Below are 57,671 nucleotides of genomic sequence, written 5' to 3'. Positions count from 1 at the left end.
AGAAAGAACACATATACAATTTTCTCTCTAATTGCTGCCGCAGTGCTTTTCAGTGCTGGCAGCCACCTTGGATTTAACCAAATTCCAGAATGGATTGAGATTATTTCAGCCGTAGCAGCCGTAGTCTTTTTACCAGCTGTTGCACAACTTCTGGCAAACCTATTGCCCAATCAAATTAAATGTAAATTGATTTTTCTTCGTTGGAAGAATGAAATGCCTGGTAGTCGAGCCCATAAGTTGTGTGAGACGGACCCAAGAATTAATGTCGAGAACGCTAGTAGAGTATGGCCAAAACTATTTTGCGCTAATACTACAGAAAAAGATCGTAACCGTATCTGGTATCAGGATATCTATAGACTTGTCCAAGATACGCCTCAAGTTTATCAGTCTCATGGTTCGTTTTTGCTTTACAGAGACGCTTTCGCAGGTTTGTTTATCTTATTTTGTACTTCTGTACTTTTTTATCTATTCAAGATTGAACTCGGAGGAACTGGCGAGCTTGCAATAGAAGCTGTTTTGGCGCTAGCTTTTTCTACTGCTCTGGCTATGATTGTCGCCAGAAATATGGGTAACCGTTTTGTAGTCAACGCTATAGCTGTAGCGCTTTAACAGCTAAGCAAATGCGAATGAACACGCAGCCCATGTCAACTCTATTGTGGGCTGCTACATACGGTTTTCTAAAAATATTCTCTAGGAACTTTGGGCTATGTTTCGGGAAACCAGTATGAATGCCCCTCTGGTATTCGCCCTTCCGTACGGCCATACTTTTCCCTGATCATACTCATCGCTTTAGGAGGTATTGTTGATGGACCATAATCCATCATTGCCGCAAATTCCTCGAAAGTAGGATGCTTTTCCCAGTAGCCACCATCAATTGCAGCTTCCAATGACCTGTCGAAGTGCGCCTTGATTAGCTTCAGAGCAAATTTGGCCTGTTTTTTCGGATAGCCCTTTTGCAGATACATTCCGTCATACGCTACTTGTTTGGAGTCTTCACGTTCTTCCCGAACTTCTGGCTTATAACCAAGTGCCTTTACAGCCTTTTCATACTTAAGGTGGCGATCTTCATGTTGCTTGAGGTCTTCTTCGAGATCAGAGCAGTAAGTGAAATCGCAATACCTACAATTGACCAAGTTTGGCCCTCTCCCTTCTTGCAGGGACTTCATGTACTTTTTGTGCAAAACCGTAGCATGGTGATAATGCCGCAGACCTGCAAGATGCTGTGCAGACAAGTCAAGCCGTTGAGAATACTTCAGGTCAGGATGGTCTTTTCTTAGATTTTTGGCAAACTTTTTCAGTTCTGCTAGCCAGAGATAGCCGTAGTGTTTTCTTTCACTCATTAATCAACCCAATCGTTATATGAATAATTCTGTAGTCCACTTAAAGAAAGAGTCAGGATCAGGTCGTTCTATGAGCAGTAGTGCATGACGCTTCGCCTGTGTGGACGGCAAGCTTCTACTAGAGCATGGGGAGTTAGGATAAAGGGCTTACCACCAGAATACAAGCGACAGTCAACCTAAAGTTTACCGCTATTATTGATAGCAGATATCATACGAGGCAATATTTGAGGTTGGAGTTCTCAGTATGTTGCTTTTGTCTGGAAACTTTATTCTGTCTATAAACGTTGTCGATACCACAACACAGGACCATTTATGGCTGCTCCGTCGTCTACTTGCTGGCCTCTCGACCCGCACACCATCGGTAAACATCAGGTTTTGAAATCATACATGCACGCCTGGTTGCCAATTCTCAGCTCTGGGTTCCCAAAGCTGATGTTCATTGATGGCTTTGCCGGACCCGGAGAATACGAATGCGGATCACCTGGTTCGCCGATCATTGCCCTGGATGCTCTGATTCAACATAGCTATAAACAGCACATCAGCAGTCAGGTGGACTTTTACTTTCTGGAAAAAGATGAACGCCGCATCAGCCACCTTTCTAACTTGGTAAAAGCTCGCTATCCAAGCCTGCCACCCAACGTCAACGTTTACTTTATTAATGGCGTTTTTGATACATCCGTTACCGAATTACTGGATCAGGTCGAGATACAAAGCTCCAGACAACTCCCATGCTTTGCAATGATTGACCCTTTTGGTGTCACTGACAACTCAATGGACACGATGGCTCGTCTGCTTTCTAATCCAAGAGCTGAGCTATATATTTCCTTCATGTACTCGTACATCAACCGCTTTAAAAACACTTCCAGCTTTGAAAACAGCCTCGACTCTTTGTTCGGCTGCCCTGACTGGCGTGAAGGCCGGAACATTACTGACCAAGAAAATAGGAAAGACTTTTTCTACAACTTATACAAGCAGCAGCTGAAACGGTCTGGGGCTTCAGAAGTCGTTTATTTTGATTTGTATCGTGGGAATGAGCTGGTTTATACCATTTTCTTTGCCACTAAAAGCCGCTTAGGTTGTGACAAAATGAAGCAGGCCATCTGGCGAGCCGCACCTGATGGCAATATGATTTTTCGAGGAAGTGAGCATCAAGACTTGCTGGGTGGTGCTCTCCAGCCTAACTTTAAACCTCTCCAAGTCGCACTGACCAGGCAGTTTAAAGGGCAGGGGTGGATAAGAATTGAAAGCATACAAGATTTTGTTGCCTCGGATCGTACTGATTATCACACAGGGCATACGAAAAGCCAGGCGCTGAAGCTTATGGAAAAAAATGGTGATATTGAAGTTGACACTTCAACACGCAAACGCCGAAACACGTACCCAAACGGAACGAGGCTTCGATTCCTTTAACCCACTGCCTGTGATTTGAACGCTATCTGGGCGGCCTGCTATTAACAGAGTGCGCCCATTCTCCGAACTGAACAATTAGTTTGGCTAGCACTTTTTCTTGCTGTGGTGTTCCATCCCAAACTTGCTGCAATGCTTTCATAAGTGCCTTGCTCGTTGCTGGATTGACCTCTCCCTCATCCATTTGACAGTAATTCATCAGCTTTCGAATCTCAGGTGAAATTCTCGACCAATTACCATTAAGAGCGCGGCTGACCGTTGGCTGACTGACATCAAGCTGCTTGGCCAGCTTCGTCTGATTGGTTCCGTCAGACTCGATTCTTTTTTTCAAAAGAATCGATAATTTTTTTTGCATATTATATTCAATATTCTTTTTAAAACGAATAATGAATAGTATAATAGAGATAATATCTTCGATTGACAATCACTCACCATAAATTCAGAGTGCACGGAGCATCGCCATTAAGGAGGACTTAATGAGTACCAGTAAGATTGAATGGACAGAACAAACCTGGAATCCGATTACTGGTTGTACAAAAGTATCACCCGGTTGTAAGTTTTGTTATGCAGAGGCCATGGCTAAACGCTTAGAGGCCATGAATACCCCAGGCTACGAAAATGGCTTCAAACTAAGCCTTATGCCTGACAGGTTGACCCAGCCCCTCAAAAGGAAGAAGCCTACCAAGTATTTTGTGAACTCCATGAGCGACCTGTTCCATGAAGAGGTACCGTTTTCATTTATTGATGAGATTTTCTCTGTTATCGAAAAAACACCGCACCATGTCTATCAGCTTCTGACCAAAAGAGCAGATCGTATGAGTCAGTACTTTCAGGATAAAAAAGCACCGACTAACGCTTGGCTAGGCGTTTCAGTGGAAGATCAAAAGTATGGCATCCCTAGAATCGACCAGCTCAGGCGAGTTGATAGCAGCATCCGTTTTTTATCCGTAGAACCTCTTCTGGAAGACCTTGGAAAAATCGATTTATCGGACATTCACTGGGTGATTGTGGGAGGAGAGTCAGGCCCCAATGCTCGGGAAATGAAGCCTGAATGGGTAGAGAGCATTCAAGAGCAGTGCAAGACTGCAAATGTTTCATTCTTCTTTAAACAATGGGGCGGATGGGGTGCTGATGGCAAGAAACGCTCCAAGAAGGCGAATGGCCGATTGTTTTCTGGAAAGACCTGGGATGAAATGCCAGTGCATATCATAGAAGGCAGCTTGTAGACGACATTTAAAAACCATATCCTTTAAAGGGCATTTCACCTTAGATAAAATTGTATGCCCAAAAAGAACGGTTATGATTGGTGCAACGTGTCCCCGCCAATCCTTGAAGAACACAGCCGGGTTAAACACAATGTCATTGGAGAGTATCTGCGCCGTTATATCTCCAAGTTAACCTCTGATCCTCGGAGGGATCACCTGAAACTGTTTATTGTTGATGGCTTTGCCGGAGGTGGGGTGTATCGCTCTGAAGATGGTCAGTTATTGGATGGCTCTCCCCTTGTCATGCTCAAGACCACCCGTGAGATGGAAAAGCAGGTTCAGGAAAGTCGCACAAAGGACTTTCGCATTCAGGATCAGTATTACTTCATCGAGAAATCACCCGCAGCTAACCGTTCTCTTGCCCATGTTCTCGATCAACATGGTCTCCAGCAAGACAAAGATCACTTCTGGCAGATCAATGGCAGTTTCAGTACCAAGCTGCCTGACGTCATCAGAGACATAAAGCGGCAAGCCCCCAGATCTAAAAACCATCGCTGTATATTTTTATTGGATCAGTACGGTTATAAAGATGTCCCTATGCAGGATTTGTACAAAATCCGAACTGAAATCCCAGGAGCAGAAGTTATCCTGACGTTCTCCACCGACAGTGTGATTAATTATTATTCCAGCAAACCCGCCTTTGTGCAGGCAATGAAAAACATCGGCCTTCAGGCTATTTTTGAAACTGAATTTCAAAGCCAGCTGCGAGAAGGGAATTACAGCCGGACTGTGATGGAACAGATTCTACACCACCTGATTTGCCGAAAAAGTGGTTTTAAACATTTCACCTCATTCTTCATCCGGTCTCCAAAAAGCAACCGATCCTATTGGCTGATGCACCTCTCAAATCATTTCATCGCCAGAGATGAAATGTGTAACACTCACTGGCAATACGACAATTACTTTGTTCACTATGGTGGCCCAGGACTCAATGCCACAGCTAACCTCATACCCTCACTAATGCTTGGATATGACCCTAAGAAAGGGCACGGTGACTTCCAACTCCCGATTGAGTTTGCATTTGATGACCACGCCAGTCTTCGAACACACCAGTCACTGCTGGCAGACCTTCCGAAACGCCTATCAACCGATCAGCCGTTGTCTTTAGAGCTTCTGTTTTCAGAGACGTGCAATAACTCTCCTGCTAATCTTCAACAGTACAAAGATGCCCTATACACCTTGCTGGCCGGTAAGGAGCTGGAACTGATTGGTGAAACAGGAAAAGTCCGAAACCCTAGATCAGGTAAAGGTATCGATCTGCGTGACAAGATTGTTTTACCAAAGCAGATTGGTTTATTTTGATTCGCTTCAGGTGAGTTAATTATTATTGACTGGAATTGGTTCAGCTGATTTCATGCGAGTGATCAACAAGCCCAAACGAAAGCGTTAGGGCTTTTTTTGTGTTAGCCCTTCTTACTGAGTCAAACTCTCATCAGTCCCATCACTTTCGATGAATTCCTCACTAACGATACAGACCCTTCTTCTCAGAGAGAACGAGTCCGCCAAAGATCTGATAATATTTGATTGTACGCTCTCATTATACGGTGTAAATTATTTCTGTACTCTCAAACCAACAGTAAAAACACCAGAGCGCTGTAGAGGAATACATGCCGGAATCAGAGAGATGGAGAGCGAAGTGGTTTCAGGGGGTCTCTCTGGGCAATCCAGAGCAGAATATTTACCACGCTAACTATTACGGTGAATCGCTAGGCACTGCCAACGCAACAAAAACGACCTTCAGCGTCCAAACCAGCTATCTCCCTTGTATCAAGATTGGTGACATTATAGAAAATGGCCTTGTCGTCGGAAGCCAACGTCTATCTAAACTAACATCCATTCGTATTCACGGAGCCTCCAAATTCTGGGAAACCAGACAGCTTTGTCAATTTGCATCAAAGGGCAGTCTGCTTAATATTCCACGAGGAGTTTTTGATTTTGGACGATCTGGATTCTATGAATATTGCATGGTGGGCCAGGTCTCAACAAAACAGGGTAATCGTATAGCCGTATTTCCCTGCAGTGAGGTGTTCCGATCGTTTTACTGTGCTTCAGAATATATAACCAGGGAATTTCTCACCCTCAGCATTGCCCCAAGAGATACTCGCTTTTTCAACCTTGAATCTCGAATGCTGGACAAAACGACACTGTATATAAATCCCAATACCTGCATCTCATCGGCTGATTTGAAACGAATACTGCCAGCGATTTTCTATGAGCCAGGCCAGCCAAAACCTCCTGCAGTACAGGGCATTGATCTACTTATCAATACTCTCATTACTCAAAATAACAATAACGTGTTGAAAGGAACACGCTATCCACTGCGCATCCAAACCCGCTTTCCCTTTGATGAACCGGCAAACATGCTCGTTCGTTCTCAGGATATTCCATGGGTGAACGGTCAACGAGCCTTGTTGATCACAAACATTGTTGCCAGTGAATTCCCCTTGCTATTTCCTTTGGAGCACATTAAATATTTCCCTAAGAATCAACCAGGTTCAGAAGTCCAAGGGAATACGCCCACTGGCTATCCTCCAAAGCGAACACCCAAGAAAACAGGGAAGGAAAGTGCCGATCATAACTCAAGGCCCGATTCGACTATCGCTAGTGATAAACACGCTAATACAAACCAGTTAATTTTGCTGGATGAGAACCGTTACAGTTTATCACCCATAGTCAAAACTAACAGCACCTATACCAGTGCTAGCAAAAGAGTCGGTGAAATTGACGTTACCGATGTAGCATTTGAGAAACCAACATCAACACTGGACAGTGAGGGTATTCTTCCGAAAACACTGATAGAACCACCTGAAGTCGAAAAGCGGAAAGTATTGAAAAATACACCTGCTGGTCTGCACAAACTGAGGAAGCTAACCAGCCTTCTTGCCTCTCAAGGCGTCGGTGCCAAAACAATATGCCATAGTTACCCTTCACAAAGTGGATATTCAACCCTGCCACCGGAAGAAGCCATGTTTGAACCACCTTGGTCAAAAGTATGGTATGACACTCATGATTTCAGGCAGCGAGATTATGTCCGCCGTCGGTGTTATTTTCTGGAGGTGCAATGCCAGACTACTGGCCATACACTCTATCTTGCAGAGGTTGAGACTCGCATGCATAAAGCAGCGATGCGAAACCCTAGCGACCACGCATCACCTGAAAGTAGCTCAGAGATTTACAGTATTCTTCTGGCGTATACGTCACATCTGGAACCGCTGACAGAAAGGCAGCAAATTGATTTTTTGGATCTCATCACCGCCTTTCAAGGCAGGCCAACTTCTGCAAGTGCCAAACCATACGGATTTAAGATTGACCGGATCAAACTACGCATGCGTAAAGATGGCGACAACCTTCAGGGCCTGTTAGAAAAAATTGACGACAGTCTCACCCTTTACCCAGAAACAACTCCTTAGAGTCGGTTGGAAGAGCACAAAAAATGACAGAAAGATATTTTATCCCCGCGCAAGGTGCAGATCTACAAGCCCTCAAAACAGTGTTAGCAACAGCTATCAAGCTGGCCGAAGAGAATAAATCTGCAATCGTACTGGTTGTGCCTGCACTAAAATATATTCAAGGAAGCATTCTCAACAGGGTCGTCAATGAAACCTCACTGAAGGGCATGGTAAAAGGCAAAACTGTTCGTTTCCATGGTGTAACTATGCGGATGGTATCCCGTCAGACGTTTTCTCCTCATCGAAACGATAAGGTATTACTGGCTCTTTGGGGCGGAGAAAATTTACTTCATAAAGTGGATGAAGCCAAGAGTGCTGTAGCCGTTGTTGCTATCAGCTGGATTAAAAGTGACATTGAGAGATGGGCCTTAAAACACAATGCAAAAGAGCTGACTACGTTAGTGATATAAATATGGAAGCTACCATTAAACAAATCGGTGAATTATTGCCATCGGGCTGTACTTTAGTTGCATGCAACAATGAAGGTGAAAGGCTCGGGCATGCACACTTAACCGTAGAACAAAACATAGCAACTTTAGCTGATATTTATGTCAGAGCAGAGGTAGTCGAGAAGCTTTGGATACCCTTGCTTAAACGCAAAGTCTGCTGTCGAAATCAGGGTATTGGTAGCAAATTGCTCGGACAAGTAAAAGAGCTTTGCCAAGCATCAGGAATTAAAATTGTCAGCGGCCAGATGGTAGGCGATGTAGGCAGACTAAAGAAATGGTACACCAAGCATGGCTTTGAGGTAATCGGAGAAACCATTAAGTATAACTGCTGAAAATGAACAACTTTTCGTGCTATTTCAATCATGAGAACTCAAGGAGGGCCTAATGAAACCACGTTTGCTGAGTAGTGATGATTTGAAAGAGCTTTACTGAGTTACAGGACCCGAAGCCATTTATTACCGCCTCTGGATGGTCAAATTCTATCCGAAAATCGGTAGTTGGGAAGTAGAAAATACCCATGAATTAAAAGGTTACAATGGCATCAAAAGCAATCTGACAGCCAGAATTCGACAATATGCCAATAAAGGTATTTGGCCTGAAGGTATAAGGTTAGGAGTGGGTATCTTCGAAAATCATCAGCTGGTCAGAGTTCTGGAAGCACGGAACTTAGGCTATTACAATTCTGTTGCTCAGAGGCAGAGGGTTGTTTAATGAAGTTCATAGGTACGACTCTGCTCCTTTATACTGCACTTCTGTCAGAAATAGCCGTCGCATCGGTGGTCAAGCTGAGTCGAGGTGGCATTTGTCATGGTGAGGCTAGCCCTCATTACGATAGAACAAAGAACTTCCAACCCTTTCTATCTATGGATGAATGCCTGGCAGCCGGAGGTCAGCTTCCGAAAGGCCAATCACACTTCAATCAAAAGCAGAAAACATCAAACTATCAACCGTCACGAGAATATCGCCGCGAATATTTCGATCACTGGAGTGATGACGACAGAGACTGTATCAATACACGCCACGAACTTTTGTTGGAGCAGTCTACATCCACGATTGATACAGGAAAGAACAAATGCACAGTAGAAAGAGGCCGCTGGAATGATCCATATACTGGAAAAATATTTTATAACGCCAGAGATCTGGATGTTGACCACGTGATCCCACTCTACTGGGCTTGGCAGCACGGGGCCGATCAGTGGTCAACGGAGAGACGTAAACAATTTGCGAATGATGAAGTGAATCTTCTTGCGGTACAAGGCAGTGTAAATCGGGAAAAGGGGGCTAAAGGTCCATTGGAATGGCTACCTCCTGACAACCGGTATCACTGTCAGTACCTATCTCGCTGGAAGAGAATTATTTTGAAATATGGACTGAAACTCTCTGCTGCGGAGCAGCAGCGCATACAGTGGTTACATAGTGAAAAATGCCAAAAACAATAATGGGCTTTGGCCTGCATGAACACCTAAGGAGCCAGCATCTAAAGTGATTCCGTTTCACTTCAGAAACGGAATCTCATGACAGGAACAGCAATAGAGTTAGGGTCGTTATTTTATTCCCCACCTTTGTTTTTCTGCTTTGTCCATGCTTGTTAAGTACTGGGTACAAATAGAAGTCAGTTCCGCTGGAGAAGACCCCAGTGCCGCAAAGTTGGTCAACACATACCTCTTGACAGTTTTTGGCCAGAGGCCCTCTTTAGCTGCACTGTTAATCGTAAGCTTGGCTGTCTGGTAGTTTCCATAGCTGTTACCCGTGGCTTTTTTCAGGGCTTGCTCGAAAGCCCCAAAAGTCCAATCGTCAGTTCTTGATTCAAACTGATCCAGTACACATCTTTTCGTTTGAGATAATTTGCTCATACATTCTCCGTATTTTTAGATTCAGTTTCTGATGACTTTTGAGCAGCCCGAGTGAGGGCCAAAGCCACTCCGCCAACAAGAAGCGCCCCACCTAAGAAATGAATAAATTTAGGGTTTTCAGCCACCAAACCTACAGCCAAAGCGCCTGTTGCGGCTCCGATGGCAGTGTTGGTGACTTGCGTTGACGTTACTTCCAAGCCTGATGCCCACTTGATAAAGTGTTCGCAATTGGCACTGTCAACAGAGTATTTCCACCTGCCAATTTGTGACCTGGCTGCTTGCAACATCTCAGCGGCATCTTTTTTTCTCTGAGCATTGGCAATGTAGGTTTTCTTTCCCTTCGTCACTACGTCCCAAGGTTCTTCCTGAACGGTGCTATTTCTCTTTGTTGCTGAGAGCAGCATTGGTTTTCCCTTGTCACAAAGGTTGTCTGTAACAAGCGACCAATGTTGATAAATACCAAAATCAGTTACAACAACATCCCCAGGGGTGACTACAAGACTTTTCACTTATAACTCCATTTATTCTTTATTCTGCCTACCCAGTTTATATGAGTGCTTTCTCTATCAATTCAACCCCAGGATGGTCTTAAGGGAAGCAATTTTCTTCTTTCGGATACGGAAATAGCGATTTCAAGATCGTACAATGGTGACAACCATTTAAAGGAGACTCCTTACTATGGGATTGAAAAAAGATAACCCTACCGTTTTCTGTAAAGGCTTCATTGAATGGGAGTTGAAGACCTATCAGGAAGAGAAGATATGGATGTCCTACTGGCCTGTGATGAAGCGCATGTTAGATCGAGCAGACGAACTTGTACAGGTATTTCATGAGCTAATCGAAGCCTTTGGTTATTCAGATACGCTGGAAGGATACCCTCCCCAAAATCAGTATCTTTGGCTAACCCTTGAACATATCTGGACCAGTCAGGACTACTGCCGCAAAGATGTAAAACAAGCCAGAAATGACTTCAAAGAGCTGAACAGGCTTCAGGAGGAAATGATTGAACTGTCAGAACAACTGGCAGGAGCTCTCAGACGTGAGACTGAACTTTATGAGAGAACAGGCTTCAACAAGGCTGATTATCAGTCAATAACTGACATGGTTGAGCTGGCGAGCGAGAACAATTATCTGTATAACTCCTATCTTTCAAAACCCCTGAAATCATTAGCCATACAGTATGATTGGAAATATTGGCCGAGTAGGGCGGCTATTGTTGAAGTTATTTCTACTTTTGAGCGTGCTCAGCCTGCCCCAGCCCATTTGGATATTTCAGATCAGGTTATACAGGGCAGAACATCAGATATTAAGGATTTTGTGTTAGCGTTTGACCAAAAATTTGATGATTCGGTGGGACTCCCAAAAGATTTCCGTTTCAGCAAAAATGGATTTCTATTCGGTGGTTGAGAACCGAAAGTCACTTAACCAGTGCAGAAAGACCTGAAGAGAGTTTTTATAGCCCTGTTTTTGACTGAGAAACGCTTCAGATGATACTTGGTACTGCCCCTGCATATTATCCATAAACATCACCGCTGCCCTGAGATACGCCAGTCGGGTACGAGCTTTCCAGCGATGCCGCTGAGATTCCAAGTATTCAGCCCACTCCACTATAAGCCCATAGTGACCATGACTGGCTAATAGCCGCTGAATGGAATCCTCAGAGCACTGCTGATTGATTTTCTCTTCTGAAATAGCCCAGCCATGAAACTTTTCCAGCACTTGTCTGATAACAAGGTGTCTTCGGAGTGTCAGAGTATCAAAAGTGTTCACAGCCCCAAGGAAAGAGCCCACTTGAATTGCTTTGTGATCCAGCTCGACAAAAAAGCTCTGGTGTTTTCGCAATAACATCCAGGTTGCCAATGCTGTTCTGACTGTCAGGCTGTATTGACAGAAATTCTTAACCAGCTGCTTCACCTCAGAGTTTTTTACTTTTTGTTCAATGGATTGCTGCTGTATTCTGACTTTTTCAAGGTGATAGCAATGAATGCATTGACTGTCGCTATGAAAAGGCGCTTCCTGCTCACATACCGGACAGACAAAGGAGGCTGAGTTGTCAGTACAACGTTGGCAAAGTGGTTTACCTTCCGGTGTCCTGGATACCACTGAACGATATTTTCGGCAGCGTGAACATGTTTTATGGTGCCGACGATAACAACGATCACAGACCTTTAAATAGCTGCCACCTCGTCTATCCAGAGTAAGCCTAGAGCAACTCCTCAAGCACATTTGACAGGTACACCTCGAAAGATCTTTGGGTGTTGTCGGTTCAGAACCTGAAGGTAGACGTTCCTGTAATGAAAAATCACTATGAGCTACTTCATTCGGTCGCAGCTCCTTGCAACCCGCTCCACCCTCGGGGCACACAACTCTAAAATACTGACGAATCCTTTTGCTGGCATGCAGAGATACACTATGCCCCTTATTTGATACAAACAGGTTGTCTGACCCCCGAACAGCGGATAATTGCCTCCGCGCTTCTTTCAGGTAATCAATGATGGATCGATACCAGAATGCATCATCCGTTGTTAGTATCCGCCTCTGGTGCGCCAGATAAAGCGCGCCAGCTCCTTGATTTTTGCTACTTGGGGCGACTACAGAAGTGAGAGTCAGTTGGCTAATGACTAGCGCTGACACATCGAATGCCATGCAGGTATGAAGAAACGCCTTGTCACGCAATAACAGAGCCTTAGCCTGTGACAAAGATTCGTTATGGCTTGAAGCTTTATCAAGCTGCTCATCCAAGTATCTGAGAAGGGCTTTTTTTTGTTGGGCTGTAAATGCCGGTAGCCTCTTGGGGGAGATAGCAGTCGTTTGCACTCCGGTTTTTAGAGGAACTTCATTCACTGGTCTCTGTCCCTGATAATTGATACCCAACCTGATCCAGAGAGGAATGTTCTTCCTTACATTCATCACTCTTGAAGGTTGTAACTTTGCCCGTTGGAGCAAATCTTTCAACAGGCCAGGCCACTGCTCCAAGAGTACTGACAGACCTTCTATAATCCAGGCTCTCTGCGAAAGACCGGCTCTTTGGATTGAGGTCGAGCATTGACTTGGTACTGTCATCTTTACCAGTGGCTCTAACATTTCTCGAATACGTGCCTGCCCCGTGATGAGTTGTGCCAAAAATCGTAATCCCAAAGCAAAATCGGTTGGATTGCCCGGGTATAACCACTTTGCTATCTTTGACTTCAACGATCCATTCAGTACTTCAACTAGCCCTTTGGCAGGTTCGCTGTGAATCCAAACTGTTTGTTTGGCATTACGGAGGTCATAGCCACATTGGGAACAGTGACACAAACCCTGTATTGCCGGATCAGTAAGATGATACTGCACAGGGTAGCGACAGGCAGGACAGCAATCCCAGAGCTGGATCTGATGCTCTGGACATCCGGTATTCCAGGCCAGTCGCCATTGCTGCCGCCAATATCCATCTGCTTCCAGACACAAAGGGCAATACTGCAACCCAAAACGTTTTCTTTCTCGGTGATAGATGCCTACAGGCATGACCCAAAGCGGCAAACCATCGGACGGGTTAACCGGCAACACATCATTGAAGTTTTTTAGTGACAGTTCAATCAGAGTATCGACAGGCAATGCAACCCGCCTTGATAAAGTTTGCAGGTACGATTCAGGACAATTGCAATCCAAATCTCGATACCAAAGTCTGGGGTTCTCAAATAAGCAAGCGTAAAAGGCGGGAGCCGCCTGACCGTAGCGATGTGCCAGCCGGGTCATCCAACTGGTCAATAATTCATTGGGCTTGGGGCAAGGCCGGAGTAACAATTCCGGCCTGTCATGAGTATTAAATGGTGCTGGCGTGCTTTTGCCGTTCAGACGGAGGTACCCAACCAATGCTCTCTACATCCTTTGGTGTGATATGAGATCGACCTGCTTTGACCGCCCTGACGGTGGCTTCACTCAGGATCATGGACAGCTCACCGATAAGCCCCTCACTGGCCGTATAAAGCGTGGTCGCAAACTCCTTGCTGGTAAGGTTAGACGGTTTTACCAGGGGTAGCACTCGCTCAAAAGAGGCCAACAACCTTAAGAAGGGTCGATCCAGTTGCCAGGTAGGGAGAGACACAACTGAAAATCGGTTGGATAATTGAGGCTCTACACTGATCGCCCTGACAGCTTCTTTCAAACCCGCAGCAACAATCGGGATTCGCAGCTCATTGGCAAGGTATTTGATTGTGTTCAGAAACTGATGTTGCTTCTTGGTCGTACCCGCCAGCATATGGTGCAACTCATCAAGGATCAGCATTCTTACATTCGCGTGTTTAAGGGTTCGCAGAACGATACCCAGCAACTTCGTGGCTGAGTCATTGACGTTACGGGGAGCCCAGACGGTATCAAGGATAGCATTGTAAAGCATTCGCTCATCCGGCACTGGAGGACATTGCACCAACAGAGCAGGAAGAGTAAAACCTTCAAAGGCCTCAGGATCTTTATAGTATGGCGGGTGTTCTTCACAGAAGCGGGTAAGCAATATACTCTTACCATTATTGGTTTCACCCACAATCAGTAGGTTAGGCATACGATGGCATTGAGGCCAATCCAGTAGTTCATTTAACTTCGCCAGGACTTGGGTAGCAGAGTCATAACCGATCCAACCAGGGCTTCTGACAAACTTGATCTGCTTCTCAATCGGTTGTTCGAGCACCTCTCGAACACTGGGCTGCAAATGATCACTCATGCATCAAGTCCTCAGCCTTTTGCCATTCACTTTCGTTGTACGACTTGTCGATGTCATCGAAAGGCTTGATGTCTTCAGAGAACAGGTCATCCTCTGCCTGATCAAAGCTTATTTCTCTTCCATTGCTTTTTTCCGGCTTGGGCCGAATCGCTGCCGCTGCCTTCTGGCCGTATTTTTTTCTGGCTGCCTGACGTCGAACAGCCATGGTGTCTTTTTTGGCCTTCTGACTGATGGCCTGCATTTTCTCATAAGCTGTGAAGATTTTATCTTCATCAATATCTTTCAGCCCTTCTTCCTTGAGCTTGCGTTTAACTTTGCGAAGCTCCGACAGGGTAATCACCGGATGTGAGATGTTACGGTAGGGAATAGAAAAATACTGCTGCATCTCATCATCCCAGAAGTACAGTTTGCTGATGTCCCTCGGGTCTCGGCGCAAAAGGAACTTTCGTTTGCGATTCGGGGCATCGGGACAGGGTTCGTGAATCCAACGACGAAGCAGGTCGTGGTAGTAGTAAATCTCATCCCAGACGATACCGTAGCGTTGAACTGTCCGTTCGCTGTAGGGGAGAAAGTCTAGATGCAACCGGTGGCCGTCTTCCACCTTCAGAGGCAAACCACTGCCTGGAGTATTTTCATCACCAAAAATACCCAGCTCAAGCTTCTTTGAAGGAGTCATCATCACAGCTGAGTGCGGTGTTTCATGGTAAACATTCACAATCAGCGTTCCCAGCCACTCTTCGAATTCTTTCAAGGAAAGACTGGCTTTTTTTTCTGACTGGTAATCGCCTCTTTTATCCACCGATGAGAAAGTGCTACCAGGCAGTTCATGAATCTGCTGATTAAATGTTCCCAGAAGGCGCTCAATGTGACCACCAAAATTAGGGCGAGCTACCGGACGCCAGGTCAAATCAATGTTGTACTGCTCGCAAGCGCGTTGAACCATGGAACAGCGAAAATCTCTGGCATTGTCGGCGTGTACCATAGCAGGCTTACCCCAGATCGGCCAGATACCTTCAATGTTCCGTGTTTGCAACCACTGATCCTTTGGGAGGATGGCATGGGCCAGACACATACCCACACTGGTTGCAGAAGGCTCATCAAAAGAAACATAAACGCCAGCCACCATTCGGGTGAAGACATCAATAGCGACAGTTAGCCAGGGTTTGCCAATCGGTTTGCGAGACACTTCGTCAACCAGGATGACATCAGCGGGTGTATGATCAATCTGGTAAACCGCTAACGGTGTTTCAGCACCGGGAAAGTTTTTTACTGATGGTTCAAACTTATTTCGTGTTTCACTTTTGCTGAACCGACGTTTCGTCACTGTATAGATAGGCAAGCGCTTTATTCGCTTACGCACCGTATTGTGATGTGGGGGTTCCAAACCTGCCCGTTTACAACGCCTGTCCACTGCACGGCAAATACTGGAGACACTGCGCTTTTGGCTATCAAGATACAGTTCATTAATGGTAGCAGTAATGATGCTGCTGATATCATCGGGTAAGTTGTCTGAACCGGCCTGATTTCCTCTTTTCTGTGGAATCAGGGCAGACAGGGTACCTTGTTCCCGCCATGCTTTTAACCACCGCCAGATTGTCGCTTCACCAAGTTTATGTTGCTGTGCAATCATCTTTACTCGGGTTCTGGTATCGGAAGGTTGCTCTGCTTCAGGTGGGTTTAACAAGGGTGCGATGATTTCAAAACGCTGTCTTGCAATATTCCAGTCTTCATCCCCAATAGAAGCCAGGTCAGGCTTCTGAGTCTTTAGAATTTTTTCTGTTTCAACGACAGGAGTTAACTCTGCAAGCGCATGATTGGTTGCTTCGCCTGTATCGACATTACGAACGATTGCTCTGACCATATCTATGGGAACAATCAACTCAAACTCCTGACCGTCACTCTCACGGCGGACACGCATGTTGGGCTTGAACTCAAAACTCTTCATGCTGTCTCTCCGCTTCTCGTTCTCCAGGCCATAATTCGGATTTGAGGTTTAAAGGTGAGGTCAGGTCGGCACTGATACCTCCCTCAGACAGAAGCGCCCAGACAACAGTCTGGTATTCAGCCTGCCGCCAGCGGTCTGCGCTCAGATAATTCAATAAGCCGGAAACCGTCGTATGCCTCATGGATTCAATGGCTGCTTTAGTATGTTCCACCATAGCAGGCATACAGTCTTCAATACTGTATCGCCGCAGAAAACGGCAGTTATCGAGCCAGACCGTCTGAATTTCTTTCTCTGTTAGTATCTTAAACTCCCAACCTCTGTCCTTAGCATATTTTCTGGCTGCTTTTATTTTGGGCTTAATTTCGCTCCAGTTGGCAAAGAGATCCTCCCGATATTTGACCTCAGCCAAGACGGTCACACCGGACCGGTACTTGAACAAAACATCAGGCGTATACGTGTGTGCCTTGCCTTCAAGGGCATAAGGAACTACGACTGGCTGTTCTTCGATTTCAACAACATCAGGCATCATATCGAGACAAATCAGAAGATCTCTTTCCAAAGAGGACTCAAAGCCTGCGGAAACACCATCGGAGGTTCTGAGAGAGACACGGCCAGTGACATTTCTATAATTCTTGGGGATCGTTCTGACGGGCATATCACGTCCTACAATTGTTCTTTCTTATGGGTATAAAAAGCAATTTAGTATCAGTTATAGGTATAGATGCTCTCAATTTCCGATGTAGGAAAAACTGCTCAAGCCCCGAACTTATGGTCTTTACGCTATCAGTAATAAGTGTAAATGTCAGGCAGCCAGCCCCGACCAGGAGAGATTTCCTTTGCGCATAATGGTGTCCTGTTCCTGGATGAACTGCCGGAGTTTCAAAAGGTAGCCCTGGAAGTACTGAGAGAGCCCCTGGAAACCCGGGAAGTGGTTATTTCCCGAGCCAAAGGTCAGGCCAGCTTCCCTGCCGGCTTTCAGTTGATTGCCGCCATGAACCCCTGCCCCTGCGGATATCTTGGAGACCCACAGAAAGCCTGCCAGTGTTCTGCCGAGCAGGTCAGACGTTATAAACGAAAACTGTCAGGTCCTTTACTGGATCGCATTGATTTACAGATAGAGGTTTCCAGTCAGAAAACGGAGCGACTTTTTGAAAACCCGCCCGAAGATGAAAACCTGTCAACTGAAAAAATACGTCAACAGGTGATTCAGGCAAGGTCTATCCAGCAGCACAGGCAGGGGAAACCCAACGCCCGATTGTCTGCCAGCGAGATGGATGAATACTGTTCACTGAATAAGCAAGAACAGGATTTTATGACCCGGCTGTGTGACAAACTGGGTTACTCAGCCAGAGCCGTACACCGAATACTGAGAGTGGCCCGAACTCTGGCGGATATTGATGAGGACAAAGACATTCAACAGAAGCATCTTGCTGAAGCGGTGCATTACAGAAAGCTGGATCGTGAACCAGGTTAACCGATAACCTCTCTTTGTTATGAAGCTGTTTTTTCAATCTCTGGCTATCAGCTCAGCGGCTCAGGCAGATCATCTATCAGTCAGCGCTTACTTTCAGGTTCACACCCTGACAGTATTACTGTTCCTGCCAGTACATGCTTTCGGAAACGGCTTTAATCAATCGGCTGATGTCTTCCGGATACACTTCCCCGATATTGCCAATTCTGAAACAGTCAGCATCAGAGACTTTACCGGGATAAATGACGAAACCTTTCCCTTTCAGCTGCTCATAAAAGCGGAGGAATTCATAATCGGGGTGCTCGGGGGAGTAAAATGAAGTTATAAACGGAGAGTGCAGTTCAGTGTCTAACAGGCACCGGAAGCCCAGCTCACTCATACCCTGGACGAGCAAACGCTGATTGCTGGCGTAGCGCTTGTGACGGGCAGCAATGCCCCCCTCTTCAATCAACTCTGCCAGGGCTTGATGGAAAGCCCTTACGGTGTGGGTGGGGGAAGTAAAACGCCACTTACCGTGATTCTTTTCCATGCATTGCCACTGATCATAGAGGTCCAGAGACAGAGAGCGGGCCAGGCCTTTGCATTGGGACAAAAGAGTACGACGAGCTATAACAAAGCCAAAACCGGGTACGCCCTGAATACACTTGTTGGCAGAGCTGATCAGAAAATCAATACCCAGCCCGGCAAGGTCAATCGGCACACCGCCGAAGCTGCTCATGGCATCAACAATCAGAATACAGTCGTGTTTCTTCACCACCTGTGCGACTGCTTCAACAGGGTTCAGCATGCCTGTTGTGGTTTCACAATGAACAATGGCGACATGAGTGATGGCTTTATCTTCAGAGAGTACCTGATCAATTTCCCCCGGCGTCGGCGGATTAATCTCACCACAATTCAGAACACTGTGGGGAATATTCAGATACTCGGCAATCCGGGCAATACGGGCACCGTAAGCCCCATTGTTAATGACCAGTAATTTCCCTTCATCAGAGATAACCGACCCGACGGTTGCTTCTACCGAAGCAGTACCACTACCCTGCATGAGAACGGCGGTGTAGTCATCAGTATCCGAGGCCAGTTTAATCAGCTGACTGCGGATCTCTTCAACCACGCCAAGGTTGTAATCATCGTCCCAGGTACACCAGTCACGCAGCATCGCTTCTCGGACACTGGCAGAGGTTGAGAGGGGTCCCGGAGTCAACAGAAGATAAGGATTTTCCAGGCTCTTTTCTTTCACAGTGGGCACTTCTTTTGTAGACATGACTTTAATGAGACACCTGTAGAAACAGAAATTTCAATCGTCTGGTATATACCAATTGGTACAAAATCATGATGGAGACACTTTTTTCTGTAAATACCCAGCGACCACTCTTCATAAAAATTTCACATTCATACCAGTCTGGAAACAACAGCTAAAAGAGCTCCCCCCAACGTCAGTCAAGCAAATAGTTAATTGTCATAAAAGCGATCATTTAATTGTCATAAAAGCCGTTTAGTATGGTCTATACCAGTTGAAAATCCATTGACCCTTAGAGAATAGTATTTATGGGACAGGGAAAAAATCAGTATCAAATCATTCGCACGGCCCTGAACGAGCAGATAGAAAGCGGGGCATTAAAACCGGGAAGCAAGCTACCCTCGGAGCGATTGCTGAGTGAAAAATTCGGTACCACCCGCATTACTCTCAGAGAGTCATTGTCATCACTGGAAGCCGACGGACTGGTCTATCGCGAAGATCGCAGAGGCTGGTTTGTTTCTCCGCAAAGAGTGACCTATGACCCTACGGTGAATGCTAACTTTCATACCATCGTTACCCGCCAGGGCAGAGTACCCGGTACCCGGATGATCCATGCTGAACGGGTACCAGCACCGCCCAGGGTTCAAAAGCTACTTCAGATCCCAGCTCTGACCCCTGTGTATCGGCTGCAACGCCTTCGTTCAGTGGATGGGCGAAATGTCCTCTACGTTGAAAATTACATGAACCCTGCCTACTTCCCGGATCTGCTCAAGCATGATCTGTCTCGATCACTCTCCGATATCTATCAGGAGCATTATAACCGCCAGTATGCCCGGGTCAGTTTCAGGTTGTACCCGGTAGGCCTGAATGCCGAGGCTTCTTTGCACCTCAAGGTCACCACGGGCAGTTCCGGTTTGTTGGTTGAGCGAACAAACTACGATCAATCGAATGTCTTGATTGACTGTGACTTTGAGTATTGGCGGCAGGATGCGGTGGTTATAGCCGCTGACACCACTGTGAGCCCCATGACTTGAGAGTCATTAATACCTGCTGGTGCCAATGGTATGAGCCATTTTCTTACTGAACGTCCAAACCCTTTAATTTCCGAATCTGAAAAATGAGAAGAGGTCACAATGAACAAAATTCAACTCGCGGTTTTTGATATGGCTGGTACTACGGTCAATGAAGACAACGTCGTTTACAAAACCGTTCAGAAGAGTCTTGTCGACGCAGGCTACGATTTCACTCTGGACGAAGTCCTTGAGCATGGCGCAGGCAAAGAGAAGCATCAGGCCATAAAAGATACCCTGTCGTCCAAAGGCTTTGACCACTCGGACTCGGAACAAATCTTCCAGTCCTTTAAAAAACAACTGACACGGGCCTATGAAGAACTGGCAGTCACCTCTTTTGACGGCGTCCCCGAACTTTTGAAAGAGCTGCGGGCAAGAGGCATCAAAGTCGCACTCAACACCGGCTATAGCCACCAGGTAGCAACAGGCCTGCTGAAAAAGATGAACTGGCTGCCCGGGGTCGAATTCGACACCCTGATCACTGCGGATGATGTAACAAACGGCAGACCAGCACCGGACATGATTGAGCTGGCCATGGAGAAAACCGGTATTCACGACAGTTCACAGGTACTTAAAGCCGGAGATTCAGCCATTGACATCGAGGAAGGAAAAAACGCCCACTGCGGTATCACGGTTGGCGTGACTACAGGCGCCCAGACCCGGGAGCAACTGGCAACAGCCGCTCCAACGCTGGTGCTCGACAGCCTGGCCGATATCCTTAAGCACATTTGAACACAGGGAGACACCTTTGAAATACGATTTAATGGTTGTCGGTGCAGGTATTCTTGGCACTTTTCACGCCTTCGCTGCTGCGAAGCGGGGGTATAAGGTACTGCTGGTTGAAAAAGACAGTCAACCGGTACAGGCCACCGTCAGAAACTTTGGCATGGTTGTTCCATCCGGCATGACAGCAGACCTGCTGCCGACCGCCCTGGACTCTCTGAGCATTTATCAGACCCTGCAAGATCAGTTTGATATTTCAGCCCGAAGAAATGGCAGCTGGTATATAGCCTCCGATGACCAGGAGTTGGCCATGTTGCAAGAGCTACACCAACGAAATCAGCAAACGGGCTACCCTTCATCACTGCTAAGTATTGACGAGGTTATACGTGCCAATCCTGCCGTCAAGAAAAGTTATGCAAAAGGTGCCTTGTACTTCCCGGAGGAATTCAGTGTTAACCCCCTGCAACTGATTTACCGCATCATTGAGTTTATTCAGCAGGAATACACCGTTGAATACCGACCCAACACCCAAATCATCAGCATGGAAACCGGGCAGGATGAAGTCATCAGTATGGATTCAGCTGGTGAGCAATACCGGGCTTCAAAAGCGATAGTCTGTAACGGGCATGATTTCAAAACCCTGTTTCCATCACGCTTTCTCAACAGTGATATTGAGCTGGTCAAGCTCCAAATGATGCGTACCAAACCACTGAAGAGCGTCAGTCTCAATGGCAATTTGCTTTCGGGCAGGACTATCAGACGCTATGAGAGCTTTCGCAACTTGCCTTCCTGGAGTGCCGGAGAAAAAGACTCAGAGCTGGATAAGTACGGGATACATATTCTGTTCAAACAGGAGCTTGACGGGTCCATCATCATTGGCGACTCACACGAGTACGCCGATGCCCGCGAGGCAGAGAAACTCTCCTTCACAATGAATCAATCCATCAATGAACGGATGCTGACAGAAGCCAGAAACATTGTTGAGCTTCCTTGCTGGGATATCGCGGAATATTGGGCAGGTTATTATTGCCAGAGTAAAACCGATCACTACTACCAGGATGATATAGACGACAAAATTCATTTTCTCACGGCCATCGGTGGCAAGGGCATGACCCTGGCTCCCGGCATTGCAGAAAAGAATATTGAAAACATCCTTTGACATCCTCCCTGTCGTAAAGAGGGTGTCGCACAACTCCAAAAACTCGTTCCCGTGCTGGTCCTTGGGAACCAGAGTTTTGCGACACCCTATTAAAGTACGGGGTTTTACGCTCATTCGATAAATCTTTCAGCAAACCCATCATTTCTTTGCGATATTGACGGTTCTCCCTGGCATCAATGACCAAATTGACCAGCCCAAAACCACGGGCAAAGCCCCGGCAAAAGCATCTGTGCTTTAGCAATTCATTTTGATTCCCCTATGTTATTTGCCTACAGTGGTAGGGCAATGGAGGTGATTTATGGAAAACTTGTATGACACTGATTTCTACACATGGTCTTATCGACAAGCCGAGCTTATCAGGCAAGGCCGTTTCGATGAACTTGATATGGACAACCTGGTCGAGGAAGTTGAGGACATGGGTAGAGCCCGTTATCGTTCAGTACAGAGCCGTTTGTCTCAATTACTCATGCACTCGCTTAAATGGCAGATGCAGCGTAAAAAAAATGATTTGCATGAGATGGATCAATGGTTCCGAAGCTGGTCAACCAGTATCAGTAAACAACGTATTGCCATTGAGCATGAGCTTGAAGAAAATCCCGCTCTCAATAGTAAACTGGACGAGATTTTGCCAAAAGCCTATCAGTACGCCCGAAAGCTTGCTGCCAACGAGATGCAGTGCAGACCCGACGCTTTCCCGTCTGAGTGCCCATGGACCTATGACGAAATCATGGAAGATGGCTGGCTGCCGGAGGCTGATGATGACTGATTTATACAAAACCGACTACACCGCCTGGCTAAGCCAGCAACGGGAGCTGCTGGCTCAGCGACAATTTCACAAACTCGACATTGACAATCTGTTGGAGGCGATGGAGTACGAAATGGGCAGTACCAGAGATACTCTTGAGTCTCATTTATCGGTATTGGTTTTACATCTTCTCAAATACGATTATCAGAAACGCATTCTGAAAGATTTGTGGGTAGAGGATAAGGTTGTCCAGACGTGGATGCCAAGTATCTACAATTCCAGAGCAGCGATTGAAAAGCAAATTTCAAAACACCCTCATTTACAGCCCATGATCGTGGAGTTATTGGCGGGTGCATATTCCGATGCTTGTCGGCAAGCAGTTAAGCAGATGAACAATTACGCTCGCAGTGAAAGCCAGAAGCTGAGCAAAAAAAGCTTTCCCGGCCAATGCCCATGGACCTTTGAACAGATCACAGATGACGACTGGCTGCCCGGCGACTAAAGCAGCGCAGCAGCCCCAATCCCCGCCACCGTAATAATGGTGCCAAAGACCCCGCCCTGGTTCTGGGCACTCTGCCGAACCGCCGCCTGATTGCACAGCCTCCGACGACCAGGAGTTGGCCATGTTGCAGGAAGCTGTCACAGAGTCGAAAAAGATCTGTAATATTTTAGTCATTTCTCTCTCGTAGAATCGCGATATCCCTTCTGGTCTTAGCCAGAACAAAATGATTATCCGACTGGAGAGAGCTCCATGAAAAAACACCTGACAGCCCTGACCCTGGCAACAACTTCAATTTTCAGCGCTTCATCTTTCGCTGCATCTCCTGTGGAATTGACGGTTTATACTGCTTTTGAGACCGACATTCTGAATCGCTACAAGAAAGCCTTTGAGCAGGATAATCCCGATATCAGCATCAAATGGGTACGGGACTCTACCGGTATCATGACCGCTAAACTGCTGGCAGAAAAAGATAACAGCAGGGCAGACGTCGTATGGGGTCTGGCCGGTTCCAGCATGGCACTGCTGAAGGACGAAGGCGTACTGGGCACCTACAAGCCCAGAGGTCTGGATCAAATCAAGACTCAGCTGGTTGATCCTGATGCCGCTAAAGCCTGGTTTGGCAACCAGGCCTATTTCAATGTCATTTGCTACAACGAAGCGGTAGCCGCAGCCAAAAAACTGCCCAAGCCTCAATCCTGGCAAGACCTGCTTGATCCGGTCTATCAGGGCCAGATTGCCATGCCTAACCCGGCCTCTTCCGGCACTGGCTATATGCAGGTTTCCGCCTGGCTGCAGAGCATGGGTGAAGACAAAGGCTGGGCCTATATGGATAAGCTGAACAACAACATGTCCCAATACACTCACTCAGGTTCCAAGCCCTGTGTTCAGGCTGCCATGGGTGAAGTGGCTATTGGTATTTCCATGGCAGTTCGTGGAGCTCAACTGAAAAGCCAGGGCGCGCCACTGGATCTGATTCTGCCAAAAGGTGGCATTGGCTGGGATGTGGAGTCAGTGGGTCTGGTTGCAGGTACCGACAAGGCTGCAGCTGCAAAAAAACTGATCGACTGGTCTCTCAGCCAGGAAGCGAATGAGCATTATGTAGAGGCTTACCCCGTTGTCGGTCACAAAGACGTCCGTAAAGAAGTACCTAACTATCCAGATGTAGAAAGCGCCATGGTGGATCTGGACTTTGGTGAAATGGCCAGTGAGCGTGAGACTGTACTTGCTGAGTGGTCCAAGCGTTTCGATCATATGTCCGAACCCAAGTCGTGATATCACACTAGTTACACAGAAAGTGCCGTTTATTCCCCAACGGGAATAAACGGCTTTTCAGGTTTGGAGCTTTAGGAAGTTAACGCTATGAAACCCTTTCTCACCATCGAAAACCTGGGGAAACGCTTCGGCGATTTCACCGCTCTCAAAGAGATTTCCCTGTCCGTTAATAAGGGTGAATTCATCTGTTTTCTCGGCCCCTCGGGTTGCGGAAAGACGACGCTGTTGAGAATGATTGCCGGATTGGAAGCCTGTAAACAGGGAGAGATCTGGCAGGATGGCACCAACATAACAGCACTCCCACCTGAACAAAGAGACTTCGGCATTGTCTTTCAATCCTATGCCCTGTTCCCCAACCTGAGTGTTTCAGAAAATATCGGTTTTGGTTTGAAAAACCAGGGTCAATCCAAACGTGAAGTTGAGGACAGCGTGAACCAATGGCTGGATATTATCGGCCTGCAGGATTCCGGCCTCAAATTTCCCTCTCAGCTTTCTGGCGGTCAACAACAGCGTGTAGCACTAGCAAGGGCTCTGGCACTCTCTCCGGGGTTGTTGTTGCTCGATGAACCCCTCTCGGCCCTGGATGCCAAAGTCAGAATCAAGTTGCGGGAAACGATCTGTAAGCTGCAAAGAAAACTGGGCATTACCACCATTATGGTGACCCATGACCAGGAAGAAGCCATGGCTATGGCTGATCGCATCGTGGTGATGAATCACGGAAACATAGAACAGATAGGCACACCGGAAGAAATTTACAAACAGCCAGCCTCTCGCTTCGTTGCTGAATTTGTTGGCGCCATGAACTTTCTGGAAGGTGATACCAACAAAAAGAATCAGGTCGTACTGGCCAACCAGCCACTCTCTCTGCCAGTGACTGAGTCAACAACGAGAAAAGTGATTCTGGGGATTCGTCCGGAAGACCTGAGCTTCAGTGAAGGTCAGTCTGCTTTGCCAGTCAGTGTTGAAAGTCTGGAGTTTCAGGGCTCCTTTGTTCGTGCAGAGTGCAGCCCTGTTGGCTGGAGCAGTGAGCGACTGATTAAAGTCGATGTACCTGTCCACCAGCTGGCTGGCCTTAAGCTGGAACCGGGGAGCCAGAATCGGTTGTCCCTGAGTGAAAAACATATCCATGTCTTCCCTGCAGCATGATGAGCCCGCTTTAAATATGAGTCTATCTACACACACCCCAGCGGATGCAAACTCTCCAGCACTGGGCCGGAAGCCTCTGCTGCCAGCCATCAGCAGGGATCAATGGATTCTTGGGCTGGTCATCGGAGCGGTTGCTCTCTATCTGATCATTTCACTGCTTCTGCCACTCCTGGCCATGCTGGCAAGAAGCGTTCAGGACAGCAGTGGGACGTTTATTGGTCTGAGTTACTTTGCTGAGTATCTTGGCAACCCGGCCCTGAGTCATTCCATTGGCAACACGCTGAAAGTCGGTGTTATTGTTACGACAATAGTCGTTAGCTTGTCATTCCTGTTTGCTTACGGACTGACACGAACCCAGATGCCTTTGAAACCGCTCTTCAAAGTAATGGGCATGTTACCCATACTGGCACCTTCCCTATTGCCTGCCATCAGTATGATTTATCTGTTTGGTAATCAGGGGGTGGCTGTAGACCTGCTGTTTGGTCACTCTATTTATGGTCTGCCCGGTATTGTTATGGGTCTGGCTTTCTGGACCTTTCCCCATGCACTGCTAATTCTTACCACGGCGCTTTCAACATCCGACGCCAGACTCTATGAAGCAGCTCGCTCCATGGGTACCTCTCCATTCAGAACGTTTACAACAGTCACGCTTCCAGCTGCCAAGTTTGGTTTGATCAGCACGGTCACTGTCGTATTCACCCTGGTCGTAACCGACTTTGGTGTCCCGAAAGTGATTGGTGGCCAATATAACGTACTGGCTACCGACATCTATAAACAGGTCGCCGGTCAGCAGAACTTTGCCATGGGCGCTGTCATCAGTGTGCTTTTGCTGATACCCGCTCTATTGGCTTTTGTGATTGATCACAGAGTGCAGAAAAAACAGAAGGAATTGTTTGGCGCTCGCTCAGTCAATTTCCAGCCCGAGCGAAACCCCGTGAAGGACAGCATTTTCTTCCTGCTCTGTAGCCTGGTCTCTCTGGCCATTTTGGCCGTGGTGGGCATGGCGATTTATGGCTCATTGGTCACTTTCTGGCCCTGGAATATGGAGCTATCCTGGAACAACTATCAGTTTGAAAGGTTCAGTGCCAATGGCTGGGAACCCTATTTCAACTCTCTGGAAATGGCGTTCTATACGGCTATTGCCGGAACCCTGATTATTTTCATTACCGCTTACAATGTGGAAAAAAGTAAGTTACCCCCCATACTAAGGCACTTTATCCACATTATGGCCATGTTGCCGATGGCAGTACCCGGTATGGTGCTGGGTCTGGGTTATATCTTCTTCTTTAATCAGGCCGGTAATCCGCTGGGTATACTCTATGGAACCATGGCTATTCTGGTTATCAACACCGTGGCCCACTATTTCACTGTCGGGCACCTGACGGCATTGACCGCTCTGAAGAAGTTACCCGCCGAGATCGAACAGGTAGCCGCATCACTCAAGATTCCACAGTATAAAGCTTTCCTGAAAGTATCCCTGCCGGTCTGCACGCCTGCTTTGCTGGATATAGCGATCTACCTTTTCGTCAACGCCCTGACCACCACGTCGGCTGTTGTTTTCCTTTACTCCACGGATACTATGCTGGCTTCCGTTTCTGTAATGAATATGGAAGATGCCGGACAAACAGGCCCGGCCGCAGCCATGGCGGTTTTGATTCTGGCAACCGCAGCCTGCGTCAAGATAGCTCATATGACGTTGGGTAAATTGCTATTGAACAGAACCCAGAAGTGGAAGCACTCCTGAAGCACTCAAAACTCGCTGGTCTGTGGGAACGTGATTGATTCGTTCCCACGATGAAGCATGGGAAGCAGAATATTTTTACGACGGGGAGGATATCAAAGGTCTTGATGCACCTGCTTCCCGGAAATAGATGCTTTCCATTTGTCAAACTGAGCCTGAAGCTCATTGATCGGATCGACACCTGCGGGAACGGACGCTACGCCCAAATCGACGTAGTAGTTCTCTTCGGTGTCATCAGGTCGGGCAACCACCAAAAAAGAGAATAATGAGGAAACCCCTTTAGAAGAACAGCGGCGATCGGCACCAGCAAAATTAGCGCCCTGTATGGCGGCCATGAGTTTATCAGCCAGACTGCCCTGGGTACCGTTAAAACTATCTTCCATATTATCCAATACTGCTTCATGTAATAGAGAATTTCCCAGAATCACATAATGGTTTCCCGTACGATGTCCATCTGCAATAAAGACATCTTCTCCCGTAAAAGCAGCAGACCGTGGATGATTGGCAGCATCAAAATCGACAATGCCGTACTGCCGGGCGGATGGGAATTGATCCACGTCATTGGCCTTTAGCCAGCGAATGATTTGCTCGGGACTCATACCCTCATCCATCTTTTTGCTGGCATTTTGCTGATTGACTTCGTGGTAAAAAGCCTGACTCACGATGACACCTTTGCCCGGATGCAGTCGTGATAAAAAATCGGCTTCCGTACGCTGGAAGGCGCTTAGAGGAGAACAGGTTGCCCCGGCAGCCCCAACTTCTCTGGTAACAGGGTCAACGGCAACAATAGAAAAAGTACCCTGAGCAGTTAAAGAGACTGACAGCAGTGACAGCACACTGAAAATAAAACGAAATTTCATAGGCTCAAAAACCACTTGAATTTTTGTCATTGTTATATTGATCCTGTGACCAGAATGGTGCCAGAGAGCCTTTATGTCAATTTTAAAACAGACAACGGTACAGCCAGATTCCTGATATACTGATCCTCTCAGCTCAAGACACAACACCAAAGCGACCCCCCGTGCACAGACTCAACGACCGACAGGCCGAAGCCGTCAAATACATTGATACCCCTTTGCTGGTTCTGGCCGGTGCGGGCAGTGGCAAAACCAGTGTGATCACCACCAAAATCGCTTACCTGATTCAGGAATGTGGTATCAATGCCCGCAATATCATTGCCGTGACCTTCACCAACAAGGCCGCACGGGAAATGAAAGAGCGTGTCGGCAGACTGGTCAAGGGCAGGGCCTCCTACGGCTTGACGGTTTCAACCTTTCACAACCTGGGGCTCAACCTGATCCGCAAAGAATGCAAGACGCTGGGATACAAGCCGGGCTTTTCCATTTTTGATGCCCAGGATGCCCACGCTCTGATAGGCGAATTGATGCAGCGGGAAATGGGATCAGACGAAGAGAGCGTTGATGCCGTCCAGCACATGATCTCCAACTGGAAGAATGACCTGATTCTGCCCCCACAGGCCATGGCCAATGCCCGTCAGCCCAACGAGCAACTCGCTGCTCGGGTTTATGAACATTATAACCGCACGTTAAAAGCCTTTAATGCGGTCGATTTTGATGATTTGATTCTGCAACCGGTCATGTTGTTCCGTGAGCATCCGGAAGTTCTGGAGCGCTGGCAGAACAAAACCCACTATGTGCTGGTCGACGAATATCAGGATACCAATGGTGCTCAGTATGAGTTGATCAGTCGACTGGTAGGAGACCGGGGCAAACTCACCGTGGTAGGTGACGATGATCAGTCCATTTACGCCTGGCGTGGTGCCCGTCCTGAAAACCTGGCACTGCTCAAGGACGATTATCCTTCGTTAAGAGTTATCAAGCTCGAGCAGAATTACCGCTCCACCAGCCGTATCCTGAAAGCGGCCAATACCCTGATTGCCAATAATCCCCACGTGTTTGAAAAAACGCTGTGGAGCGAACTGGGCATGGGGGAGACTATTCGGGTTATTCGATGCCGTAATGACGAGATGGAATGTGAACGCATTGCTACCGAAATACTGACCCAGAAACTAAAAAACGGTACCCACTGGAAAGATTACGCGGTGCTGTATCGAGGCAACTTCCAGTCTCGCTTGCTGGAAATGAAGCTTCAGCATCATCAAATTCCTTACCGCATCAATGGCGGCACTTCATTCTTCGCCCGCGCTGAAGTCAAAGACATGATGGCTTATCTCCGACTGCTGGTGAATCAGGATGATGACAACGCCTTCCTGCGTGTTGTCAACATCCCCCGTCGGGAGATAGGCCCTGCTACGTTGGAAAAACTGGGCAATTACGCCGGTACTCACAACCTGAGTTTGTACGCTGCCTCGCAGGAAATGGGTCTTCAGGAAGACCTGTCGCCCAAGTATGTCGAGAAGCTACGCAACTTTACCCAGTGGCTGGATTCGGTATCCCGCCGCTGCCAGACCGATGAAGACCCCATTGCCGCCATCCGTGAAATGATTAACGACTGCGACTATGAAAACTGGCTGATGCAGACCACAGCAACGCCTGCAGGGGCAGAGAAACGCATGGGCAATGTCTGGTTCCTGATTGACTCACTGCAACAGACTCTCGAAAGAGGCGACGAAGATGCTACGGTTGAAGATGCCATCGCCCGACTGATTCTCAGAGATATGATGGAACGGCAGGAAGAGGAAGAAGATAACGACAAGGTACAACTGTTAACGCTTCATGCTTCCAAGGGGCTTGAGTACCCCTATGTATTCATGATGGGTATGGAAGAGGACCTTCTGCCCCACCGTACCAGCATTGAAGAAGACAATATTGAAGAAGAACGACGACTGACTTACGTCGGCATCACCCGCGCCAGAAAGACTTTGACCATGACGCTGGCAGGGCAGCGAAAGCAGTACGGTGAAATCATTGATACCACACCCAGTCGTTTCCTCGACGAACTGCCACAGGAAGACCTGGAATATACAGGATTCGGCGAGAAGGCCAGTAAGGAACAGAATGCCCTGACCGGTAATGCAGCTCTGGCGATGTTACGCAGCCGGTTGAGCGACTGAATAGCAACAGCAGCCCGCCTTAAAAACCATTCGGATTTTTCTTCTGCCAGCTTCAAGGCGACTCTGACCCAGTCAATGGGGTGCCTGGAATCTTTCTGCATGATGACGCCCCGTAGTCTATACATACAGACTCGAGTGGTTGTTATCATTATTCTTATCGCAGTACCCGTATGAATAGAAGCCTGACTGTCGGTGAAAGATCGTCTTTGCTATTAGTGTCGCTTGTCGCCTGTTTTCCGGACTGCAGCAGTTGGGCTGACACTGTCGAGCTGAACAATAATAATTTCAATCAATACCTGAATGCTGACCATCCGGTCAAAGGTGACTATCAGTTAACCAGTAATATTGACCTGAGCCAATTTCTCTGGAAACCCATCGGCAATGCGTCCGTTCCGTTTTCTCTCACTCTGAATGGCAACGGCCACGTTATTTCCGGACTCAAGGTTTCAACTTCAACCGATAACACGACCTCAGGCTTTTTCGGGTCACTGCAAAACAGCACCATCAGGCAGATCCTGCTTAAAGAGCCAAAAGTGACCAGTACCGGATTTACAAGCCCGGCAGGTGCCCTTGTGGGAGAGTTGAAAGGCAGCAGGATTGAAGAAGTAGTCAATTATGACGGAGCCATCAAGACCATTGGTTCTCTCAGTCATGCCGGAGGTGTAGCGGGCAGTGTTACTGATAGCATTATACACGACAGCGTAAACACCGGAACCGTTATCACGACCGCAGATGCCAGCGCAGGCGGTATCGCCGGATTGGCGGTTCAGGCATCGTCCCTGTCAAATAACCTGAATACCGGAAAAATAGCCTCCAGAAATTTATATGCCTCACCTGCCGGTGGCATTGTCGGAGCTCTGAGAAACAACAGCATTGCTAACAACAATGTCAATACCGGTGAAGTTAATGTTGGCTTTAGCCAATTTTCCGGGGGGGTTGCAGGAGAAGCACAAACAGCCAAGGTATTACATAACCTCAACACTGGAAAAATATCTTCAGATTATTCGAGAGCCTACTCCAGGTTAGTTGGAAGCGTAAGTGGAAGCAGTGGCGGAATAGTGGGGCATGCTTGCGGGCAAACCCTGGTCAGCAAAAATCTCAATACGGGTAGCATTTCTACAAAGCGTTGGCGTACCTACGCAGGTGGAATAGCAGGAGACGTGATCAACGCGCCTGTTGTTCAAAATGTCAATGTCGGAACTGTCAGGACTCACGGCAATCAGGCATCTGCCGGAGGAATTACCGGGGAAGCGGTTGGTACAAGCGTTCAGGACAACCTGAATGCCGGAGCAGTCATAACGAAAGGCGTTAATGGCCACGTAGGTGGTATTACCGGGGCTGCGGCCCACTTGGCCTCAGTTTACAATAATGTCAATACGGGGCGGGTTGAGGCACAACAGGGAGCGTGGTCCTATGTCAGTCCTGCAGCCGCAAGAGTGTACCGGGCAGGTCCTATTGAGCATAACCTGGATACTTTCACAAAGTACCAATGGACCAGTGAGACATTCAGTGGACGTAATAAAGGTGTCGTAAGACTATCGAAAAGTGCTCTCAAATCAAACCTGACCGGATTGAACAGCAAGCTCTGGAATGCCGGTAATGAATCGCAGCTGCCGATGCTCAAAGGCATTAACATCCCCTACCGTGAGCTGGCCCGAATAAGTGGTAACAAATTCCCAACAGCTCTGAGTGAGTTTGCAGACCCCGGTGGTCTTTCAAATGCCACCTCTTTTAATCCTGATGTCTGGAACGCTCGGGATGGTTACTTACCCTTTCTACACGTTTTCTCCAAATCACAAGCCTTATTAGCCGGGATTGACTGCACACAAGAAGGATTTGACTGCAGTACAGACAATGACATCTCGCAGACTCCAACATCCACACAGCCTTTGCCACCCCATTCGCCCGGCCTCTCAAGTCAATGCCCGCCACCAGAAGGCACACCGCTCTTGCAAGCCTATGACCCGGAAAACCAGCATATATACGTTGTGATTAAGGCTGAACCGTCTTCTGAATCGGCTCCTGGAGGTATAATTCTGGCACGCTATAAGGGCCCTGAACTGGATCAACAATTTGGTTTGTGCGGCATTGTGACTTATACAACCTCTAGCCCCCACGCCAAAATACTGAGCTCATACCCGTCTCTGTCAGCAAAGGTTATTCACAAAACCACAGGCTCTTCCCTCAATATTATTGCAACAACAAAGTCAGGAAAAACGACCCTGTTCGAGTTCCCGTTAACGGCCAACCAGAGATACCGATTGCAATTCAACGTAAAACTAAATCCCGCTGCTGCTTCTGAAAACGATGATAAAAAGTTGATAACCGCCAGTAACATTGACACGGTCAACTCTCGGCTGGACATCCTGATACAAAAAGACCAGACCTACGTTGCCACATTCAGTCCCGGAGAAGAGAAACTTTCTATTCGTCGGTTTGCCGCTGACAGTGGAGAAATGGATAGTACTTTTATTATTGATGACTGGATTGATTTTTCTTCCCGCTCCCCGGATTCACCTACAACCGTCAGGCTGATGACAACGGAAGATTATCTGCACGCCATTATTTACAACAGCGATGGACAACTGTCTGTATTTACTTATGAAGATCAGGTCAACGTCCATCGTTTTGACACCAGATTTAAACCTGCGGCAGCAGAGTCTATGCGCCTGGTATTTGTAGGCAATAAAGCTTACCTGGCCATTGAAAACCCTGATACTGAGGAAGGCGGTCGGCAGGTTCAGATGCAAGAAATCTCTCTGGGCATTGAAAACTTCAATCGTCAAAAACCCTGTGTCGCATTACGGTCTTCGGAATCGTCTGCGGTGATTTCTGACTGGCGGACTGAGCTTATTGCAGCAGGCGCTGTAGTGGCTACTACGGCGGTTGCAGTCATCCTTATCATTAACAAGTTTAAAAGGTCAGGAATGCGAACACGTAAGTAGCGACCCTGAGAAAACGGGCAAATACAAAGTCAGTCGGCATGATGACTCTGAATAGTCTACATTAACGTACTTATTATCATTATCTCTATGGTAGTTCTGCAATGAATAAAAGCCTGATAAGAGATCAAAATCGGCAAAGCCTGACTATAAAAAAAAATCCTTTGCACTATTACTGTCACTTGTCGTCTGTTTCTCAAACGGAAACAATTGGGCCAGCACTATTGAGCTGAACAATAATAATTTCAGAGAACATCTGAATGCCGACCACCCGGTCGAAGGTCACTATCAGCTAGTGAGTGATATTGACTTGAGCCAATTCACTCCCTGGAAACCCATCGGCAACACCTCCATTCCGTTTTCTCTCACACTGTATGGCAACGGCCACGTTATTTCCGGACTCAAGGTTTCAACGTCAGCCGATAACACAGCCTCAGGCTTGTTCGGGTCACTGCAGAACAGCACCATCAGGCAGATCCTGTTTAAAGAGCCAAAAGTGAGCACTGTCGGATTTACAAGCCCGGCAGGTGCCCTTGTGGGAGAATTGAAAGGCAGCAGGATTGAAGAGGTGGTCAATTATGCCGGAATCGTCAGAGCGAGCGGTCCTGGTAGTCATAGCGGAGGTTTGGCGGGCAGTGTTTCTGATAGCGTTATACACGACAGTGTAAATACTGGCACCGTCCTGACGATCAGAGCTGCCAGCGCAGGTGGTATCGCTGGCTGGGCCGATCAGACATCTTCCATATCTAATAACCTGAATACCGGAAAAATAACCTCCAGAATTTTATATTCCTCCTCGCCTGCCGGTGGCATTGTCGGAACCCTGAAAAACAACAGTACTGCTAACAACAATATAAACACCGGTGAAATTAATGTTGGCTATACCGAATATTCCGGTGGGATAGCAGGACAAGCAGAAGCATCGGAGGTATTACATAACCTGAATACCGGAAAAGTTGCCTCGGATTATTTGCGAAGCTTCTGCTTCTGCTGCGGGGAAGGTGGTAGCAGTGGTGGAATAGTGGGACATGCCTCCGGGCAAACTCTGGTCAGCAAAAATCTCAATACGGGTAGCATTTCTACAAAGTATTGGCGTACCTATGCAGGTGGAATAGCGGGGGATGTGGTCAAGGCTCCTGTTGCTCAAAATGTCAATGCCGGAACTGTCACTACTCAAGGCCCTCAGGCATCCGCCGGGGGTATTACCGGAGAAGCTGAAGGTTCTAGCGTAAGGGACAACCTGAATGTCGGAGCAATCACAACGAAAGGTGTTAGTGGTCATATAGGTGCTATTTCCGGGGCAGCCACCCTTTCAGCCACAGTGTGCAACAATGTCAACACAGGGTCCGTTGAAGCCCAGCGAAACTTCAGCTACGTAAGCGGGGCCGCAGCAAGAGTTTGGAAGGCAGGTCGTATTGAGCATAATCTGGATACTTTCACAAAGTACCAATGGACCAGTGAGAGAGGCAGTGGACGTAATAAAGGTGTCGTAAGACTATCGAAAAGTGATCTCAAATCAAACCTGACCGGATTGAATAGCACGCTCTGGAATGCCGGTAATGAATCGCAGCTGCCGATGCTCAGAGGCATTAACATCCCCTACCGTGAACTGGTCCGAATAAGTGGTAACAAATTGCCGACAGTTCTGAGTGAGTTTGCAGACCCCGGTGGTGTTTCAAATGCCACCTCTTTTAATCCTGATGTCTGGAACGCTCGGGATGGTTACTTACCCTTTCTACACGTTTTCTCCAAATCACAAGCCTTATTAGCCGGGATTGACTGCACACAAGAAGGATTTGACTGCAGTACAGACAATGACATCTCGCAGACTCCAACATCCACACAGCCTTTGCCACCCCATTCGCCCGGCCTCTCAAGTCAATGCCCGCCACCAGAAGGCATACCACTCTTGCAAACCTATGACCCGGAAAACCAGCATATATACGTTGTGATTAAAGCTGAACCGTCTTCTGAATCGGCTCCTGGAGGTATAATTCTGGCACGCTATAAGGGCCCTGAACTGGATCAACAATTTGGTTTGTGCGGCATTGTGACTTATACAACCTCTAGCCCCCACGCCAAAATACTGAGCTCATACCCGTCTCTGTCAGCAAAGGTTATTCACAAAACCACAGGCTCTTCCCTCAATATTATTGCAACAACAAAGTCAGGAAAAACGACCCTGTTCGAGTTCCCGTTAACGGCCAACCAGAGATACCGATTGCAATTCAACGTAAAACTAAATCCCGCTGCTGCTTCTGAAAAAGATGATAGAAAGTTGATAACCGCCAGTAACATTGACACGGTCAACTGTCGGCTGGACATCCTGATACAAAAAGACCAGACCTACGTTGCCACATTCAGTCCCGGAGAAGAGAAACTTTCTATTCGTCGGTTTGCCGCTGACAGTGGAGAAATGGATAGTACTTTTATTATTGATGACTGGATTGATTTTTCTTCCCGCTCCCCGGATTCACCTACAACCGTCAGGCTGATGACAACGGAAGATTATCTGCACGCCATTATTTACAACAGCGATGGACAACTGTCTGTATTTACTTATGAAGATCAGGTCAACGTCCATCGTTTTGACACCAGATTTAAGCCTGCGGCGGTAGAATCTATGCGCCTGGTATTTGTAGGCAATAAAGCTTACCTGGCCATTGAAAACCCTGATACTGAGGAGGGCGGTCGGCAGGTTCGGATGCAAGAAATCTCTCTGGGTCTTGAAAACTATAATCGTCAAAAACCCTCTGTCGCTTTATGGTCTGCAGAATCGTCTGCGGTGATTTCTGACTGGCGAACTGAGCTTATTGCAGGAAGCGCTGCAGTCGCTACAACGGCGGTTGCAGTCGTCCTGGCCATCAACAAGTTTAAAAGGTCAGGAATGAAAACCCGTAAGTAGCGACCCTGAAGAAACGGGCAAATAACAAGGCCAGTCGGCATGATGACTCTGAGTAGTCTATATAAACCTACCTATTATCATTATCTCCATGGTATTGCCGCAATGGATAAAAGCCTGATAAAAGATCAAAATCAGGCAAAGCCTGACTATCAAAAAAAATTCTCTGTACTATTACTGTCACTTGTCGTCTGTTTCTCAAACGGAAGCAATTGGGCCAGCACTATTGAGCTGGACAATAATAATTTCAGGCAATATCTGAATGCTGACCACCCGGTCAAAGGTTGCTATCGGTTAATCAGTGATATTGACCTGAGCCAAATTGTCTGGAAACCCGTCGGCAATAAATCCGTTCCGTTTTCCCTCACTCTGGAAGGCAACGGACATGTTATTTCCGGCCTCAAGGTTTCAACTTCACATTATGGCACTGCCACTGGCTTGTTCGGGTCACTACAGAACAGTGTCATCAGGCAGATCCTGATTAAACGGCCAAAAGTAAGGAGTTCCAGATTTGTGAGCCCGACAGGTGCGCTTGTGGGAGACTTGAAAGGCAGCATAATTGAAGAGGTGGTTAATTATGCCGGAACGATCAAAACGACCGGTTACGGCAGTGACGCCGGCGGTTTGGCGGGCAGTGTTTCTGACAGCGTCATACGCGATAGTGTAAACACCGGCACCGTCACCACAATTTTTGGAGGCAGCACAGGCGGAATCGCCGGATTGGCCAATCAGACATCATCTGTTTCAAATAACCTGAATACCGGAAAAATAATCTCCGGATTTTGGCATTCCTCACCCGCAGGTGGCATTGTTGGAACACTGAAAAATAACAGTACTGCTAACAATAATATGAATACCGGCGGGGTCACTGTCAGATATACCGAAAATTCCGGGGGAATTGCAGGAAAGGCAGAAACGGCCAGGGTATTAAATAATCTTAACACCGGAAAAATGTCCATAAATTCGAGATTAGTCGACGCTATAAAAACAGGAGGCAAGGGCGGAATAGTGGGGCAGGCCTCCGGGCAAACCATGGTCAGCAGAAACCTCAATACTGGCAACATTTTTTCAGAGTATGTTCCAACACATGTGGGTGGAATAGCGGGGCAAGTGGACGAGAGTTCTGTTGTTGAAAATGTAAATGCCGGGACTGTCAGTGCTGGCGGCTCAGTGGGAGGTATTGCCGGAGGTACTGAAGGTGGAATCATTCGGGACAACCTTAATGCCGGAGCAATTAAATTATCTGATATTGGTGGCTATGTCGGTGGTATTGCCGGAAAGGCCAGCTTTTATTCGACCTCGCTTTACAACAATGTCAATACGGGGCCGGTTGAAGCTCAGGAAGGAAGTCTCTATCTGAGCGGGGCAGTGGCAAGAATCTGGATGACAGATCGTATTGAGAATAACCTGGATACTTTCACAAAGAATCAATCGGCTAGTTTAGGTGATGATGGACGAAATACAGGAATCAAAAGACTGTCAAAAACTGCTCTCAAATCAGACCTGAGTGGTTTGAACAGCACACTCTGGAATGCCGGTGATGCAACACAGCTGCCGATGCTCAAAAGCGTTAACACCCCTTACCGTGACCTTGCCCGAATAGATGGTACCCAACAGACAAATAACCAGTTTCCCACCGTCCTGAATGAGTTTGCTGATCCTGGTGGTGAGACAGATGCTACCTCTTTCAATCGTACTATCTGGAACGGACGGGATGGTTATTTACCGTTTCCAAAAGTTTTCTACAAACCACAAACACTACTGGCTGGAATTGATTGCACACAAGGAGGATTTGACTGCCGCGAGGATAAGAACATCGTGGCAACTCCGTCGGTTACACCATCGTCGTCTGCTCGGCTCTCAACCGTTTCATTAAGCACTGCTTCCAGACCCCATAGCTTATCGGATTCGGAGTCAGCGTCAGAAACTTCATCTCCGGCCCAATCGTCATCTGCACAGCATTCAATCAGCGAATTGGACACTACACTTGAGGCTCGTACTTTACCTGATTCGGAGTCACCATCAGAAAAATTGTTGCATACAACCTTACCTGATAGTACATCCTCCACAACCCATTCAGCCAATCCGCTGGATAACTGTCCGCCACTGAAGGGCACACCTCTCTACCAGGCGTACGACCCGGTAACCCAGCGGATATACGTTGTCATCCAGCCTGGAACACATTATGAAGAACTTTCGGAAGGGGTTATTCTGGCACGCTATAAAGGCACCGAACTGGATAAACAATTTGGTTTGTGCGGCGTTATGAAATACACCCCCTCTGACAACCACGCCATAATGCTGGATCCCTCCCAGTCACTGGTAGGACAGGTTATTCAGGAAACAACTGGTTCCTTCCTTAACCTTGTTGTAACAACAGATTCAGGAAAAACGACTCTGCTCGAGTTCCCGTTAAGTGCTATCCAGGGATACCAGGCACAATTCACCGTTAATAACGACTTATTCCCTGAAAATCTGCAAATTAATGATGCTACTCATCATCAGGGTTTCATGTATTTAACTGGAACAGTCGATGACAACATATTTATTGGCCATTACCACCAGCAGCAGCTCTTTTATCCTCTAGATTATGCCGAAAGCAGTGGCCAATATGATGAGGAACAAGGGCTTAGTCTAAGGCTTTCCCCGGATGGTGAACGCCTTTATGTAACGGGCAAAAGTGATAGAGATACATCCTATCAACTGTTTATCAGGCAGTTCGATAGTAGTCAACTAAGCCCCATTGCCACTTTTGGAGACAGCGGGAAAGAGATAATACCCACCAATAACATCGACAGAGTCAATATTCAGCAGGATATCCTGATACAAAAAGACCAGGTCTACGTTGCAACATTTAGCCCTGAGAAACAGCAACTGTCTATTCGCCGGTTCGCCACTGAAAATGGCCAGATGGATAGTGCTTTTATGATTGACGATAGCGTTGGCTTTCCTTCCCGCACATCGGGTTCGTTTGCAACTGTCAGGTTGGTGACAACGGAAGATTATTTGCACGCCATTATCTACACCAGTGATGGACAAATGTCTGTAGTTACTTATAAAGATCAGGCCAACATTAATCGTTTCGATACCACATTCAAACCGGCAGCAGTAAAGTCTATGCGACCGGTTTTTGTGGGCAATAAAGTCTATCTGTCCGTTCAGGATTATGAGAGTGAGAAGGGGAGTCGGCATGTTCAGATGCAGGAAATTTTTCTGCATCCTGGAAACTACAACCATCAAAAAACCCCTGCCGCCATATTGTATGAGGAATCGCCATCGTCCTCCGGATTGTCCAGAAAATCATCCGGAAAACTTTCTGCAGCAGTTTTTGGTTTGGGAATCGGGCTTATTACAGCGAGCACTGTGATGACTGTAACGATTGCAATTGTGATAGCCATTAAGACCCTCAAGAAACAACCGCCTCTATCAGCAATATAAATGCAACTTCCAGACGCTTTTATCAAGGATCATCCGTATAACAAAAGCCGCCTGATATGTTCCTGCATAATGACTCCTCTTAGCAAAATCGTCGTAAACCCTCGCCCAATCGAGGGTGTCGCAAAAGCCCAACAACTCGTTTCCACGCTCTGTGTGGGTGTCGCAAAACTTCAACAGCTCGTTCTCATGCTCTGAAGTCGTCATTCCCGCGAAGGCGGGAATCCAGCGCCAACGGTGGATCTCTGGCTTCTCGGGGATGACAAGGCCAGGGGGACACCGGGCAGTATGGTTCTGGTGGAGAGTCAGTGTGGATTCCCGCCTTCGCGGGAATGACGAGAATGAAGTCGGCAATGACGGGAGTCAGCGAGTTCCCACGCCGGAGAGAGTTTTGCGACACCCTCGATTGGGCGAGGGTTTACGACGATTTTGCTAACATTGGCATGAACCGTGACTGATGAGCTGAACAGGATTTTATTACGGATCGTCTGGATAACAAAATCTGCTTGCCATGCTTGCTCATGATGACCCCTTATAGTCTATAAATACAAATGAGAATACGAGTAGTTATCATCATTATTTTTATGGTAATGCTTCCATGAGTACCAACCTGATAGAAAATCAGAATTGGCGTAGCCTGCCTATCAACAAAAAGCCATCTTTATTATTACTGTCACTTGTCGTCTGTTTTCCAGACTGGAACAGTTGGGCCAGCACGATTGAGCTGGACAATAATAATTTCAATCGATATCTGAACGCCGACCACCCGGTCAAAGGTCGCTATCGGTTAATCAGTGATATTGACTTGCGCCGATTCAGGCCCTGGGAACCCGTCGGCAATAAATCCATTCCGTTTTCTCTCATTCTGGATGGCAAAGGCCACGTAATTTCCGGCCTCGAAGTTTCAACCTCGTTAGATAACACGGCCTCAGGCTTGTTCGGGTCACTGCAGAATAGCACCATCAGGCAGATCCTCCTTAAACAGCCAAAAGTGACCAGTTCTGGAACCAACAGCCCGACAGGTGCACTTGTGGGTGAGTTGAAAAGCAGCAGGATTGAAGAGGTGGTTAATTCTGCTGGAACCATCGGAACGGACGGTTCTCACAGTCATGGCGGAGGTCTGGCGGGCAGTGTTTCCGATAGCACCATACATAATTGTGTGAATACCGGCACTGTGACCACAACCGGAGGCGCCAGCGCAGGCGGTATCGCCGGACTGGCCGATCAATCATCTTTTGTTTCAAATGACCTGAATACCGGAAAAATCACCTCCAGATATACAGGCTCCTCGCCTGCTGGTGGCGTTGTTGGAACACTGAAAAACAGTATCGCTAACAATAATATGAATACCGGTGAAGTGCGTGTCAGCCATACCCAACATTCCGGGGGAATTGCAGGAGAAGCAGAATCAGCCGAGGTATTGCATAACCTGAATACGGGTAAAATTGCTTCAGATTATTTGATAGGGTCCCACTATAGCGAAGGCGGCAGCAGTGGCGGAATAGTGGGGAAAGGCTCCGGACGCACACGGATCGAACAGAACCTCAATACAGGTAGCATTTCTTCAAAGTATTCCAGTGCACATGCGGGTGGAATAGCGGGGCAGGCATCCAGCACGGCTATTGTTCAAAATGTAAATGTCGGAACGGTCACCACTGATGGCAGTATGGCATCTTCTGGCGGTATTGCTGGAGAGACTTCCGGTGGAAGCATTCGTGACAACCTGAATGCCGGAGCAATCAAAGAGAATGGCAGGAGAGGAGCCGTCGGTGGGATTTCCGGGACTGCCTTCTATTCGGCCTCCGTTTATAACAACGTCAATACGGGGTCAGTTCAGGCATATAGATTCGGCAGCTATGAAAGCGCTGCCGCCGCAAGACTTATTCGTGAGGGTCATATTGACAACAACCTGGATACTTTCACGAAGTATAAAAGGACCACCAGCTATGGATGGCGTGGATACAATAAAGGTGTCGTAAGACGATCGAAAACTACTCTCAAATCGGGTTTAAACGGTTTGAGCAGCGAGCTCTGGAATGCCGGTGATGCAACACAGCTGCCGATGCTCAAAGGCGTTAACACCCCCTACCGAGACCTTGCCCGAATCAATGGGACCCGACAGGCAAACAACCAGTTTCCTCCCGTCCTGAATGAGTTTGCCGACCCTGGTGGTGTCGCCAATGCTACCTCTTTCAATCGTACTGTCTGGAACGTTCAGGATGGCTATTTACCGTTTCCAAACGCATTCTTTGAACCGCAAACATTGCTGGCCGGAGTTGATTGCACGCAAGGGGGATTTGACTGCAGCAAAGAAATGCTTCCTCAATCACCCATGGGCAGAGCTCTGAGTTTTGAGTCACCATCAGAAGCTTCAAACGCTATACCCTCGTCATCCACGCAGACGTCAACCGGAACATTGATCACGGCTTCTGTGGCTCGTACTTCCCCTACTTCTGAGTCACCGTCAGAAGAAGCTTCATCTACTATCCCACCGTCAACGGCACAGCCAACAACCAGCGAAATGACCATGGCTTCTGTGGCTCGTACTTCCCCCACTTCTGAGTTACCGTCAGAAGCTTCATCGACTGCCCCACCGACAACGGCACAACCAACAACCGGCAAACTGACCACAGCTTCTGTCGCTCGTACTTCACCTACTTCTGAGTCACCATCGGAAGAAGCTTCATCCACTGTCGCACCGTCAACGGCACAGCAAACAACCGGCGAATTGACCACAGCTTATGTCGCTCGAACTTCATTCACTTCTGAATCACCGTCGGAAGAAGCTTCATCCACAGTTCCATCGTCAACGGCGCAGCCAACAACCGGCGAACTGACCACGGCTTCTATCGCTCGTACTTTGCCCACATCTGAGTCACCGTCGGAAGAAGCTTCATTTACCGTCCCATCGTCAACGGTACAAACAACAACCGACGAACTAAACACGGCTTCTGTCGCTCGTACTTCGTCCACTTCTGAGTCACCGTCAGAAAAAGCTTCATCGACTGTTCCTTCGTCAACGGCACAACCAACAACTGGCGAATTGACCACAGCTTCTGCCGCTCGTACTTCGTCCACTTCTGAGTCACCATCAGAAGAAGCTTCGTCCACTGTTCCATCGTCAACAGCAGAGCCAACAACCAGCGAACTGAGCACGTCTTTTGTAGTTCGTACTTCACCCACTTCTGAGTCATCATTGGAAGCTTCATCCGCTGTACCATCGTCATCGGCACAGCCGAAAACCAGGGAACTGACAACGGCTTCTGTAACTGGTACTTCACCAACTTCTGGGTCATCTTTGGAAGCATCATCCGCTGTCCCTGCATCATCGTCACAGCCATCAACCAGCGTGGCCAGGACTATTCAGCTAGACAATAATAATTTCAATCAATATCTAAATGCCGACCATCCGGTCAAAGGTCACTATGAGTTAATCAGTAATATTGACCTGAGCCGATTCACTCACTGGGAGCCCGTTGGCAATAAATCCGTTCCGTTTACTCTCACTCTCATTGGCAACGGCCACGTGATTTCCGGCCTTGAAGTTTCAACATCAGCAGATAACACTACAGCAGGCTTGTTCGGGTCACTGGAGAACAGCACCATAAGACAGATCCTGCTTAACCAGCCAAAAGTTACCAGCTCCGGAGATGCAAGCCCGACCGGCGCACTGGTGGGAGAGATGAAACAGAGCCGGATTGAAGAAGTGGCCAGTTCTGCCGGAGTCATCAAAACGAGCGGTTCCGGCAGTCATGCCGGTGGGATAGCGGGCAGTGTTTCTGATAACAGCATCATACGCGACAGCCTCAACACCGGAACCGTAATCACAACCGGAATTGCCTGCGCTGGCGGCATCACTGGACTCGCCGAACAGGCATCCGTCATTTCAAACAACCTGAATACCGGAAAAATAACGCCCAGAAACTTACATGACTCACCTGCCGGCGGCATTGTCGGCAGACTTAAAATCAGTAGCCTTGCTTATAACAATTTGAATACCGGTGAGGTTAATGTCGGCCATACCGAAAATTCCGGAGGCATTGCCGGAGAAGCCGAGGCAGCCAGAGTCGTACAAAACCTGAACACTGGAAAAATTGCTTCCGATTATTTGGACGGCACTTCCCAACGGGGGGGTGGTAATGTTGGCGGAATAGTGGGGGAGGCCTCGAGCCATAGCCTCGTCAGCAACAACCTCAATACAGGGAGTATTTCTGGAAAATATGGCTCCCACGTGGGTGGCATAACAGGGCGAGTAGTCAAGACTCCTGCTGTTCAAAACGTCAATGTCGGACCTGTCACTACTGACGGCAAATTTGCCTATAGCGGAGGTATTGCCGGAAAAGCCAGAGGTGAAAACATTTATGACAACCTAAATGCTGGAGCGGTCGTAGGAAGAGGCAGGAGCAGCCCAGTCGCTGGTATTTCAGGAACAGCCCGCGGGGCCAACGTTTACAATAATGTAAACACCGGGTTGATTAAAACATATTATTATGACAACCGAAAAAGTGCGGCAGTAGCAAACATTCGCAAAGCCGGACGTATTGAGAATAACCTGGATACTTTCACAAAGAATCGCAGTGTTCTTACTTTCGTCGAATGGGATGGATATAATACAGGCGTCGTGAGAGTACCGAGAGACGTCCTAAAATCAAACCTGAGTGGTTTGAGCAGCGAGCTCTGGAATTCCGGTGATTCATCACAGCTGCCGATGCTCAAAGGCATTAACGCCCCCTACAACGAACTTGTCCGAATAAACGGTACCAAACAGGCAAACAACCAGTTTCCCAGGGCCCTGAATGAGTTTGCAGACCCTGGTGGTAACTCAAATGCCACCTTTTTCAGTCGTACTATCTGGAACAGTCAGGATGGCTATTTACCTTTCTTAAAAGCTTTTTTCGGAGCACAAACATTATTGGCCGGAATTGATTGCACACCAGGTGGGTTTGACTGCAGCGAGAAAAAGGAGACAACTCCGTCGGCTTCATCATCGTCATCAGAAAAGCCATCAGCCAGCCTGTCGGATAACTGCCCGCTACCGGAAGGCACACCTCTCTTTCAGACCTATGACCGGGAGAACCAGCGCATATACGTTGTCATTCAGCCTGAGTCACATGAGCCTTCCGGGATTATTCTGGCACGCTACCAGGGCACTGAACTGGATAAACAATTTGGTTCATGCGGCACTGTGAAATACACAACCTCTGTCAACCAGGCCAAAATACTGGATTCTTACCAGTCTCTGACAGGGCAGGTTATTCATGAAACCACAGGTCCTCATCTTGACATTGTTGCAACGACAACGTCAGGAAAAGCGACTCTGCTTGAGTTCCCGTTAACTGCGGCCCAGAGAGACCAGGCACGACTCAGGGTCCGCAAGAACCTGTTCCCCGACAATGTTCAAATTAATGATACCGCTTATCATGAGGGTGTCATGTATTTAACAGGAAGCATCGATAACAGCCTGTTTGTTGGCCGTTACCTCCAGCGACGGCTCTATTTGCATGAAAAGTATCCTGAAGATAAGGAAGAAGGACTTTTTTTAAGACTCTCCCCAGATGGCAAACGTCTTTATGTTGCTGGAAAAAGTGATCAGGATGCGCCCCATCCTCTGTTTATCAGAGAGTACGACAGTAACCAACTAAACCCCGCTGCCTCTTTTGGAAACAATGGCAAAGAGATAATGGCCACCAATGACATTGACACGTTCAACAGTCAGTACATCCTGATACAAAAAGACCAGTCCTACGTTGCCGTATTCAGCCATGAGGGAGAGAAACTTTCTATTCGCCGGTTCACCACCGAAAATGGACAGATGGACAGTGCTTTTATTATTGACGACAGGATTGATTTTTCTTCCCGCACAAAGGGCTCAACAACAACTGTCAGGCTGATACCAAGAGACGATTTATTACATGCCATTATTTACAACAGTGATGGACAAGCGTACGTAGTTACTTATCAAAATCAGGTTAACGTCCATCGTTTCGACACCACCTTCACACCTGCAGCAGCAAAGTCTATGCGCCCGGTTTTTGTGCGCAATAACGCCTATCTGGCCGTTGAAAATACCAATATTGAGGAGGGTAGACGGCTTGTGCGTATGCAAGAGATTTCTCTGGAGATAGAAAACTACAACTACCAAGTATCCCCTATCGCTTTCTCGTCTGAGAGATCGACTGAAGGAATGAGTGGCCTGGGAATCGGGTTTATTGCAGCCGGCAGTGTGACTGTTGCAACAATTGCAATCATCCTGGCCATTAAGAAGTTCAAAAGGCAGAGATTTGGATCAGGGACAGAAACTCACGAATTACTATCTTTGGATAAATTTTAGATAATTGACAGACAGGACGGCCCCGTAACGAGGATGGCAGAAAACTGATAATTAAAATCCGGTTTTGCAAGCAGAACAGCGAACTATTTGACGAACAAAAGCAGATTTTCACCAATTTACTGCCAACACACGACTGCATGAACACGGAGCCAGAGCAACGCAGGAGCAGTTGCCGGGTAAGGCAGCTATTCCTGGCCAAGCTCCAAATTGCCCTCCTTGTAGACATACTTCCCGGCCAGCTTGATGCCCGCTTTCGCCAGAAGCTGACGGTATTCCAAAGGTTTCAACCAGACAATCCGCTTAAAATCCTCCTCGCCCAGAATCTCATCAAGTGCCTCTTTCATCCGCACAGTCTGACCCAACGGAAACTCTCCTACCATCAACAGAGGCAAATTGGCGCCTTCCTTGTCCTTGCCAATTCCCAGTTCACCCAGCCCGTCTACCACTCTTTTGATGGCTGGAATAAAGGTATCCCTGGCACATCGGGTTAATGCGTTTTGACCGGCATACCAGTCTTTTTCATTGACACCCTCTGGCACTGTATTCTGTTGCAGCACCCAGAAGCCGACATAGCCGGCTTCATTTTTCTTATCTTTCAAGCGAACAAACAGGTGATTAAACTTTCTGGTTGGCAGGGTGGTATTCAATCGCTCCTGTTCCTTTTTGCTATAGCCCAGAACAGGATAGGCCAGATAATCACCTTTAGGTGCCCGTCCATAAACGTCAACGGTTGGCATAGCATTCATGGCTTTCAGAACCGGTACATGTTTCAAATCCAGTGTGTCAAAATCACTGGCTGTGCAGGCTGCTGGCAGCTGATCGAGGAAGAACACCTGGATGGCTACGCCATACTCATAACCCCCACCCTCACTGTCGTAGCTCACCCGATCATAGCGCATAACACCATCCCGAATTTTGTAACCAATGGCGTAGGTGGTCAGTTGAATAAAATCCAGATCCCTTAGCTCTGTCTTTTCACCCACTTTCTGTCTGGCCAGTTTCGCCATCAGACGGGTATCTGAATCCATTTGTAAATGCTTATCGGGGGGCATCTGGAAATGACGAAGCTTCAGAACTTCTTCCATGTTCTCGCGAATGTACTGCTCTTTCAGAACTAACCTGCCACCGACCACAACGGCTCTTTTGTGATGGTCATTATATCCGGCAATACCGACGTAAACGGCATCAAGCCCGATTTCGTCGTCATCTTTCAGCTCAGGCCAGTGGAAGCGAGCCGATTTCCTGAGATTATCAAGAGCATTAGCGAACAGAACTGTTTCCGAGTCACGGAACGCCAGATTGCCCGGATGACCCATACCGGTGAGTGAAGCCTCATAAAAGTCTTCTTTACCAGATGACTGGCTGTAACTGACATGGACCGGAGAGGCCACAGAGCTGGCCAGTACCTTCTCTGGATTATTTGCCGAAGCCAACACCATGTTGACCTCGGCATTGCTTTCATAGACCACCAGCACCAGATTGTCTGAATAGGTCTTGGCAAAGGATAGTGAAGAGAACAAACTGAGAGAGATCAAGACAACACTGCCTATAAGCCTGAGCTTCATCGGATCAACCCCTTTTTTAGCAAACCTTACAGCAGGGACACTGCTGTATCAGCGAACCGCAGCACTTCTGTGCAAACGTCATTAAAAAAAGCACCTGATCATCAAAATAGCCAATGAAATGAAACCCGGAAGCATAATTGTTTAGACAGAAACGTTATAAAATATTGGTCAGATCCATTTGCAGCAGACTGAGGGCAATGCTGAACATGATCAGACAAATCACCAGATCAATGATTTTCCATGCTTTTGGACGGGCTAACAGGGGTGCCAGCTTCACAGCACCAAACCCAAGACCATAGAACCAGATAAGCGATGCGGTGATAGCTCCCAGTACAAAATAACCACGCTGATCACCGTATTGAGCACCAATACTGCCCAACAAAATGACCGTATCAAGATAAACGTGCGGATTCAGCAGAGTGACCGCCAGAGTCGAAAACACAATACCCCGAATAGACTTTTGCACCTGCCCTTCTGCTTTGAGTTGCCCGGTTTTGAAACTACGCTTCAGTGACATCAGGCCAAATCCAGTCAAATAAGCAACACCCGCCCAGCGGGCTACTTCAAGCAGTGTGTTATTACTTTGGATAAGTGTACCAAGACCCATGACACCGGCCAGTATCAATAAGGCATCGCAGACTGCACAAATTGTGGCAACCAGGATAGGTGACTCTCGACGTAAGCCCTGAGCCAGCAAAAATGCATTCTGACTGCCAATAGCTATGATCAAGCCGCCGCTTAATAGCAACCCATTCAGATAAATTTCCAGCATTGCCTACTTTCTTAAAGCGCGTTAAGTACCTAACCAGTTGGTTTTGCATATTCTGGACGGCGGCTTTTTCCATCCTTCTGCGTTCCAACTCTGGTTGCGTAGCTATGGCTACGCGCCCGTCGTTGCGCCTTGAAGGATGAAAAAATCCACTCGCCAGAATATGCAAAACCAACTGGCCAGGTACTTGTACATTCAACAGAGCGACCCACTATGGCCCATTCAAACCCCAATCATAGTGATGATCTAAATCCCCTTTGTACTGCTGAAGCCTGGTGCGCAGATCAGGTTTGGCGTATTTCACCAAGTGGGCGATCAAAGATTGGTCATTCCCACCGAAGTCGACTTTATACCAATGATAGATACTTGAGACGAGCAGTTCGCCATCGTCAAAGGTCACGCCGCGTTCGTGGTTGACGTAATCGGTTGCGGCGGCTTCAAGCAGTGTTTCTGTGTTTTCTGAGGTGAAAGCTTTTGCGGCAATATTCGGGCAACTGTAGCTGGCGCAGTTGACAGCGTAATGGATGCGTGCGTCGCTCCAGATGGGTCTCAGGATATTGTGCTCAATGTTGTTGAGCGTGAGTTTTTTACCTTGAATTTGGGTGATATCGTCGTTCCAGGGGCCAAAGCCGAAGAAACTTTTGCCAAGCTCAGTAATACTATCCACGGGGTAGTTTTCAAGAATCAATTCCACCGTGAGCGCATTGTAGAGGTTCACCCAGTAAGCGAACTGCTCTTGCTTTGAATAGCTGCGGGGGTCAAGCGCGGTCATTTTTTTCAGGTAGTTTTGCAACCGCGATCTGTCGGCTTTGGAGACTTTGCCGTAATTGAACAGGTTCACGCCGGAGGCATGTTTGTTGTCCAAGTATGTGTCGAGGGTATGTTGCCAGTCGCTGTGATCGATGACAGCTTTATTGCTTTCGTCGCTTTTATTCCAGAAAGGAATCAACTCAGATTCAGGGGCCGCATGCACGACACTGACGCTCATGAGCATGCCAAGAAAGCCGAACAAACTCAGCAAAACGAGTTTGGTAGATTGGGTAAAAAATTTCATTGAGATGCTCCTTTTGCCTCAGCATAACATTTGATTTATCAGGCGGACAAAACCCTCACTCGCGCCATTATAAAGTGGTGAATAACAACTCAGTGTCACGCAGTGCTCCGAAGGTCTGCCCATGGCAAGCGTTGAGAGACAGGCTAAGTTTTGAGACATACGACTCAATACCAATACTAAGATGAAGCCCCTGTCTATCATTCGCTTGCAGTTAACACCTCTTTATGCGAAATTCACCAACGCTTGAAAAAAGCAATTGATGCCCATAGCGATTAAAATAAAAGTCGCTTTTGATGGCAAATCAATGACTGGCTGGCTTCCCCGTGTTCAAGACGGCCAAGAATAATAATTAAAATAAAGTGGAGTTCTGAAGAAAATGGTTAACCCAAAACCCAGTTCAATCAGCCTTTTATTAGCTGTCTTTATCGTCGCCGTGTTAACAACAGCAGCGACTTCGACTCTGATCTGACAAGCTGATGGCTTAGGCCAGGGAGTGGCTTACTAAACTTTCTCACCATATAGCTGCTTTTCTGTTGCAATGCTCTTCATTGGAACATCCCAGTCCGCCGCCGGAATTGAACTGACTTTCTGACACTCATGCGCTAACCCCATCAGTATCGGTTTACTGCGGTTTTCCAGAAAGGCAAAAGTCCGGTCGTAATAACCCGCTCCCATGCCAAGACGATTGCCCTGCTCATCAAACCCGGTGAGCGGCATAAGCACCAGATCCAGTGCTTCTGCCTTAACGGTTTTTTCAAGATCCAGTTCCGGTTCGGCAATCCCGTAACGGTTCTCTACCATCCGGGTATTGGGTCTGTAGAGCTGGAAATACATCTTTTCAGGCTGCTCCTGATCCAGAACCGGAAGATAGCAGAACTTATCCTGCTCCCAGATCGCTTCGGCGATAAATCCGGGATCAATTTCACCATCATTAGCCAGATACAGAGCGATATGCTGACTGTGCCGAAAAGCCTCACTGTTACACACGACAGAGGATAATTTCTTTGCCGCAGTAAGTTGCTGTTCAGCCGACAGGGATTGACGACTGCTTCGTAACTGCTTGCGCAGGCTGGCTCGATCCATCTGAGATGACACCCGACATTGTTCTGTTGGAGCAATATTGTCTACTGCTGAAAGGAAATACTCAATGATTGAAATGGATGATGCCTGTCAGAAATCAGCGACTGCCTCTCCAGAAAAGGCAAAAGGCCGCTGATTTCAGCGGCCTTTTGCTATGTTCAGTTCCTGACTAGGAGCCTGACCGAGAATAGCGCAACCAGACCAACAGAAGTTTTCCCAAATCTTAAAATGAGCAAAAAATATCCAATTATTAGTGGGATTTTGCTCATTTTTGCATATTTATGCCTTCTCACAGCCTCTATGCTGCCTTTTTAGCCTCTTTCAAATCTTCAAGACGGATTGACCTCGTGGAAGCCGCTTTTACAAATTTTTTGATATTATGCGCAGTGCATACCAGTGAAAATTCCGCTGAAACTTTTTCTTTGCCGCAGAGACTGAACCCTCGGAAACCAGATTCTTTTATCTGTCCAAATGGTGGCTCCGCAATAACTTTACGACGCTCATATATGGCTTTCGCACCGGCTGTCTCCATTTTCTTATTCATAGCCTGACGTGCTTTTTCAAACTTATCGGTACGGATAACCCTGCCAGCCTCTTTCTTTGAATCACTGCAATTCCGACGATAAGGGCATTCCCTGCATACCGTCTTGTTTGCCCGGTAGCTTTTTCTTTTGCTTTTGCTGGCCGGGTTCGTTACCAGCTTTTCCCCTGCCGGACAGATAAATACATCAGCTTCGGAATCATACGCAAAATCCGCTTTGACAAACTTCCTGTCAGAGCTTTCAAGGTCGTCAGCGGCAGGCTTCTCCGCCTTGTCGGTTGCGATATAGGCATCAATCTCATGTCGCTCGACTGTATGTAAGTTTGACCCTGAAAAGTAACCATTATCCATACTCCACTTATCTACAGCCGCGCCATCAGTGGCTCCTGATAATGCCCTCAGCGCCGGCTCCACTTCCTGTACATCGTTGGCGTGTTGGCTGACATGCTGGCCAACAATGATCTGGTTATCGGAATCAACTGTAATTTGAGCATTGTAGCTGTACTCACAATACCCCTTCTTGCTCATCATGCGGTGCAAAACTGATCTGCTTTTTGTCGTCTATTGGTTTGTCTGGATTTAAAGCTTTTTCACGTTCTTCAAGTGCTTTCTTGGCCTCTTTGATTTTTTTCAGGCGCTCTTCTTTAAACTGGAGGTCTTCAGGAATGCTGTAACCATTGGTTGCTTTGTAGGCGTCATCTTCTTCCTGATCACACTGACTGGCTTTTTTGATCAGCTCATCCACTTCGGCACTGAGTTCTGCCTCTTTCGCTTTGAGCCTCCCGTAGCTCATGGCCTTGTGTTTTGAGCTGTTGGCTTTGAACTTGGAGCCGTCCAGGCTGATATGACCCAGTGATGCCATTTTGAGTTCAATGGCCAGTTTGACTGACTGTTTGAAGCAGTCATGGAAAAACGACAGATTATCCTTACGAAAGTCACCAAGAACCCTGAAATTCGGGCAGTTCATTTGTGAGATATACATGAACGCCAAGTCTTGTCGACACCGTCGCTCAATCTCACGGGAACTGAAAACACCATGGCTGTATGCGTAGATCAGAATAGCGACAATGAGCTTTGGAGGGTATGCGTGCTGACCAAGGTGGTGATATTTTTTTTCGACTTCAGACGTATTAATGTTCTGAAAAATGCTTTCATAAATAAAACAATCATGATCTTTGGGAAGCAAATCGAAAACGTTGGTTGGGAACAGCAGATGCTGATCAAACTCAACAGGACTGTCCTTAAACTTTGGTGGTGGTGACATTTGGCATAATCAGAGTTGGTTTAAGGCTTATCATAACAGATAAGCCTATTCTCGGTCAGGCTCCTAGGAGCCTGACCGAGAATAGCGCCCGTAGCGAGGACGGCAGAAAATTGAGGATGAAAATTCGGTTTTGTGAGGAGAATAGCGAGCTATTTGACGAACAAAAGCGGATTTTCAGACCAATTTGCTGCCGCCGCAGTAGGGCAGTCTATTCTCGGTCAGGCTCCTAGCAGCCTGTCGGACTTAAGCGTCCGTAGCGAGGATTGCAAGAAATTGAGGATAAAAATCTCTGTTTCTGAGGAGAATAGCGAGCTATTTGACGAAGAAACAGGGATTTTTAGACCAATTTATTGCAACCGCACGACTGCATGGATGCAGGAGCTAGAGCAACGCAGGAGCAGTTGCCGTGTAGGACAGTCTTAAGTCCGACAGGCTGCTAGAACGGAATATCATCATCAAAGTCGTCAAAGCCACCTGCTGGCGCAGTCTGAGGCTGTTGCTGAGGTTGCTGCTGCGGAGCAGGACGCTGTTGAGGCTGATGTTGCTGAGGCTGATGTTGTTGAGGCTGATGCTGCGGCTGCTGTGGAGCGGCTGCAGGCGCCTGCTGTTGCATCGGCTGCTGGGGTGCATTGTATTGTTGCTGAGGAGCAGGCTGTTGTGCAGCTCTTGGCTGGAACTCGCCACCACCCGCAGGCATAGCCATTCCGTCCTGACGGCCATCCAGCATTTGCAGCTGGCCACTGAAACCGTCAACAACAACTTCTGTCGTGTACTTATCCTGCCCGGACTGATCCTGCCACTTACGGGTCTGCAGTTTACCTTCAATGTAAACCTTGGAACCCTTGCGCAGGTATTGCTGAGCAATTTCAGCCAGCTTGCCGAAAATGACCACCCGGTGCCATTCGGTTTTTTCCTGTGGCTGGCCGGTGTTACGATCTTTCCAGGACTCACTGGTCGCAACACTCAGGTTGGCTACAGCGCTGCCATTCGGGGTAAAACGGACATCCGGATCATTGCCCAGGTTGCCGATCAGAATGACCTTGTTAACACCTCGTGCCATCAGTTTCTCCAGTAATTTTTAACATGAACCCTTTTCATCCTCACAGGAATGAAAACAGGCTCCTGGTTGTCGCTTTCTCATTCATTTATGTCAGCACTCACCGTATTGGCGCAGCGCGGTCATATCCACTATTTTTCTGTCCACCTTAAGATAGGCGGTTCTCTCACTGTCCAGGACAGTCACTTCCTCAACCCCGGGAATAATGGCCAGTTCCCTGCCAATAGCACGGGCATCCAGGCTCATGGAGGAGTCGAGGGCCATCACCATACTGCTGACATAAGGAGGTTGCTTCATGGTAACAGACAATAACCACCAGAGTGCAGTAGGGATTGCACAAACCATCATGACACCGGTCGCTCCCCAGTACTGAAAGGCGAGTCCACCAAGGCTTCCACCCAGAGCAGCCCCCAGGAACTGACTGGTTGAATATACGCCCATGGAGGTTCCCCGGGTGCCTGCCGACGATAATTTACTGACCAGAGAAGGTAGTGTAGCTTCCAGAAAATTGAATGCAGCAAAAAACAGGAATATTCCCAGCAAAACACTTTCGGCACGCCACATACCGGCAATGGCTGCCAGCAGGACAGTGACAGCGCCAACAAAGCACTGTTTCAGGCGACGTTTGGCTTCACTGAAAATAATCACCGGTACAATCATCACAAAAGAGACCGAGAGTGCCACCACGTAAATCCAGCCATGATTTTCCCGGGCCATCCCAAGGGTGTCTTCCAGCATCTGAGGCAGGAATACGAACAGGGCCATCAAGGTGAAATGCAGGGTAAAGATACCGGCCATCAACCTGAGCATTTCCCGATTACCTATAACATTGCCCACATCTTTGATACTGACTTTGGTGTTCAGATCAGTCCGGGTCACTACCGGAGTTGGCACCATGAACAATAGAATCAGAATGCTCAATCCGGCCATTACAGCATTACTGCCAAAAAGCCCCTCCAGCCCCCACCAGTCGGCAAAAAGAGGGCCCAGTAACATGGCGATGCAGAATGAGAATCCGATACTGATACCAAATACCGCCATGGCCCGGGTACGGTACTGCTCACGGGTCAAATCAGCCAGAAGTGCGGTGACAGCCCCGGATACCGCACCAGCACCCTGAAGAATCCGACCAAAAATGACTCCATAAATAGAGTCGGCCTGAGCGGCAACCAGACTGCCCAGCATAAAGATCATCATACCGGCTATGATAACCGGCTTGCGCCCGAACCGGTCTGACATCCAGCCAAAGGGAATTTGCAGAGCCGCCTGGGTTAACCCATAAGCACCAATCGCAAAGCCGGCCAGGGCTGGAGTGGCCCCCTGCAGGTCTTCGGAATAAAGGACCAGAACAGGCAGTACCATAAACAGGCCAAACATCCTGAATACAAACACCAGTGACAGTGAGACCGTTGATTTCAGTTCCTGCGGAGACATTCCTGACTTCTTATATAACATTGCAAGCGGCTTATTTTATCAGGAAAAACTTTTGAAGAAAGGAGTCGCCGAAAGACAATATGCCCATTGGATTTAAAAATAGAAAAAAAAACTTACATTTACCTGCAACTTCCCGAAAATCAGCTATTTTTAATCGTTCCGGTGGAATCATTACAACCATGAACAAGAAGTCTGCCAGACCTGAGGCCGCTTACAGGTAGCCCAAGCAATAAAAAAAGAGGATTGATCAACATGATATACCCTGCCCGACGCTTCGGTCATTTACCACTTTTCATGATGGCGGTAATTGCTTTCACATTGGCAACTCCCAAGCCAGCAGAGGCCGCTAACGACAGAACGCTTCGCTATGCGCTTCTTTCCTCTGGAGTGGTTTTTGTGGGCGGTTTGCTGCTGTTAATTGAGACTTCCTATTCAGGTGGTTCAAACTACTCCGGGGATGTTGAAAATCAGGAGCACTCGTTGCAATTGCCCGTCATCACCTACAAAAAGGAGGCGGCGTTAAAAAACCATCACTCCGTTGATGTCAGGCTTGCCCCTTCGGTAGACCCGAAAGGCGAAATAATCGAATTTAAAGGGACCCTCTTGCAACTGAAGGGCACAAAAAAAGCGGCTGTCTGTAACCCCATCCTGGAAGTCAAAGAGGTGAATAAAAACCTATTAAAAGATATTCACGACCAATGCAACGCCTGGTTCAGCAGAAACAATATGGTATTTCCCCATGAAGTCAGTGGTATTGATCTGGCAGAAGCCTTTAATGTTGCGCTTCCGGAAATGGTATACAGAGCCAACATTCTGACCCTCACTCCCTATCAGGTAGCGCTGAAACCCAATCACAAAGAAGCTACCAAAGAAGATATGAGTTATTTCAGCATAGCGATGAGCGACTTCGAGCCTAACCAGTACTTTAAAACCTGTTATCACTATCCAAGAAACGCCGGCATGAACCCTCCGATGATCGACTCTGCAGGCGAACTGGTTTTCAAACTGCCAAAACAGGGCGTTACTCATCTGCATCATGACGGACACAACGAGTATTTCATAGCGACTCGCCTGTCCAGCAGCCAGGCTAAATTTGCCTATGCCTGGAAGCTTGGCTCTCCCTGGCCACCTATGCCCAGACCAGTCAGATTAACTCCGGCAACCAAGGACATTCTGCCCATTCATGTCCTTGATCACGAGTAACCCGAAAACAAAGTCAGTTCAGTTTAAGTGCATGCACGGTATTGTCATAGACAGTCTTCAGCCCCGATCATCAAGAAGGTGTCGCAAAAGCCTCATCAATATTGGGGGCTTTTTTATCCCCCCCCCTACTGAGGGTGTCGCAAAAGGGTATGGTCAGCAGGATATATCAAGATCGTCGTTCCCGCGCAGGCGGGAACCCACCACGAACAGTGGATCTCCGCCTTCGCGGAGATGACGGTTTGAAGCTTGAAGCGTTTTAATTGACCTTTTGCGACACCCTCTACTGATCACGGTCGATAGCAAATGGAGACCAGGCCTGACGTGTTGGCATCACCTCAACACGGTTGATATTGATGTGTTCCGGCAAGGTTGCGATGTAGAACATTTGCTCGGCAATATCTTCTGCGCTCAAAGGCGTGGTGCCACGGTACAGGTTATCAGATGCCTCCTGGTTTCCCTTGGTACGAACCAGGGTGAATTCGGTCTCTGCAATGCCTGGCGACAGGTCCGTAACACGCACACCTGTCCCCTGCAGATCACACCTCAGGTTATAACTGAACTGCTTAACAAATGCCTTACTTGCACCATAAACATGGCTTCCCGGATAGGGCCATTGACCTGCAATCGAACCTACATTGATGATAGTAGCGCCTGCCCCAGACTTGATTAAGGCAGGCAGCAGTGCATGCGTGACATTGACCAGGCCAGTAACGTTGGTGTCTATCATGGTATGCCAGTCATTAAGATCAACCTCGGGTGCTCCCTGGGGAGCCAGTGCCAGTCCTGCGTTGTTGACCAAAGCCGTTACTGCTGAAAATTCCTCTGGCAACGACGCTACTGCTTTCTTGACGGCTTCTGAATCGCGTACATCCAGTTGCATCACATGCACAGGAACATCCAGTGTCTCCCTGAGGTCCAAAAGTCTCTCTAAACGACGCCCCGAAAGAACCAGCGACCACCCCTCTTTGGCAAATCTGTGTGCAGCAGCTTTACCAAAACCAGAGGTCGCGCCAGTAATAAATGCGATTTTCTTCATCATGTTTTCCTTGTTAAATCATGATTGTGAGCAGTGCCAACATCATCAAAATGGGCGCTACCGTGTTTTTTGGTGATGAATCCGGGTATAAATCAAACAACTTCTTTCCCAATAAACTGCCCAGCATGGCAACAGGAAAAAGAACCAGGCTGAACTGAACAGACCGGGCCGAGATAGCATCGACATAAAGCAAACCCAACAGTGATGTCGCTGAACTCAGGATAAAAAACAGTATCGCCGTTGCTCTGATTTCACTGGCCTTTAACGACAGGTTTAACAGATACAAAACCAGTGGTGGACCGCCCGCTGAAGCCGTTGTCATGCCAAAACCTGACAATGCACCAGCAAGCATGGCATAGCGATGGTTAAGCCAGGTGAACCGCAGATCAAACATGATCAAAGTACCGGCAATCAATGAGAAGCCTGCAATCATCATCTTCAGTTCATGTGCAGATATGACCGAAATAAACAAAAGCGAGACCGGTATTGCGCCTAGCATGCCCAGTGAAAGCATGGTCAGCAGACGTCGATTAACCTGCTTCCTGGCGCCCGGC

General features: G+C 47.7%; 45 protein-coding genes (2 of these 45 running past the window's edge). 24 read left to right on the top strand and 21 right to left on the bottom strand.

Features of this window, described 5'->3' with window-relative positions; genetic code table 11:
- Positions 1 to 609 carry the 3' portion of a hypothetical protein gene (locus tag ACO6VG_RS09725; RefSeq protein ID WP_422473686.1) on the top strand. It extends 18 nt beyond the left edge of the window, so only the last 609 of its 627 coding nucleotides appear in the window; its start codon lies off the left edge, out of view; the stop codon is at positions 607 to 609.
- 95 nt (positions 610 to 704) lie between these two features.
- Here ACO6VG_RS09725 and ACO6VG_RS09720 read toward each other — a convergent pair whose 3' ends face one another.
- On the bottom strand, positions 705 to 1,340 hold the full coding sequence (locus ACO6VG_RS09720; RefSeq protein WP_422473684.1) for a hypothetical protein: 636 nt from the start codon (positions 1,338 to 1,340) through the stop codon (positions 705 to 707).
- A 312-nt stretch (positions 1,341 to 1,652) separates the two neighbouring features.
- Here ACO6VG_RS09720 and ACO6VG_RS09715 point away from each other — a divergent pair, with 312 nt between their 5' ends.
- Entirely contained in the window at positions 1,653 to 2,750 is a 1,098-nt protein-coding gene (locus tag ACO6VG_RS09715; RefSeq protein ID WP_422473682.1) for a three-Cys-motif partner protein TcmP, read from the top strand.
- A 22-nt stretch (positions 2,751 to 2,772) separates the two neighbouring features.
- On the opposite strand, the gene ACO6VG_RS09710 is transcribed toward ACO6VG_RS09715, so the two are convergent.
- Complete coding sequence (locus ACO6VG_RS09710; protein WP_422473680.1) at positions 2,773 to 3,171, bottom strand: XRE family transcriptional regulator; 399 nt, start codon at positions 3,169 to 3,171, stop codon at positions 2,773 to 2,775.
- A gap of 52 nt (positions 3,172 to 3,223) precedes the next feature.
- Between ACO6VG_RS09710 and ACO6VG_RS09705 the strand changes: the two genes are divergently transcribed.
- The 6 genes from ACO6VG_RS09705 (at position 3,224) to ACO6VG_RS09680 (ending at position 9,349) form a co-directional block, all read left to right on the top strand.
- Positions 3,224 to 3,973, top strand: a complete 750-nt coding sequence (locus tag ACO6VG_RS09705; protein ID WP_422473678.1) for a phage Gp37/Gp68 family protein — start codon at positions 3,224 to 3,226, stop codon at positions 3,971 to 3,973.
- A 54-nt stretch (positions 3,974 to 4,027) separates the two neighbouring features.
- Positions 4,028 to 5,314: a three-Cys-motif partner protein TcmP gene (locus ACO6VG_RS09700; protein WP_422473677.1), complete on the top strand. Its 1,287-nt coding sequence runs from the start codon at positions 4,028 to 4,030 to the stop codon at positions 5,312 to 5,314.
- A 305-nt stretch (positions 5,315 to 5,619) separates the two neighbouring features.
- Positions 5,620 to 7,422 (top strand): hypothetical protein, encoded by a 1,803-nt coding sequence (locus ACO6VG_RS09695; RefSeq protein WP_422473675.1) that lies wholly within the window; start codon positions 5,620 to 5,622, stop codon positions 7,420 to 7,422.
- Positions 7,423 to 7,445: 23 nt separating this feature from the next.
- Positions 7,446 to 7,871, top strand: coding sequence for a hypothetical protein (locus ACO6VG_RS09690; protein ID WP_422473673.1), 426 nt, complete (start codon positions 7,446 to 7,448; stop codon positions 7,869 to 7,871).
- A 2-nt stretch (positions 7,872 to 7,873) separates the two neighbouring features.
- Positions 7,874 to 8,242, top strand: coding sequence for a GNAT family N-acetyltransferase (locus ACO6VG_RS09685; protein WP_422473671.1), 369 nt, complete (start codon positions 7,874 to 7,876; stop codon positions 8,240 to 8,242).
- A 378-nt stretch (positions 8,243 to 8,620) separates the two neighbouring features.
- Positions 8,621 to 9,349 (top strand): HNH endonuclease family protein, encoded by a 729-nt coding sequence (locus ACO6VG_RS09680; RefSeq protein ID WP_422473669.1) that lies wholly within the window; start codon positions 8,621 to 8,623, stop codon positions 9,347 to 9,349.
- A 105-nt stretch (positions 9,350 to 9,454) separates the two neighbouring features.
- Here ACO6VG_RS09680 and ACO6VG_RS09675 read toward each other — a convergent pair whose 3' ends face one another.
- On the bottom strand, positions 9,455 to 9,763 hold the full coding sequence (locus ACO6VG_RS09675; protein ID WP_422473667.1) for a hypothetical protein: 309 nt from the start codon (positions 9,761 to 9,763) through the stop codon (positions 9,455 to 9,457).
- On the bottom strand, positions 9,760 to 10,272 hold the full coding sequence (locus ACO6VG_RS09670; protein ID WP_422473665.1) for a lecithin retinol acyltransferase family protein: 513 nt from the start codon (positions 10,270 to 10,272) through the stop codon (positions 9,760 to 9,762). The genes ACO6VG_RS09675 and ACO6VG_RS09670 overlap by 4 nt, the downstream gene beginning before the upstream one ends.
- A 169-nt stretch (positions 10,273 to 10,441) precedes the next feature.
- Here ACO6VG_RS09670 and ACO6VG_RS09665 point away from each other — a divergent pair, with 169 nt between their 5' ends.
- Positions 10,442 to 11,170 carry a hypothetical protein gene (locus ACO6VG_RS09665; RefSeq protein WP_422473663.1) on the top strand — a complete coding sequence of 243 codons (729 nt, stop codon included), beginning with the start codon at positions 10,442 to 10,444 and terminating at the stop codon, positions 11,168 to 11,170.
- Here ACO6VG_RS09665 and ACO6VG_RS09660 read toward each other — a convergent pair.
- The 4 genes from ACO6VG_RS09660 to ACO6VG_RS09645 are packed head-to-tail and all read right to left on the bottom strand — an operon-like array spanning position 11,156 to position 17,059.
- The gene (locus ACO6VG_RS09660) at positions 11,156 to 13,546 is read right to left on the bottom strand and encodes a TniQ family protein (protein WP_422476273.1); all 2,391 of its coding nucleotides are present in this window, start codon (positions 13,544 to 13,546) and stop codon (positions 11,156 to 11,158) included. The two genes, ACO6VG_RS09665 and ACO6VG_RS09660, sit on opposite strands and share 15 nt — an antisense overlap.
- 19 nt (positions 13,547 to 13,565) lie before the next feature.
- Complete coding sequence (locus tag ACO6VG_RS09655; protein WP_422473661.1) at positions 13,566 to 14,459, bottom strand: TniB family NTP-binding protein; 894 nt, start codon at positions 14,457 to 14,459, stop codon at positions 13,566 to 13,568.
- Positions 14,452 to 16,404, bottom strand: coding sequence for a Mu transposase C-terminal domain-containing protein (locus tag ACO6VG_RS09650; protein ID WP_422473659.1), 1,953 nt, complete (start codon positions 16,402 to 16,404; stop codon positions 14,452 to 14,454). Before ACO6VG_RS09650 ends, ACO6VG_RS09655 begins: the two co-directional genes overlap by 8 nt.
- On the bottom strand, positions 16,391 to 17,059 hold the full coding sequence (locus ACO6VG_RS09645; protein WP_422473657.1) for a TnsA endonuclease N-terminal domain-containing protein: 669 nt from the start codon (positions 17,057 to 17,059) through the stop codon (positions 16,391 to 16,393). Before ACO6VG_RS09645 ends, ACO6VG_RS09650 begins: the two co-directional genes overlap by 14 nt.
- Before the next feature lie 144 nt (positions 17,060 to 17,203).
- Here ACO6VG_RS09645 and ACO6VG_RS09640 point away from each other — a divergent pair, with 144 nt between their 5' ends.
- Complete coding sequence (locus ACO6VG_RS09640; protein WP_422473655.1) at positions 17,204 to 17,878, top strand: ATP-binding protein; 675 nt, start codon at positions 17,204 to 17,206, stop codon at positions 17,876 to 17,878.
- 115 nt (positions 17,879 to 17,993) lie between these two features.
- Here ACO6VG_RS09640 and phnW read toward each other — a convergent pair whose 3' ends face one another.
- Positions 17,994 to 19,136 (bottom strand): 2-aminoethylphosphonate--pyruvate transaminase, encoded by a 1,143-nt coding sequence (gene phnW / locus ACO6VG_RS09635; protein ID WP_422473653.1) that lies wholly within the window; start codon positions 19,134 to 19,136, stop codon positions 17,994 to 17,996.
- Between the two features lie 284 nt (positions 19,137 to 19,420).
- On the opposite strand from phnW, the gene phnR reads away from it, so the two are divergent.
- The 8 genes from phnR to ACO6VG_RS09595 all read left to right on the top strand — a co-directional run bounded on the left by phnR (position 19,421) and on the right by ACO6VG_RS09595 (position 27,473).
- Complete coding sequence (gene phnR / locus ACO6VG_RS09630) at positions 19,421 to 20,146, top strand: phosphonate utilization transcriptional regulator PhnR (RefSeq protein WP_422136731.1); 726 nt, start codon at positions 19,421 to 19,423, stop codon at positions 20,144 to 20,146.
- 99 nt (positions 20,147 to 20,245) lie between these two features.
- A complete protein-coding gene (locus ACO6VG_RS09625) occupies positions 20,246 to 20,914 on the top strand; it encodes a phosphonatase-like hydrolase (protein WP_422473651.1) in 669 nt (222 codons plus the stop codon).
- 16 nt (positions 20,915 to 20,930) lie between these two features.
- A complete protein-coding gene (locus ACO6VG_RS09620; RefSeq protein ID WP_422136729.1) occupies positions 20,931 to 22,064 on the top strand; it encodes a TIGR03364 family FAD-dependent oxidoreductase in 1,134 nt (377 codons plus the stop codon).
- A 298-nt stretch (positions 22,065 to 22,362) separates the two neighbouring features.
- Positions 22,363 to 22,830, top strand: a complete 468-nt coding sequence (locus ACO6VG_RS09615) for a DUF29 domain-containing protein (RefSeq protein ID WP_422136728.1) — start codon at positions 22,363 to 22,365, stop codon at positions 22,828 to 22,830.
- Positions 22,823 to 23,311, top strand: a complete 489-nt coding sequence (locus ACO6VG_RS09610; RefSeq protein ID WP_422442145.1) for a DUF29 domain-containing protein — start codon at positions 22,823 to 22,825, stop codon at positions 23,309 to 23,311. The genes ACO6VG_RS09615 and ACO6VG_RS09610 overlap by 8 nt, the downstream gene beginning before the upstream one ends.
- Positions 23,312 to 23,560: 249 nt before the next feature.
- A complete protein-coding gene (locus ACO6VG_RS09605; protein ID WP_422139794.1) occupies positions 23,561 to 24,583 on the top strand; it encodes a putative 2-aminoethylphosphonate ABC transporter substrate-binding protein in 1,023 nt (340 codons plus the stop codon).
- A gap of 87 nt (positions 24,584 to 24,670) precedes the next feature.
- Positions 24,671 to 25,729, top strand: coding sequence for a putative 2-aminoethylphosphonate ABC transporter ATP-binding protein (locus ACO6VG_RS09600; protein ID WP_422136725.1), 1,059 nt, complete (start codon positions 24,671 to 24,673; stop codon positions 25,727 to 25,729).
- Positions 25,695 to 27,473: a putative 2-aminoethylphosphonate ABC transporter permease subunit gene (locus tag ACO6VG_RS09595; protein ID WP_422473648.1), complete on the top strand. Its 1,779-nt coding sequence runs from the start codon at positions 25,695 to 25,697 to the stop codon at positions 27,471 to 27,473. The genes ACO6VG_RS09600 and ACO6VG_RS09595 overlap by 35 nt, the downstream gene beginning before the upstream one ends.
- A 92-nt stretch (positions 27,474 to 27,565) precedes the next feature.
- Here the strand turns inward: ACO6VG_RS09595 and ACO6VG_RS09590 are convergent, their stop codons facing one another.
- Complete coding sequence (locus ACO6VG_RS09590; protein WP_422413194.1) at positions 27,566 to 28,360, bottom strand: DUF1028 domain-containing protein; 795 nt, start codon at positions 28,358 to 28,360, stop codon at positions 27,566 to 27,568.
- Positions 28,361 to 28,491: 131 nt separating this feature from the next.
- Between ACO6VG_RS09590 and rep the strand changes: the two genes are divergently transcribed.
- The 4 genes from rep (at position 28,492) to ACO6VG_RS09570 (ending at position 39,786) form a co-directional block, all read left to right on the top strand.
- The gene (gene rep / locus ACO6VG_RS09585; RefSeq protein WP_422473646.1) at positions 28,492 to 30,504 is read left to right on the top strand and encodes a DNA helicase Rep; all 2,013 of its coding nucleotides are present in this window, start codon (positions 28,492 to 28,494) and stop codon (positions 30,502 to 30,504) included.
- A 170-nt stretch (positions 30,505 to 30,674) separates the two neighbouring features.
- Positions 30,675 to 33,449 carry a hypothetical protein gene (locus ACO6VG_RS09580; protein ID WP_422473644.1) on the top strand — a complete coding sequence of 925 codons (2,775 nt, stop codon included), beginning with the start codon at positions 30,675 to 30,677 and terminating at the stop codon, positions 33,447 to 33,449.
- A gap of 292 nt (positions 33,450 to 33,741) precedes the next feature.
- Entirely contained in the window at positions 33,742 to 36,351 is a 2,610-nt protein-coding gene (locus ACO6VG_RS09575) for a hypothetical protein (RefSeq protein ID WP_422139788.1), read from the top strand.
- 39 nt (positions 36,352 to 36,390) lie between these two features.
- Complete coding sequence (locus ACO6VG_RS09570) at positions 36,391 to 39,786, top strand: hypothetical protein (protein WP_422473642.1); 3,396 nt, start codon at positions 36,391 to 36,393, stop codon at positions 39,784 to 39,786.
- A gap of 184 nt (positions 39,787 to 39,970) precedes the next feature.
- Here the strand turns inward: ACO6VG_RS09570 and ACO6VG_RS09565 are convergent, their stop codons facing one another.
- The gene (locus tag ACO6VG_RS09565) at positions 39,971 to 40,183 is read right to left on the bottom strand and encodes a hypothetical protein (protein WP_422136718.1); all 213 of its coding nucleotides are present in this window, start codon (positions 40,181 to 40,183) and stop codon (positions 39,971 to 39,973) included.
- A 198-nt stretch (positions 40,184 to 40,381) separates the two neighbouring features.
- Here ACO6VG_RS09565 and ACO6VG_RS09560 point away from each other — a divergent pair, with 198 nt between their 5' ends.
- Entirely contained in the window at positions 40,382 to 46,114 is a 5,733-nt protein-coding gene (locus ACO6VG_RS09560) for a hypothetical protein (RefSeq protein WP_422473640.1), read from the top strand.
- 185 nt (positions 46,115 to 46,299) lie between these two features.
- Here ACO6VG_RS09560 and ACO6VG_RS09555 read toward each other — a convergent pair whose 3' ends face one another.
- The 8 genes from ACO6VG_RS09555 to ACO6VG_RS09520 form a co-directional block, all read right to left on the bottom strand.
- Positions 46,300 to 47,679: a hypothetical protein gene (locus ACO6VG_RS09555; RefSeq protein WP_422136716.1), complete on the bottom strand. Its 1,380-nt coding sequence runs from the start codon at positions 47,677 to 47,679 to the stop codon at positions 46,300 to 46,302.
- 154 nt (positions 47,680 to 47,833) lie between these two features.
- Positions 47,834 to 48,451, bottom strand: a complete 618-nt coding sequence (locus tag ACO6VG_RS09550; RefSeq protein WP_422136715.1) for a LysE/ArgO family amino acid transporter — start codon at positions 48,449 to 48,451, stop codon at positions 47,834 to 47,836.
- 208 nt (positions 48,452 to 48,659) lie between these two features.
- Entirely contained in the window at positions 48,660 to 49,502 is an 843-nt protein-coding gene (locus tag ACO6VG_RS09545; protein WP_422139785.1) for a DUF547 domain-containing protein, read from the bottom strand.
- A gap of 501 nt (positions 49,503 to 50,003) precedes the next feature.
- Complete coding sequence (locus ACO6VG_RS09540; protein WP_422139784.1) at positions 50,004 to 50,585, bottom strand: 5-formyltetrahydrofolate cyclo-ligase; 582 nt, start codon at positions 50,583 to 50,585, stop codon at positions 50,004 to 50,006.
- 295 nt (positions 50,586 to 50,880) lie between these two features.
- Complete coding sequence (locus tag ACO6VG_RS09535) at positions 50,881 to 51,654, bottom strand: transposase (protein ID WP_422476271.1); 774 nt, start codon at positions 51,652 to 51,654, stop codon at positions 50,881 to 50,883.
- Positions 51,629 to 52,387 (bottom strand): transposase, encoded by a 759-nt coding sequence (locus ACO6VG_RS09530; protein ID WP_422451551.1) that lies wholly within the window; start codon positions 52,385 to 52,387, stop codon positions 51,629 to 51,631. The genes ACO6VG_RS09535 and ACO6VG_RS09530 overlap by 26 nt, the downstream gene beginning before the upstream one ends.
- 436 nt (positions 52,388 to 52,823) lie before the next feature.
- Positions 52,824 to 53,447 (bottom strand): single-stranded DNA-binding protein, encoded by a 624-nt coding sequence (gene ssb, locus ACO6VG_RS09525; RefSeq protein ID WP_422136712.1) that lies wholly within the window; start codon positions 53,445 to 53,447, stop codon positions 52,824 to 52,826.
- 90 nt (positions 53,448 to 53,537) lie between these two features.
- Positions 53,538 to 54,878, bottom strand: a complete 1,341-nt coding sequence (locus tag ACO6VG_RS09520) for an MFS transporter (RefSeq protein WP_422136711.1) — start codon at positions 54,876 to 54,878, stop codon at positions 53,538 to 53,540.
- Between the two features lie 252 nt (positions 54,879 to 55,130).
- On the opposite strand from ACO6VG_RS09520, the gene ACO6VG_RS09515 reads away from it, so the two are divergent.
- A complete protein-coding gene (locus ACO6VG_RS09515; protein ID WP_422136710.1) occupies positions 55,131 to 56,081 on the top strand; it encodes a hypothetical protein in 951 nt (316 codons plus the stop codon).
- 280 nt (positions 56,082 to 56,361) lie between these two features.
- Here ACO6VG_RS09515 and ACO6VG_RS09510 read toward each other — a convergent pair whose 3' ends face one another.
- On the bottom strand, positions 56,362 to 57,117 hold the full coding sequence (locus ACO6VG_RS09510; protein ID WP_422137065.1) for an SDR family NAD(P)-dependent oxidoreductase: 756 nt from the start codon (positions 57,115 to 57,117) through the stop codon (positions 56,362 to 56,364).
- Positions 57,118 to 57,130: 13 nt separating this feature from the next.
- Positions 57,131 to 57,671 carry the 3' portion of a TSUP family transporter gene (locus ACO6VG_RS09505; RefSeq protein ID WP_422473638.1) on the bottom strand. Its footprint extends 164 nt past the window's final position, so only the last 541 of its 705 coding nucleotides appear in the window; the start codon falls outside the window, past its right edge — the gene reads right to left on this strand; its stop codon occupies positions 57,131 to 57,133.

Origin of the sequence: Endozoicomonas sp. ALB032, assembly GCF_049310125.1 — a bacterium.
In the GTDB taxonomy this organism is placed as follows: Bacteria; Pseudomonadota; Gammaproteobacteria; order Pseudomonadales; family Endozoicomonadaceae; genus Endozoicomonas_A.
This window is presented reverse-complemented; position numbering and strand designations above follow the sequence as displayed.

Coding starts and splice junctions, on each gene's coding strand:
- ACO6VG_RS09720 (WP_422473684.1), bottom strand. CDS start 1,340: ATGAGTGAAAGAAAACACTACGGCTATCTCTGGCTAGCAGAACTGAAA.
- ACO6VG_RS09715 (WP_422473682.1), top strand. CDS start 1,653: ATGGCTGCTCCGTCGTCTACTTGCTGGCCTCTCGACCCGCACACCATC.
- ACO6VG_RS09705 (WP_422473678.1), top strand. CDS start 3,224: ATGAGTACCAGTAAGATTGAATGGACAGAACAAACCTGGAATCCGATT.
- ACO6VG_RS09700 (WP_422473677.1), top strand. CDS start 4,028: ATGCCCAAAAAGAACGGTTATGATTGGTGCAACGTGTCCCCGCCAATC.
- ACO6VG_RS09695 (WP_422473675.1), top strand. CDS start 5,620: ATGCCGGAATCAGAGAGATGGAGAGCGAAGTGGTTTCAGGGGGTCTCT.
- ACO6VG_RS09690 (WP_422473673.1), top strand. CDS start 7,446: ATGACAGAAAGATATTTTATCCCCGCGCAAGGTGCAGATCTACAAGCC.
- ACO6VG_RS09685 (WP_422473671.1), top strand. CDS start 7,874: ATGGAAGCTACCATTAAACAAATCGGTGAATTATTGCCATCGGGCTGT.
- ACO6VG_RS09680 (WP_422473669.1), top strand. CDS start 8,621: ATGAAGTTCATAGGTACGACTCTGCTCCTTTATACTGCACTTCTGTCA.
- ACO6VG_RS09675 (WP_422473667.1), bottom strand. CDS start 9,763: ATGAGCAAATTATCTCAAACGAAAAGATGTGTACTGGATCAGTTTGAA.
- ACO6VG_RS09665 (WP_422473663.1), top strand. CDS start 10,442: ATGGGATTGAAAAAAGATAACCCTACCGTTTTCTGTAAAGGCTTCATT.
- ACO6VG_RS09655 (WP_422473661.1), bottom strand. CDS start 14,459: ATGAGTGATCATTTGCAGCCCAGTGTTCGAGAGGTGCTCGAACAACCG.
- ACO6VG_RS09650 (WP_422473659.1), bottom strand. CDS start 16,404: ATGAAGAGTTTTGAGTTCAAGCCCAACATGCGTGTCCGCCGTGAGAGT.
- ACO6VG_RS09645 (WP_422473657.1), bottom strand. CDS start 17,059: ATGCCCGTCAGAACGATCCCCAAGAATTATAGAAATGTCACTGGCCGT.
- ACO6VG_RS09640 (WP_422473655.1), top strand. CDS start 17,204: ATGTCAGGCAGCCAGCCCCGACCAGGAGAGATTTCCTTTGCGCATAAT.
- phnW (WP_422473653.1), bottom strand. CDS start 19,136: ATGTCTACAAAAGAAGTGCCCACTGTGAAAGAAAAGAGCCTGGAAAAT.
- phnR (WP_422136731.1), top strand. CDS start 19,421: ATGGGACAGGGAAAAAATCAGTATCAAATCATTCGCACGGCCCTGAAC.
- ACO6VG_RS09625 (WP_422473651.1), top strand. CDS start 20,246: ATGAACAAAATTCAACTCGCGGTTTTTGATATGGCTGGTACTACGGTC.
- ACO6VG_RS09615 (WP_422136728.1), top strand. CDS start 22,363: ATGGAAAACTTGTATGACACTGATTTCTACACATGGTCTTATCGACAA.
- ACO6VG_RS09610 (WP_422442145.1), top strand. CDS start 22,823: ATGACTGATTTATACAAAACCGACTACACCGCCTGGCTAAGCCAGCAA.
- ACO6VG_RS09605 (WP_422139794.1), top strand. CDS start 23,561: ATGAAAAAACACCTGACAGCCCTGACCCTGGCAACAACTTCAATTTTC.
- ACO6VG_RS09600 (WP_422136725.1), top strand. CDS start 24,671: ATGAAACCCTTTCTCACCATCGAAAACCTGGGGAAACGCTTCGGCGAT.
- ACO6VG_RS09590 (WP_422413194.1), bottom strand. CDS start 28,360: ATGACAAAAATTCAAGTGGTTTTTGAGCCTATGAAATTTCGTTTTATT.
- ACO6VG_RS09580 (WP_422473644.1), top strand. CDS start 30,675: ATGAATAGAAGCCTGACTGTCGGTGAAAGATCGTCTTTGCTATTAGTG.
- ACO6VG_RS09570 (WP_422473642.1), top strand. CDS start 36,391: ATGATGACTCTGAGTAGTCTATATAAACCTACCTATTATCATTATCTC.
- ACO6VG_RS09560 (WP_422473640.1), top strand. CDS start 40,382: ATGAGTACCAACCTGATAGAAAATCAGAATTGGCGTAGCCTGCCTATC.
- ACO6VG_RS09555 (WP_422136716.1), bottom strand. CDS start 47,679: ATGAAGCTCAGGCTTATAGGCAGTGTTGTCTTGATCTCTCTCAGTTTG.
- ACO6VG_RS09550 (WP_422136715.1), bottom strand. CDS start 48,451: ATGCTGGAAATTTATCTGAATGGGTTGCTATTAAGCGGCGGCTTGATC.
- ACO6VG_RS09545 (WP_422139785.1), bottom strand. CDS start 49,502: ATGAAATTTTTTACCCAATCTACCAAACTCGTTTTGCTGAGTTTGTTC.
- ACO6VG_RS09540 (WP_422139784.1), bottom strand. CDS start 50,585: ATGGATCGAGCCAGCCTGCGCAAGCAGTTACGAAGCAGTCGTCAATCC.
- ACO6VG_RS09535 (WP_422476271.1), bottom strand. CDS start 51,654: ATGATGAGCAAGAAGGGGTATTGTGAGTACAGCTACAATGCTCAAATT.
- ACO6VG_RS09530 (WP_422451551.1), bottom strand. CDS start 52,387: ATGTCACCACCACCAAAGTTTAAGGACAGTCCTGTTGAGTTTGATCAG.
- ssb (WP_422136712.1), bottom strand. CDS start 53,447: ATGGCACGAGGTGTTAACAAGGTCATTCTGATCGGCAACCTGGGCAAT.
- ACO6VG_RS09520 (WP_422136711.1), bottom strand. CDS start 54,878: ATGTCTCCGCAGGAACTGAAATCAACGGTCTCACTGTCACTGGTGTTT.
- ACO6VG_RS09515 (WP_422136710.1), top strand. CDS start 55,131: ATGATATACCCTGCCCGACGCTTCGGTCATTTACCACTTTTCATGATG.
- ACO6VG_RS09510 (WP_422137065.1), bottom strand. CDS start 57,117: ATGAAGAAAATCGCATTTATTACTGGCGCGACCTCTGGTTTTGGTAAA.